Origin of the sequence: Caulobacter sp. 17J80-11 (assembly GCF_014349105.1) — a bacterium.
In the GTDB taxonomy this organism is placed as follows: domain Bacteria; phylum Pseudomonadota; class Alphaproteobacteria; order Caulobacterales; family Caulobacteraceae; genus 17J80-11.
This window is the reverse complement of the sequence record NZ_JACSJI010000001.1, coordinates 271,553-323,730: the sequence shown is the minus strand read 5'-3', so window position 1 is coordinate 323,730 and position 52,178 is coordinate 271,553. Positions and strand designations below refer to the sequence as shown.

The window sequence follows — 52,178 nt, the reverse complement described above, 5'->3', positions numbered from 1 at the left end:
CATGGCCGCCAGGCGCCGGCGGTGGGCCAGCCGGTCGGCCAGCACCGAGACCGTCACGCCCGCGCCGATGCCGACCGCGCCCAGCGCCGCCCACAGGCCGATCACCGGCCAGGTCGCGTGCGTGCCCTTCGACAGGGAGTCGACCACGCGGCCGAACAGGATCGGGTCGAGCAGGGCCAGCGCCCCCAGCAGCAGGTTGGCGCCGACGATCAGGACGGCGCGGCCCTTTTCAGGGCCCAGGTGCGACAGGGCGCGGGCGTAGACCTTCAGCAAAGGGCGTTCCTCGGCGGCTCGCGTGACACGGAGCCGGCAATATCGAGCAGGGTTCGCCGAACAGGGATGAGGCGCGCCGTCCCACCCCCTGCGGCCGGATGGCGCAACCGGCCCCGGCCGCGCCCGTTCTCCCCGGCGGACAAGAGGAGACGCGTCATGCGCGGTCTGATGCTGATCGCCCTCGCCGCCGCCGGCCTCGGCCTGGCCGCCTGCGGCACCACCACCGAGCAGAAGGCCGCCACCGGCGCCGTCGCCGGAGCCGTGGTCGGCGGGCCGGTGGGCGCGGCGGTCGGCGGCGCGGCCGGCGCCGCGGCCCAGCAGGCCACCGACGAGGCCAAGAAGGACAAGCCGAAAGGTTGATCGCCCGAACGGGGGTCCACCAAGCGTTGCAGTTCGACGCGAGGGCGGGCAGAGTGCGCGCCTGCAACCTTCGCGGAGCGCGCTCAATGTCTCGTCGTCTCGTCGCCGGCCTGTCCGCCGCCCTGGCGCTCGCCGCCGCCTCGAGCGTCCAGGCCCAGGACAAGCTCTCGATGGACCGGGTCTACCAGTACAAGTCCGGCCACGCCGAGATCCTCGAGCCGCTGGACGGCAAGGCCTACTGGTCCATCCTGGCCGAGTGCTCGGGCTTCGACAGCTCCTACGCCCTGTACCTGAAGATGTACGGCGGCGGCGACGCGAAGGCGGCCGAGGAAAACGGGGTCCAGTTCCTGGAGTCCTCGATCATCCGCCTGATGAAGGACCGCAAGATCAGCTTCGACGCCGCCCGCGCCATCGCCTCGCAGCGCGCCGGCCAGGCCCGCGCCAGCACCGACCGCATGCGCCAGTCCGGCACCGGCCCGAACTCGCAGTGGAACATGATGCGCAGCCTCTGCGGCGACTTCGGCGATCAGTACAAACGCTCGGGGCTGTAAGCGGCGCGAACCCGAAATCCTCGTCCTTCGACAGGCTCAGGATGAGGATTTCGACTGCGCTCTGAGTAGCCCTCATCCTGAGCCTGTCGAAGGACGAGGGCGGCCCCCCTAGCCGTGCGGCCCCTGCGCGCCTACCTTGGCGTTCATGCCTCGTTCTCCTTCGTCCGGCGTCTCCGACGTCTCCGCGCAGTTCATCCACGACGTCGCGCCCGGCGTCGCCTCGGTGTGGACGCCGCACCGGCCGGCGCGCCCGTCGAAGTCGGAGGGCGGCAAGCGGTTCAAGCTGCACAGCCCGTTCGAGCCGGCCGGCGACCAGCCGACCGCCATCGCCGACCTGGTCGAGGGCGTGCAGAACGGCGAGGCCGACCAGGTGCTGCTCGGGGTCACCGGCTCCGGCAAGACCTTCACCATGGCCAAGATCATCGAGGAGACCCAGCGTCCGGCCCTGATCCTGGCCCCGAACAAGACCCTCGCCGCCCAGCTCTACAGCGAGTTCAAGAGCTTCTTCCCCGAGAACGCGGTCGAGTATTTCGTCAGCTACTACGACTACTACCAGCCCGAGGCCTACGTCCCCCGCACGGACACCTACATCGAGAAGGACAGCTCGCTGAACGAGCAGATCGACCGGATGCGCCACTCGGCCACCCGGGCGGTGCTGGAGCGCGACGACGTCATCGTGGTCGCCTCGGTCAGCTGCATCTACGGCATCGGCTCGGTCGAGACCTACACGGCCATGACCTTCGAGCTGAAGGTCGGCGACAGCGTCGACGAGGCCAAGCTGCGCGCCGACCTGGTGGCCCTGCAGTACAAGCGCAACGACGCCGCCTTCGAACGCGGCACCTTCCGCAAGCGCGGCGACACCTTCGAGATCTTCCCGGCCCACTACGAGGACCGCGCCTGGCGGGTCAGCCTGTTCGGCGACGAGATCGAGAGCATCAGCGAGTTCGACCCGCTGACCGGAAAGAAGACCGGCGAGCTGCCGGCCGTGAAGGTCTACGCCGCCAGCCACTACGTGACGCCGCGCCCGACGCTGAAACAGGCCATCGACGGCATCAAGATCGAGCTGAAGGAACGGCTCGACTGGCTGACCGAGAACGGCAAGCTCCTCGAAGCCCAGCGCCTGGAGCAGCGCACCCGCTTCGACCTGGAGATGATGGAGGCGACCGGCTCCTGCGCCGGCATCGAGAACTATTCGCGCTGGCTGACGGGGCGCAAGCCGGGCGAGCCGCCGCCGACCTTCTTCGAGTACCTGCCCGAGGACGCCCTGCTGTTCACCGACGAGAGCCACGTCACCGTGCCCCAGATCGGCGGCATGTACCGCGGCGACTACCGGCGCAAGTTCACCCTGGCCGAGTACGGCTTCCGCCTGCCCTCGTGCATCGACAACCGCCCGCTCAAGTTCGAGGAGTGGGACGCCATGCGGCCGCAGACCGTGCACGTCTCGGCCACCCCCGGCCCGTGGGAGATGGAGCGCACCGGCGGGGTGTTCGCCGAGCAGGTGATCCGCCCGACCGGCCTGATCGACCCGCCGGTCGAGGTGCGCCCGGTCAGCCGGACCCCGGACGGCAGGAGCTTCAGCCAGGTCGACGACGTCATCGACGAGGTCAAGCAGGCCGCCCGCCTGGGCTATCGCGCCCTGGTCACCGTGCTGACCAAGAAGATGGCCGAGGACCTGACCGAGTACATGCACGAGCAGGGCGTGCGGGTGCGCTACATGCACTCCGACGTCGACACCCTGGAGCGCATCGAGATCATCCGCGACCTGCGCCTGGGCGCCTTCGACGTGCTGGTCGGCATCAACCTGCTGCGCGAGGGCCTGGACATCCCCGAGTGCGGCCTGGTCGCCATTCTCGACGCCGACAAGGAAGGCTTCCTGCGCTCGGAGACCTCGCTGATCCAGACCATCGGCCGCGCCGCCCGCAACGTCGACGGCCGGGTGATCCTCTACGCCGACCGCATCACCGGCTCGATGGAACGGGCCATGGCCGAGACTGAGCGCCGGCGCGAGAAGCAGGCCGCCTATAACGAGGCCCACGGCATCACGCCCGAGAGCGTGAAGCGCGACATCAAGGACATCCTCGACAGCCCCTACGAGCGCGGCGACCGGGTCACCGTCGACGCCGGCCTGGCCGAAGAGGCCAAGCCGTTCATCGGCTCCAACTTCCAGGCCACCCTCAAGGACCTGGAGACGAAGATGCGCGAAGCCGCCGCCAACCTTGAGTTCGAAACCGCCGCGCGCCTGCGCGACGAGGTCAAGCGGCTCAAGACCCTGGACCTGGAGTTCGCCGCCGACGCCCTGTCCACCGCCGGCGACGGCGAGGACGCCAGCGCGACGGCCAAGCGCGTGCGCAAGGCCTACCAGGCGGAGAAGGCGGAGGAGTTCAGGAAGCGGCGGCGGTAAGGGCCCAGGCAGCCTGGCACCCAATTAGTCGGCCGAAAGCGCCGGGTCTCTCGTGGCGAGAGGCCGCAAGCTTTGCCATAGACGCCCTCTTCTGCAACTAATGCGTGAGGCGGAATCAGCGGAGCTTGCGGGCACGATGCCCATCATTTCCAGCATTCAAATTGCCGGACTCAACGGGGTACACGACCTCAGAATCCAGCTCAAAGACACCCACTGCATTCTTGTCGGCCCGAATGGCAGTGGCAAAAGCACTGCCTTGCAGATCATTGCGGCGGCCCTCGGCCGACAATGGAAGCGGCTCAGCGAGCTTAGATTTCACGCCCTGGAGCTCACTTTCTCCAACGGAGTGATCGCCAAATTGAGCCGCTCTGCGTGCGAAAACCACATTTATGCCGGACGCCAAACTGATCGCTATGTCCGCCTTCAAAAGTTGCTGAACGACTCGGGCATGTCAGCATCCTTTGCTGACGTAAACCTCAAAGATGCGGCCACCGCATCTGTTTATTCAGATATTCTGCGCTCATCCCCCGTTGAAATCAGACAGTTTCAACACTGGTTGAGATCGGCTACAAACAGCAAAGCATCATATAAAGAGATAATCGACTTTCAATCCGCATTGACCTTAGCGGATTCCCCGCCAGTACTTTTTCTTCCGACATACCGAAGAATCGAGCTCGAGCTAAAGCGCGCGATCGATCAAATTCCGGAAATTTACAAATCTCAGTTCGAAAAATCTCTTCAAGGCACTGACACAGAATTCATCGTCGAACTTATCCGCTTTGGGATGGAAGACGTCACCAACACGCTCCAGTCCTTTGAACGAGAAACAAAGGATTACGCTCGAAATCAGTTCAACCGGATGATGACGTCATATCTCAAAGATATGGCACGGGCAAACGCACTTTCGGTTCGGGAACTTAGATCGAAGACAATTACCGCGTCGACGGTAGATATCGTCCTATCCCGGATCGAGGAAGGACTCCTAAGCCCTACCGAAAAGGCGGAAATTGCGAACGTCGTCCTAGAGCTGTCCAACGATTACTCCGCGGGTAACCCCCCATTCCACAAAAAGTGGCTCGCGCACTTCTTCATCAAACTGATGGAGGTGAACGAGTCTATTCAGGAGCGCGAGCGTCCAATGCGGTCGCTCGTCGAGACGCTGTCAAAATATTTCACGCCGACAAAACGCGTCCTGTACGACGTGGAAAAGTATCACTTTAGCATTATGGCAGGTCCGGAAAAGGAATTGTTCCTTTCCGACCTCTCTTCCGGCGAGAAACAACTCGTATCCGTCCTAAGTCTATTGCATTTCTCTAAATTTTCAAAAATGAACGTCTTTATCGATGAGCCGGAGCTTTCACTATCTGTGCCTTGGCAATTTGACTTCTTGCCAGACATAGCAAAAGCGCCAAGCTGCAGTCAGGTATTCGCTGTGACTCACTCTCCATTCATTTACGACAATACAATGTCTTCTGACGTTATAGATTTTGTTGACTGTTTCGAGCGTTGACATGAACTCGTTCAAAGACGCCCTGGATAAAGTCGCCCGACGTCCAGTCGCGATTTTTCACAGATTTAGACTGGCCGCCGAACGGCACGATTGCGATGTCCACGTCTTTTTAGAGGGGTACGACGACGTAACCTTCTATGGAAAGACGATCGATAGCGCCGCTGCAAAGATGCAGAAGCGGTGGGTTGATTACATCTGTTTTGGAAAGAGAAATCTAGACGAAGTCGAAAGGCTGTATTCGGCATCGGATCTGCGAAACAAAAAGGTTCTCTTTATACGAGACAGCGATTTTGACGCGTTCTTGGGATACGCACCTATAAAGGATTACGTATTTTTGACCGACGGATACTCGGTTGAAAATTACGTTTGCACAGTAGACACGATAAAGACGTTTGTGACCAGAAATTTCGGGATAGACACTTCAGAGATTGCTGTCGACGACATCGGCAACGAATTCAAAGAACGCGTGCGACTGCTGTTCACTTGGCTCAAACCGCTGCTTGGAGCGGCGCTTGCCGCCGTCTCCTCGGGAAGGCAACTCGATTTAGACAAGCTCGACGTGAGCACGCCCTTCAAAGCCGCGCTTCGAGGCGAGGACCTTCCGGAAGCTTTCGACCCCGCCCAGCTTCTCGCGATTGGCCTCCGAGACTCTGACTTTTCGATTGAGAGCACAACTCTCGCAGAAAGATTCTCGAATAACGATGATGCCCGCTGGCTGCGCGGGAAATACTTATTGACTGCGGCTTCCATATTCCTTGAGCACATAGGAAGCAGACTCCTCACCGCGCACAAGGAAGGCAAAATTCACCGCTTCAATCGCCGAGCCAACACAAACTATCAACCCAGTATGATCTTCGAACGATTGTGCGCTTACGCAGATCAGCCGCCAGGCCTCGAAGAGGCGCTCACGAGAATTGCCGCCTAATCATCGCGAGTTCGCCCGCCGCCAAACCCGCCACGCCAGCCACAGCATCACCCCCAGCAGCGGCAGCACCAGCAGCGGCAGGACGATCGCCACCGCGGCGGTGAGGAAGCTCAGCGCGTCGTCGACCAGCGAGAACAGCGGGTTGGCCAGGCCGCCGGTCGTGGCGGTGCTGGCCACGCGGGCGGTCCCCTGGGCGGCGTTGAAGGCGAAGGCGGTGGGGGCGCCGACGATGACGCCGGCGAGCGCCGCCGTGGCCGGGTCGAGGTGGGCGAACAGGCTTCCCGCCGCCAGCACGCCGGCGGCCGGGCGGGCCACCGTGCCGACCGCGCTGAGCGCATGGTCCAGCACCGGGATCTTGTCGGCGGCCAGCTCCAGCGCCGTGGCCAGGGCCAGCGCCACCAGGGCCGGGGTCGAGGCCAGCCAGGCGAAGCTGTCGTTGAGCGCGACGCCGAACAGCTGGAAGCGGGCTGCCGCCGCCAGCATCAGCAGCGGCAGGAAGGTCTTCAGCCCGCAGGCCGCGGCCAGCCCCAGGCCGACCAGGGCGGGCAGGATCCAGGTGTCGACGGCTTCCATGGGGACCTCCGACGCGATGCGGCGTCCATTATGAGCGTCACCCTCGGGCTTGTCCCCAGCGCCCATGGCGCCGCAGCCGAAACGCCTCACGTCCGGCGATCGCGCACCGGAACGATGGCCCTCGGGACGAGCCCGAGGGTGACGGCGTGGGGCGGACCACGCAGCACTCGGATTATGCTCCGCTTGCCCGTCCGCCGTCCTTCATGGGATCGCTGTTCACATGAGACACGCCGAACGCCTGACGATCTCCGGCCGCGTGCAAGGGGTCGGCTACCGCGCCTGGGCGGTGGCCGCGGCGCAGCGGAAGGGGCTGGAGGGCTGGGTGCGCAACCGCCGCGACGGCACGGTCGAGCTGCTGGCGATCGGCGAACGCGAGGCGATCGACGCGCTGGCGACGGCGTGCCGCGCCGGGCCGCCCGGGGCGGACGTCGAGCGGGTCGAACGCGCGCCGGCCCAGGACGACGGGACGGAGGGGTTCGGGCAGCGGCCGACCGAGTGATCCTTCTCTCCCCGCGGGAGAAGGTGGCGCGGGGCGTGCCGGATGAGGGGTGTCGGCTCCCGACGGTCTGGGGCGAAAGCCCCGCGCCCTCGGCCGGGCGCGGGGCGTCTCACCTCACTTCGCGCCGCGGAACACCGCCAGGTCGGCGTCGCGCAGTTCGCCGAAGTAGAGCGGGTCGCAGACGTAGCCGACCGGGATCTTGCGCTTCTTGTCCTCACACTGGGCCTTCAGCTCGGTCTGCAGCTTGGCCCAACGGTCGGCGGCCTCCTGCAGCGAGAGCTCGCGGGCCGCGTCCGTCTCCACCTGGACCGCCGTCGGCACATGGATCAGCACGGGCGGGAAGCGGTAGGCGTCCTTCTGGGCCTCGGCCACCAGCGGGCCGGTGATCAGGGCGAGCGGGCCGGAGACGATGGCGGCGGCCACGGTCGAGCTGGTGCGGGCCGAGCGCCACTGCGACTCGAAGAACGGCGCCTGCACGTCGCGCGTGGACTGCGCGCCGTCGGCGCCGGCGCAGACGACGTTGATCACCTTCGGGTTGGACCAGGCCCCGGCGGTGAACAGGAATTCGTGGTCGCCCGCCTCGGTCTTCTTCCAGCTGGCCTGGCCGTTCATCTGGCAGCGGTCGGCCTGCGGCGCGTGCACGGCCACCAACGTGCCGATCTTGGCCTTGCCGTCTGCGCCGGTGATGCGGCCGGCCTGGCCGGCCATCTGCGGCTCCGGTAGGCTGGCGCAGGCGGTCAGGCCGGCAAAGGCGGCGAGCGTCGCGGCGCGAACCGCGCGGTTGATCACGGACATGAATGTCTCCCCCTAACGCGACGGCCCCCGCCGTCACCCCCGGCTATGGCCGAGCTGGCCTGCGCCTATCGCGCGCGCCGCCCTGTCGGCAAGCCGGAGAGACATACCCGCGGTAGCGTGATTGCAAAACTCTCGTTATGCGACGTGGGTCAGCGGCGATCAAATTCTGCCCCTCGGCCGCCCGGGAACGCAACAGTTGCGGCGTTGTCGGGTTCAAGCTCGGCGGCGTCCGTCCGCGTCGGATCGTTCCAAGGTCACGGCCTCGCGCCTGGGCGAAGCGCAGCGGGTGCGGCGCCGGCGCCACAGGCGCCTCGGGTGTTCGCCGGAGGCTGTTTTCCGTCCGGAACTCGGAACCGGCGCAGCGCGTATTCACCTCGGGAGGAGCGCATGGCGGGACGGTCACGCAAGAGCAACGCGGCGGCGGCGCCCGACACTGCCTCAGCCCCAAGTGGCGCCGAGTCCGCCGAGGTGAAATCCATGTCCGCGTCGCATCTGACGGTACTGTCTCCGCCCGAAGTCGCGGGCGTTCCGGTCGTCGTTCCGACCGTTCCGGCGCTTTCGGTGCCCTTGCCGCCCGCGCCCGAGCCGATCCTGGAGACCGCCGCCCTGGCGGTCGCCATGCCGGCCCCGCCCGCGCCGACGGGCGAGACCCTGACCGCCCGCGTCAAGCGCCTGCAGGCCGAGGCCAAGGCGCTGGCCTGCGAGCAGATCGGCGCGCTCGAGCAGAAGCTCATCGAGGTCGCCCAGCTGGCCGAGGAGATCGCCGACGGCGGCGACGCCTATCCGGTCGGCGCCCGCGAGATCGCCCGGCGGCTGGCGGAAGAGGCCCCGCAGAAGGCCCAGACCCTGCACGCCATCGCCCAAAGAAGCTGAGCTCAGCGGAGCTGAGCCGAAGTCACCCCCAGGACGACCCGCGAGCGCACGGGGGGGAATGCGCTCCGTTTCGGGACGGCGCCGGCCTTGCATGACGCCGGTCTGCGAGCCGCCCCCGAACGCAAATCAACGGGCTCGCTGTAAGAGGTGACGTAACCATGGCGCGATCGAGGACCACCGCTCGACTGACTCTGGTGCCCCCGGCCGAGGAGGCGCGCACCGCCGCGCCGGAGGCGGTCGTCGCGGCGCCGGAGCCCAAGGCGGAGAGCCCCGCCCAGCGCATCAAGCGCCTGCAGGCCGAGGCCCAGAGCCTGGCCCGCGAGCACGTCGGCGTGCTGCAGAGCCTGCTCAAGGAGCTGGCCGTGGTCGCCGAGGAGATCGCCGACGGCGGCGACGCCTATCCGGTCGGCGCCCGCGAGATCGCCCGGCGCCTGGCCGAGGACGTGCCGCGCACCGGCCAGACCCTGCAGGCCGTGCTGAACAAGGCGTTTTGAGAGATATCTCCTTCTCCCCTTGTGGGAGAAGGACGGAGCCCGCGCCCCGGAGCGTAAGCGGAGGGCTGCGCGGGAGGATGAGGGGTCGCACGACCTCTCCCGGCGGGAGCGTCACGAGCGCGGCCGGAGTAGTTTTTTCCTATTCGGCGGGAGCGTCAGGAGCGCAGCCGTATAGGGAGCACGACCCCTCATCCTCCCGCGCGGACCTTCGAGCTTCGCTCTCCGGTGCGCGGGCCCCTCCTTCTCCCTCAAGGGGAGAAGGACCGCGGTCTCCGTCGCGCCAAGACGAGCCCCCTCCACCACGCTCCGCGTGGTCCCCCTCCCCCAGTGGGGAGGAATAGGAACGTCCCGTCGCGGCACACGGTTTTCCCGGCATGGCCGCTCCTCCCCGCTGGACCTTCGGCGTCGTCTCCGCGCTCTACGGCGTCTGCCTGATGGTGCTCGGCGCGCTGGCCCTGACCGCGCCGCTGGTCTCAAGCATCGCCGTCGCCCTGTTCCTGGGGGCGATCCTGGCCGCCGCCGGCGTGCTGGGCGCGGTCGCCGCGGTGCGCGACCGCAAGCATCCCGGCTTCGGGACCAAGCTGGCCTGGGCGCTCTTGTCCTTCGTCATGGGCCTGTGGCTGCTGGGCCGGCCGGTGGTCGGCGCAGCCTCCGTGACCCTGGCGCTGGCGATCTTTTTCCTGATCCGGGGCCTGCTCACCGTCGTGTTCGCCCTGAAGCGGCGCGCGACGCTGAAGGGCTGGCTGTGGCCGCTGCTGAGCGGGCTGGCCACCATGCTGCTGGGCGGCGTGGTGCTGGCCGGCTGGCCCGGCGCCAGCCTGATCGCGCTCGGCATCATCGTCGGCGTCGACCTGATCTTCCTGGGCGCCGCCCTGGTCGCGGCCGCCTTCATGATCGGCCCAGAACGCCGATGAAGGGCCCCGCTGAAGCTTTTCGTCGCCGCCTCGCGCGCCTAGATGACGAGCTCTGCCGAGGCGGAAGCTGACGCAAGGTGATCTTGACGTTTACGTAAGCGCCGCGCCATCTCCCTGGCGACCCCGCGCTTCAGGAGCAGACCATGGCCGAAGCCTATATTTACGACGCCGTCCGCACGCCCCGCGGCAAGGGCAAGAAGGACGGATCCCTCCACGAGATCACGGCCCTGTCGCTCGCCGCCCAGGCGCTCGCCGCCATCCGCGACCGCAACCAGCTGGACACCAGCCGCGTCGACGACGTGGTGCTGGGCTGCGTCGCCCCGGTGGGCGAGCAGGGCGCCGACATCGCCCGCACCGCCGTGCTGACCGCCGGCTACGCCCAGACCACCGCCGGCGTGCAGGTGAACCGCTTCTGCGCCTCGGGCCTGGAGGCCTGCAACATGGCCGCCGCCAAGGTGATGAGCGGCGAGGCCGACTTCGCCATCGGCGGCGGCGTCGAGGCCATGAGCCGCGTGCCGATGGGCTCGGACGGCGGCGCCTGGCCGGTGGACCCGTCCTCGGCCTTCTCGACCTACTTCGTGCCGCAGGGCGTGTCGGCCGACATGATCGCCTCGAAGTACGGCTTCTCGCGCGCCGACGTGGACGCCTACGCGGTCGAGAGCCAGAAGCGCTCGGCCCGCTCCTGGAAGGAAGGCCGCTTCAAGAACTCGGTCGTGCCGGTGAAGGACCAGCTGGGCCTGACCATCCTCGACCATGACGAGCTGATGCGTCCCGACACGGACATGCAGACCCTGGGCGCGCTGAACGCCTCGTTCCAGATGATGGGCGAGATGGCCTTCGACGCGGTGATCAACCAGCGCTACCCCGAGGTCGAGCGCGTCAACCACGTGCACACGCCTGGCAACTCCTCGGGCATCGTCGACGGCGCCTCGGCCGTGCTGATCGGCTCCAAGGAAGCCGGGATCGCCGCCGGCCTGAAGCCGCGCGCGCGCATCAAGGGCATGGCCTCGATCGGCTCGGAGCCGTCGATCATGCTGACCGGCCCCGAGCCGGTCACCCGCAAGCTGCTGGGCAAGCTCGGCATGGGCGTCGGCGACATTGATCTGTACGAGCTGAACGAGGCCTTCGCGGCCGTGGTGCTGCGCTACATGCAGGCGCTCGACATCGATCACGACAAGATCAACGTCTGCGGCGGCGCCATCGCCATGGGCCACCCGCTGGGCGCCACCGGCGGCATGATCCTGGGCACCGTGCTCGACGAGCTGGAGCGCACCGGCAAGGGCACCGCGCTCGTCACCCTGTGCATCGGCGGCGGCATGGGCACCGCCACGGTCATCGAACGCGTCTGAGGAACCGAGCCATGGAAAACTTCAAGATCGAAGTCGACGCCGACGGCATCGCGCTCGTCACCTTCGACGTGCCGGGCCGCTCGATGAACACCATCACCTCCAAGGTGATGGAGGAGATCCCGCTGCTGGTCGAGCGGATCAAGACCGACGCGGCCATCAAGGGCGCGGTGATCACCTCGGGCAAGGCGACCGGCTTCTGCGCCGGCGCCGACCTCGGCGACCTGGGCGGGGCCCAGTCGGCCGCGCCGGCTTCGGAAGAAGCGGCGCTCAAGGCCGGCTTCGACCGCTCCTGGCGCCTGCAGGGTTCGCTGCGCGCGCTGGAGACCTGCGGCAAGCCGGTGGCCGCGGCCATCAACGGCCTGGCGCTCGGCGGCGGCCTGGAGATCACGCTCGCCTGCCACTACCGCGTGGTCGGCGACAATCCGAAGATCCAGCTCGGCCTGCCGGAGACCAAGGTCGGCCTGTTCCCGGGCGCCGGCGGCACCCAGCGCCTGCCGCGCCTGATCGGCGTGCAGGCCGCGCTGATGCAGATCAGCGAAGGCAAGTCCTGGCGTCCGCAGGAGGCCAAGGGCGCCGGCGTGGTCCACGAGGTGGTCCCGGCCGGCCAGGAAGTCGAAGCCGCCAAAGCTTGGGTGAAGACCGGCAAGGCCGTGCAGCCGTGGGACGAGAAGAGCTTCAAGCTCCCCGGCGGCGGCCCCTACCACCCGGCCGGCATCCAGGTGTTCATCATGGGCAACGCCCTGCTGCGTAAGCAGAGCTACGGCAACTACCCGGCCCTGACCAACATGCTGAAGGCCGTCTACGAAGGCGTGCAGGTGCCGATGGACGCGGCCCTGCGCATCGAGACGCGCTACTTCGTCAAGACGCTGATGACGCCCCAGGCCAAGGCGATGATCCGCTCGCTGTTCCTGTCCAAGCAGGAGCTCGACAAGGGCGCCGTGCGTCCGGCCGGCGTGCCGAAGTCGGAAGCCAAGAAGGTCACCGTGCTGGGCGCCGGCATGATGGGCGCGGGCATCGCCTACGTGCAGGCCATGGCCGGCATCGAGACCGTGCTGATCGACACCACCCAGGAAGCCGCCGACAAGGGCAAGGACTACGCCAAGGGCCTGATCGCCAAGCGCGTCTCGCGCGGTCAGATGACCCAGGAGAAGGCTGACGCCACCCTGGCCCTGATCACGCCGACCACCGACTACGCCCACGTCAAGGGCTCGGACCTGGTGATCGAAGCGGTGTTCGAGAACCGCGACATCAAGGCCGAGGTGACCAAGAAGGCCGAGGCCCAGCTGGCCGAGGACGCGGTGTTCGGCTCCAACACCTCGACCCTGCCGATCAGCGGCCTGGCCGAGGCTTCCGTTCGCCCGGAGAACTTCATCGGCATCCACTTCTTCTCGCCCGTCGACAAGATGATGTTGGTCGAGATCATCATGGGCGAGAAGACCGGCGAGGTCGCCCTGGCCAAGGCCATCGACTACGTCACCAAAATCAAGAAGACCCCGATCGTGGTGAACGACAGCCGCGGCTTCTACACCTCGCGCTGCTTCTCGACGTACCTGACCGAAGGCATGGCCATGCTGAAGGAAGGCTACGCCCCGGCCATGATCGACAACGTCGGGCGCATGACCGGCATGCCGCGCGGCCCGCTGGAGATGCACGACGACGTCGCCCTGGACCTGTCCTACAAGATCGGCCAGCAGACCGCGAAGGACCTGGGCGACAAGTACGTGCCGAACCCGGGCGAGGACATCGTCGCCAAGATGGTGTCGGAGCTGGGCCGCTACGGCCGCAAGAACAAGAAGGGCTTCTACGACTATCCGGAAAGCGGGCCGAAGAGCCTGTGGGCCGGCCTGTCGGAGCTCGCGCCGGTGACGGTGTCGGAATCGACCCCGGAGCTGGTCGAGGAGATGAAGACCCGCCTGCTCTATCGCCAGGCTGTGGAAGCGGCGCGCTGCTGGGAAGAGGGCGTGATCGACGACCCGCGCGAGGCGGACGTCGGCGCCATCCTGGGCTGGGGCTTCGCGCCCTGGTCGGGCGGCCCCATCACCCTGATCGACCAGGTCGGCGCGGCGAAGTTCGTCGAGACCTGCGACCGCCTCGCCAGCCAGTACGGCGAGCGCTTCAAGGTCCCGCAGCTGCTGCGTGACATGGCGGCGAACGGCGAGAGCTTCTACGGCCGCTTCAGCGCCAAGGCGAAGGCGGCGTAAGCTCGAGCGAGAGCGAGTGAGTACGGAAGGCGGCGTGAGGCTCTCACGCCGCCTTCTTCGTTTCCGGAAGGGCGATGCAGCAGCGGCGAATCCAGACCGACGGCCTGACGCAGCAGATCCTGGAGGCTGGCGAGGGCCCGCTGGTGATCTTCTGCCACGGCTTTCCCGAGCTCGGCTCCTCGTGGCGGCGGCAGCTGCCGGCCCTGGCCGCGGCCGGTTTCCACGCAGTCGCGCCCGACATGCGCGGCTACGGCGGGACCGATCGGCCGCAGGCGGTGGAGGCCTACACCATCCTGAACCTGGTCGGCGACATGGTCGACCTGGTCCGCGCGCTCGGCCACCAGCAGGCGGTGATCGTCGGCCACGACTGGGGCGCGCCGGTGGCCTGGCACGCCGCCCTGCTGCGCCCCGACGTGTTCCGCGCCGTGGCCGCCCTGTCGGTGCCGTTCCAGCCGCGCCGGCCGGGTCGCCCGCCGATCGAGACCTACAAGGCGATCGCCGCGCGCAAGAAGCTGGGCGACTTCTATATGCTGCAGTTCCAGGAACCCGGCGCCGAGGCCGCCTTCGAGGCCGACGTGGCGGGCGGCCTGACCCGGGCCTTCTACGCCTACGACGGGGCTACGCCGGACGAGCGCCGCTCGACCGGCTTCACCCCTGAGGGCGTGGCCTTCCTCGACAGCGTGACGGACGCGGTCCGGCCGCCGTGGATGGACGCCGAGGAGCTGGCGACCTACGTCGCCGCCTTCGAGGCGTCGGGCTTCGGCGGGCCGTTCAACTGGTACCGCAACCTCGACCGCAACTGGTCGCTCATGGCCTTCGCCCAGGACCGCACCATCGACGTGCCGGCCCTGTTCGCGGTCGGCCAGAAGGATCCGGTGCGCAACTACGCCGGTCACGCCGAGGCGGAACTGAAACGCTGGGTCCCGGACCTGCGCGTGCAGGCGGTGATCCCCGGCGCCGGGCACTGGCTGCAGCAGGAGCGGCCCGAGGAGGTCAACCGGCTGCTGATCGAGCTCCTAAAGGGGCTCTGACGAGAAACCTTCGCCGGCCGGCCGTCGTTTCCGGCCGATGAGCGACGCCGCAAAACCCGACCGGCGCGGCCTGGACCCGGCCTTCGTGCGCCGGGTGCTGTTCGTGTTCGGCGTCGCCATCGCCCTGCTGGTGGCCTGGCGGCTGCTGCACGTCCTGCTGCTGCTGTTCGGCGCGAGCCTGGTGGCTGTGCTGCTGCACGCGATCGCCGACCCGATTGAGGAGCGCACGCCGCTCACGCGCAAATGGTCCCTGACCGTGGCCGTGCTCGCCGTGGTCGCCGTGATCGGCGCCGCCGGCTGGCTGTTCGGCCGCGAGGTCGGAGCTCAGGTCTCGATCCTGAGCGCCCGTCTGCCGGCGGCCTGGGCCGAGGTGCGCGCCCGCGCCGACGAAATTCCGCTCGGCCGTCAGATGGTCGAGCGCCTCGATCATTGGGCGGGCCAGACGGCCGAACCCGCAGCTCCGCCCGAAGGCGAAGCCGAACCGGGGCCGCCGACGGACACCGGGGCCCTGCGCCTGCCCGACGTGGGCGGCGGCGTGGTCAGCGGCGTCACCAACGCGGTGGGCTCGGCCGTGGGCGCGGTGGTTGACCTGATCGTGGTGCTGGCGGCGGGGCTCTACCTGGCCGCCGCACCCGGCCACTACCGGCGCGGCGCGCTGTTCCTGGTGCCCCGCAGCCATCGCGAGCGGGCCGGCGAGGTGTTCGACATCACCGCCCAGGGCCTGAAGCGCTGGCTGATCGGCACCCTGTTCTGCATGGCCGTGGTCGGCGTGCTGACTGCGGTGGGCGCCTGGGCGATCGGCCTGCCCTCGCCGCTGGCGCTGGGGCTGATCGCAGGCCTCCTGGAGTTCGTCCCGCTGATCGGTCCGACCCTGTCGGTGGTGCCCGGCGTGCTGCTCGCGCTCAATCTGGGAATGGAGACTGTGCTGTGGACGCTGGCCGTCTACATCGGCGTGCAGCAGCTGGAGAGCAATCTGATCGTGCCCATAGTGCAGCGGCGCATGGTCGCCCTGCCGCCGGTCATCACCCTGTTCGCGGTGATCGCCTTCGCCGTCCTGTTGGGGCCGATCGGGGTGGTGCTCGCCACCCCGCTGGCGGCGACCATCTTCGTGGCGGTCAAGGCGCTCTACCCGCCCGAGGACTGACGCCTCAGACGGGGTGCGGGTGGTATTCGCGCTCCCGGCGGGCCTGTCCGCGATCGTCCAGGGCCTTCACCTCGGCGTCGTAACCGATCCCGGCCGCCTCGCGCGCCAGCCGGTCCGCGGCTTCCAGCGCCGCCTCGCGGGTGGCGAACTCGCCGGCGTGGAAGCCTCGGTGGACGATGGACCAGACGTCGCCGTTTCGGACGATCAGATACTCGAGCTTGGACGCCATAACTCCTGCTCCCGACTCCCGGTGCGAACGGGCGGCAGGATGACCGGTTCCGGCGTCAGGCTTCGCGAGGGATCGCCGGCCTGCGGCGTAAAGGCGGCGTAAGCGTCAGCTCTTGGCCGGCACGTGGACGATCATCTGGATCTCGACCAGGCCGGTGTCGGCCAGCAGGCCGGTCGTGCCGACCGCGGTCCAGGCCGGGTGCGGCGCGGGCATGAACTCGTCCTTCACGGCCGAGAACGCCGCGAACTGCGCGTCACGCCCGCCCTCGAACCAGGGGCTGTCCCAGACGTGGAAGCTGTTGATCATGACCACGTCGGCGAAGCTCGCGCCCGAGGCCTTGAGGGTGCGGTCGATGCGGCGGAAGGCGCTGCGCAGCTGGGTCTTGTAGGTCTCCGCGTCGGCCTTCTTGCCGGCAGGCACGGCGGCGATGACGCCGGAGATGTAGAGGGTGTCGCCGACCCGGCGGGCGGCCGCGAACTTGTAGGTGTCGTAGGCGTGCTGGTCCCCCTGCGACGGCAGGATGACCTCGCCGCCCGAGGCCGGAATGTGCACGGGCTGGCTAGGACCGGTCTCCCGGTACGGCGCCGTCGGAGCGGTCTGCGCCGCGGCTTCGCCCACGCTGATGATCGCCACCGCCGCTGCAAAGGCGCTTCCCAGGATTCGTCCGTTCATGTCGCTCGCTCCCGCCCGGGCGCTCGCCCGTCCGCGGGATGATAGCGGCGCCGTATCGGCGGCCTAGGCGCTTCGTCGCACGCTGGTCGACGTCCGTCGCACCGCGCTCACATGAGGTTCACGGCCGAGCCGCCGGGACGGGCCTCGTGCTCGGCGAACAGGTGCGCCTGGCCTTCGTGGCGGCCCTTGGCGAACTCCTCGATCATCTTCGCGCAGAAGGCCGGCAGGTCGGACGGCTGGCGGCTGGTGACCAGGCCCTCGTCGACCACCACCTCGCGGTCGACCACCTCGGCCCCGGCGTTGACCAGGTCGCGCCGGATGGTCCGGTAGCTGGTCAGGGTGCGCCCCTCGGCCACCCCGGCGTCGATCAGGATCCAGGGCGCGTGGCAGATGGCGGCGACCGGCTTGCCGGCGCGGAAGAACTCGCGGACGAAGGCCTGCACCTTAGGCTCCACGCGCAGCCGGTCGGGATTGTGCGCCCCGCCCGGCAGCATCAACGCGTCGAAGGTCTCCGACATGGCCTCCTCGAGCACGAGGTCGACCGGGACCTTCTGGCCGCGGTCGAAGTGCTTGAAGCCCTGGATCTCTCCCGGTTTGAGCGAGACGACCCGGACCGTCGCGCCGGCCGCCTCCAGCGCCTCGCGCGGCTGGGTCAGCTCCACCTCCTCAAAGCCGTCGGTGGCGAGGATGGCGACGGTTTTTCCGTCGAGGCGACGCTCGGCCATGGCGTTTCCTCCGTACGCGCGAGAACGGGTCGCCCGGCCAACCCGTCCCACGCACGCGGGTTCCGGCGGGGGCTTGGATCGGGACCCGCGCGCCGCCATTTGTGATGCATGCGGCGGCTCCTTCTCGTCCTGGCCGCGAGCCTGATCGGCGCGCCGGCCCTGGCCCAGCCCAATCCCCGCGACGCGGCCCTGCGGGCCGGCGCGGACTTCGCCCAGTATCGCGCCCAGGCCGAACAGCAGGCCGCCTACGCCGCCCAGCATCAGGCGGAGACGACGCTGGCGCTGCGCAAGCTCCAGCAGGAACGCGTCAGCCCGCCGGGGGTGAACCCCGACGCCGACGCCGCCCTCGTCCAGGATCGGCAGGTCGTGCAGGACGCCGGCCAGCGCGCCGACGCCGCGCGGTTGCGCCAGCAGGAAACCGCGGCCAAGATCCGCGAGATCGACGCCTGGCTGAACACGCCCCAGCGCTGACGGAGCCGCGCCGACACCCGTGCGTTTCGCGTGAACGTCAGGAGGTCGTGGATGCGTTGGCAGGGCGGACGTCGTTCCGGAAATGTCGAGGATCGCCGGGGCATGGGCCCGGTCGCCGTCGCCGGCGGCGGGATCGGCGCGCTGGTGCTGGCCCTGATCGGCTATTTCGTGTTCGGCGATCCGAACGCGCTTTCAGGGCTGGAGCAGGCCGCTCCGACCGAGCAGCAGGAAGGCGTCGTCGGCTCGCCGCAGGACGAGCAGGCCGCCTTCATGGACACCATCCTGGGCTCCACCGAGGACGTCTGGTCGGCCGAGTTCGCCCGCATCGGCAAGCACTACGATCCGACCCGCCTGGTCCTCTACGAGGAAGGCACGACCACCGCCTGCGGCGTCGGCCAGTCCGCCATGGGGCCGTTCTACTGCCCCCGCGACCGCAAGGTTTACCTGGACCTCGCCTTCTTCCGCGAGCTGGACCAGCGGTTCGGCGCGCCCGGCGACTTCGCCCAGGCCTACGTGCTGGCCCACGAGGTCGGCCACCACGTGCAGAACCAGCTCGGCATCAGCGACGAGGTCGCCCGCGCCCAGCGGGCGGCCGGCTCGGAGGCTCAGGCCAACCAGTATTCCGTCGCCCTGGAACTGCAGGCCGACTGCTACGCCGGGATCTGGGCCGCCAGGTCCCAGCAGGCCCACAACTGGCTGGAGTCGGGCGACGTCGAGGAAGGGCTCGCCGCGGCTTCCGCCGTGGGCGACGACACCCTGCAGAAGCGCTCGCGCGGCTACGTCGTGCCCGACAGCTTCACCCACGGCACGTCGGACGAGCGCATGCGCTGGTTCATGACCGGGTTCAAATCGGGCGACCCGAACGCCTGCGACACCTTCCGCTGACTTGGTCCGACGGAATCGCGTTCATCGCGCGTTCAATTACATAAGCGTACGATTTCAAGATCTTGGGGGACGCATGGCAGGAGCTCTTCCATGCGCAAGATGCTCACGACGGCGGTGGCGGCCCTGACCCTGGCGTCAGGCGCGGCCGCCCCGATGGCGGCCCAGGCGAACAGTCGTCACCACGGGTACTACGGCGGTCACGGCTACCCCGGCTACTACGGCGGACGCGGCTACCACGGCGGCGGCCACTATGGGCGCGGCTATTACGGCGGCGGTCGCTATTACGGTCGCCCCTACGCCGTCGCGCCCTACTACGGGGGCCGCTACTACGGCGGGGTCCCCTACTACGGCGGGGGCTATTACGGCGGCGGCTACGGCGCGCCCTACTACGGCTCGTATTACGGCTACGATCACCACGACAACAACGACGAGGTGGCGGCGGCCATCCTCGGCGGGGTGCTCGGCTTCGCGTTGGGGGCCGCGACCGCGCCCCAGTACAACTACGGCTACAACAACGGCTACAACAACGGCTACGCCCAGCAGCCGTACTGCCAGCCGCTCTACGACAACCAGACCGGCCAGTACCTGGGCTGCCGATGACCCGCGCGCCGGCCGCCGCCGGCGCCGCCTGCTGAACCGCCGGGCGGTCGATGGAGTTGTGTCCTGGGGGACGCATGGCCGGAGCCTGTCCATGCGCGCGTTCCTCCTCGCCGCCGCCGTCCTGACCGCCGTCCTCACCTCGGCCTCAGCCGCCCCTCCGGCCTACGCCGCAGCCGGCGACCCCGCCTCGGCAGGGCCGGTGAACGGCCGCGGTCACCACCACGGCGCCCGCCACGGACGCGGTCACGGCGGCGCGCGCGTCTACGGCTACCAGGCGCCGTACTACGGCTACGGCTACTCGCCGTACTCCTATGCGCCCATCCCCTACGACTGGACCCGAGCCTACGGCGTCACCCCGTCGTACGCGCCCGCCTGGTCGAGCGGCTACGTCTCTCCGTCGTACGCGCCCAGCGACTGGTCCCGGGGCTATGTGAGCCCGTCCGTCCCACTCGGGGTGATTCCGCTCGACGACGATCCGCCCCCGGCGGAGGTCGCGCCGGGGGCGGTCTGCACGCCGCGCCTGGACGTCCCCACCGGCATCTACATCGACTGCCCCTGAGGCGATCTCCGCCGGCGTCGGGCTTATTCCCCGAGGACTCGCGCGACGGGCGAGGCACCTTCTTTGCCTAGCTCCGTTATTCGCCTGATAATCGCGGTGATTCCGGGGACCCCATGCGGAAATTCACCACCGCGCTGCTGATCGGCGCCTACGTCTCGCTCTCCCTCACCGCCGCGGTGTCGCTGTGGCGCGCCGGCGTGGGTTGGCCGGCCGGCGTCGCCGTGCTGGCCGGCGCGCTCGGCCTCGCCTTCGCCCTGCACAGCTGGATCGCGGGCGCCCTGGCGCGCCAGGAGCTCGAGAACGAGATCGAGGCGGTCCGCGACGCCCACCGCCTGCTGGCCGACGCGCTGGAGAGCACCCAGGGCATGCTCGAGCAGGTGGCCGAGAAGGTCGAGCGCGGCGATCTGGGCGGCGCCCAGGCCCTGACCTCGGAAGTGCGCGTGCTGGAGGACCTGGTCCATCGCATGAGCGAGGACATGGAGACCAAGCTGTCGGGCATCCGCGAGGTCGGCCGCGACACCGGCTCCGATCCGCGCCTGGCCCGCCACGCGCGCCAGTCTTCCGCCGTGCTGGAGACCGTGCGCGAAGCGCTGGCCGACAACCGCGTCGACCTCTACCTGCAGCCGATCGTCAGCCTGCCCCAGCGCAAGACCGTCTTCTACGAGAGCTATTCGCGCCTGCGCGACGCCTCGGGCCTGGTCATGCCGCCCTCGCAGTGGTTGCCGGTGGCCGAGCCGGAAGGCCTGATCGGGGCGATCGACAACCTGCTGCTGTTCCGCTGCGTGCAGATCGTGCGGCGCCTCGCCAAGCAGGACCGCAAGGTCGCGGTGTTCTGCAACGTGTCGATGACCTCGCTGTCCGACGACACCTTCTTCCCGCAGTTCCTCGAGTTCCTGAACGACCATCGCGACCTGTCCGGCGCGCTGATCTTCGAGGTCGGCCAGGCGGCGTTCGACGCGCGCGGCGCGGCCGAGGCCCGCAACATGGCCAAGCTGGCCGAGCTCGGCTTCCGCTTCTCGATCGACAAGGTGCAGACGCTCGACATCGACTTCCGCGACCTGCAGCGCGCCGACGTGAAGTTCCTGAAGATCGGGGCCGACGTCCTGCTGGAGGAACTGCTCGAGGTCGACGGCCAGCCGGCCCTGTCGTCGATGAAGGACATCCACGCCGCCGACTTCGCCGCCCTGACCCGCCGCTACGGCATCGAGATCGTGGCCGAGAAGATCGAGAACGAGCGCCAGGTGCCCGACGTGCTCGACCTCGACATCGCCTACGGCCAGGGCCACCTGTTCGGCGAGCCGCGCGCCATCAAGGAGCAGGTCCTGGCCGAGACCGACCCGCCGGTCGCCCTGCTGCGCCCGCCGGCCCGCGCGCGTCGGGCGCGGGGGTGAGGGCGCAAAATCTCCCCCCGAGCGGAGCGTTGGGGGGAGCAGGCGGCTGAAAGCCGCCGTGGGGGGCTCCAGCGGAGCGCGACGGCTCCGTCGCGCCTAGACGAGCCCCCTCCACCGCCTTCGGCGGTCCCCCTCCCCCACCGCTTCGCTCGGGGGAGGATCTATGTCGCGCTTCCCCCCGCCTCCAAACCACGCTAGCCGGGCGGTCATGATCGCGACCACCGTCCTCCCCCGCTTCGCCGACATCGCCGACCGCTACGACGTCCTGTTCTGCGACGTGTGGGGCGTGCTGCATAACGGCCGCAACAACTACCCCGCCGCCTGCGAGGCGCTGGTGCGCTTCCGCCAGGAGCGCGGCCCGGTGGTGCTGATCTCCAACTCGCCGCGCCCCTCGAGCGACGTGGTCGCCCAGCTGCGCGCGCTGGGCGTGCCGGACGAGGCCTGGTCGCGCTTCGTCACCTCGGGCGACGCCACCCGCGTGGAGCTGTCCAAGCGTTCGCCCGGCCCGGCCTGGGCCGTGGGCCCCGCCCGCGACGCCCCGCTCTACGAGGGCACCGGCGTGGGCTACGCCGAGACGCCGTACGAGGCGAGCTTCGTCTCCTGCACCGGTCCGTTCGACGACGACAAGGACCAGCCGGAGGACTACCGCGAGCGCTTCGAGGTGTGCGTCGAGCGCGGCCTGACCATGGTCTGCGCCAACCCCGACAAGGTCGTGCACCGCGGCGCCAAGCTGATCTGGTGCGCCGGCGCGCTGGCCGACCTCTACGCCGAGCTGGGCGGCCAGGTGGTTATGGCCGGCAAGCCGTTCGCGCCGATCTACGACGCGGTCATGGCCGAGGCCGCCGACCTGATGGGCGGCGCGCCGGATCCGTCGCGCGTGCTCTGCGTCGGCGACGGCATCCCCACCGACGTGCTGGGCGCCAACAAGGCGGGCCTGGACGTGCTGTTCGTGGTCGGCACCGGCATCCACGGGGCCGAGGCGACCGGCCCGGACGGCGAGCTGGACCACGGCCTGATCGAGCAGATGCTGGCCAAGGCCGGCGCAGAGGCCAAGTACGCCATCCGCGACCTGGTGTGGTGAGCCGCTGGCGCTTGACGCGCGAGCGCTTGAGCGTAGGTTCGCGCCGTTCTCCGGGGGGTCGCGCCTGAGCGGCTGAGAGGTGGGTGAGCCCACGACCCGTCGAACCTGATCCGGGTCATGCCGGCGAAGGGAGGGAACGGTCGTGGCGTCTTCCGCGGTTCCGGCTCTGGCCGGCGCAGGCGGGAGAGCAGACCTCATCCTGATGCCGGCGGCTCTTAGTGCGAGAGGCCGCCAAATGAACGTCCACACCCCCGCCACGCCGTCGGTGACGGCCGAGCCGCGTCCCGGCTCGAAGAAGGTCTACGCCCCGGGCGTGCTGCATCCGGAGCTGCGCGTGCCGTTCCGCGAGGTGGAGCTGCACCCGAGCGCCAAGGAAGCGCCGGTGACGCTGTATGACCCGTCCGGCCCCTACACCGATCCTTCGGTCAGTATCGACATCGCCGCCGGCCTGGCCCGCACGCGCGAGGCCTGGATCACCGGCCGTGGCGACGTGGAGGCCATCACCGGCCGTGAGGTCCTGCCGGTCGACAACGGCAACGTCTCGGCCGAGCGCGCCGCGCCGATCTTCCCCAACCTGCCGAAGGTGCTGCGCGCCAAGGCCGGCGTCGCGGTGACCCAACTGGAATACGCCCGGCGGGGGATCATCACCCCCGAGATGGAATACGTCGCCATCCGGGAGAACATGCGCCGCGAGCAGGCCGCCGCGGTGATCCGCGACGGCGAGGACTTCGGCGCCGCCATCCCCGACTACGTCACGCCCGAGTTCGTGCGCGACGAGGTGGCCCGCGGCCGCGCGGTGATCCCGGCCAACATCAACCACCCGGAACTGGAGCCGATGGCGATCGGCCGCAACTTCCTGGTCAAGATCAACGCCAACATCGGCAACTCGGCCGTCACCTCCTCGATGGCGGAAGAGGTCGAGAAGATGGTCTGGGCGATCCGCTGGGGCGCGGACACGGTCATGGACCTGTCGACGGGCCGCAACATCCACACCATCCGCGAATGGATCGTGCGCAACAGCCCGGTGCCGATCGGGACCGTGCCGATCTACCAGGCGCTGGAAAAGGTCGGCGGCGTGGCCGAGGACCTGACCTGGGAGGTCTATCGCGACACCCTGATCGAGCAGGCCGAGCAGGGCGTGGACTACTTCACCGTCCACGCCGGCGTGCGTCTGCCCTACATCCATCTGACGGCGAACCGGGTCACCGGCATCGTCAGCCGCGGCGGCTCGATCATGGCCAAGTGGTGCCTGGCCCACCACAAGGAGAGCTTCCTCTACGAGAAGTTCGACGAGATCTGCGAGATCATGCGCGCCTACGACGTGTCGTTCTCGCTGGGCGACGGCCTGCGTCCGGGCTCGATCGCCGACGCCAACGACCGCGCCCAGTTCGCCGAGCTGGAGACCCTGGGCGAGCTGACCCACCGCGCCTGGGACAAGGGCGTGCAGGTGATGATCGAGGGACCCGGCCACGTGCCGATGCACAAGATCAAGGAGAACATGGACAAGCAGCTCGCCGTCTGCGGCGAGGCCCCGTTCTACACCTTGGGCCCGCTCACCACCGACGTGGCGCCCGGCTACGACCACATCACCTCGGCCATCGGCGCGGCGATGATCGGTTGGTTCGGCACCGCCATGCTCTGCTACGTCACGCCCAAGGAGCACCTGGGCCTGCCTGACCGCCAGGACGTGAAGGACGGAGTGATCGCCTACAAGATCGCCGCCCACGCCGCCGACCTGGCCAAGGGCCATCCGTCGGCCCGCGCCTGGGACGACGCCCTGTCGCGCGCGCGCTTCGAGTTCCGCTGGGAGGACCAGTTCAACCTGGGCCTAGATCCGGAAACGGCGCGCGAATACCACGACGAGACCCTGCCCAAGGACGCGCACAAGACCGCGCACTTCTGCTCCATGTGCGGCCCGAAGTTCTGCTCGATGAAGATCACCCAGGAGGTGCGCGACTACGCCAAGACGAAAGCCGAGGCGGAAGCGGGCATGGCCGAGATGAGCGAGAAGTTCAAAGCCGAGGGCGGCGAGATCTACGTCCCGGCTGAGTGACGAGGCGCTAACGGCCGGCGACCAGCTCCATCTGCAGCTGTTCGCCGGTCACCGCCTTTTCGGTCCAGGTGGTGGTCCCCTCGTCCGGCACGTCGGTGCAGTACTGGAACGGCACCGGCACCGGGCGTGACTGGCGCAGGCAGATCCGGTCGCCCTTCAGGCTCCAGCGGCCGCTGGACAGGTGGCCGCGTCGGCCCTGGCCCTTGTAGCTGCCGTCGCGGTTCAGCCAGAGCTTGCCCTGGCGGCCGTCCGGATAGGTGGAGATCACCGTGCCGGTGAAGGCCGGCTCCAGGTCGGCCGGGGTGATCGAGGCCGTCGCCGGGGCGGCGATCAGCAGACTCGCCGCGACGGCGAAAGGAGGGGTACGCGCGGACACTGGCAGCATCCGCCCCGAACCCACGGGGCCGGCGACAGTTCCGCGGGATCAATTCGACCGGACCTCGGCCGGAACCGCGGCCGGCGGGCCGATCCGCTGGCGCAGCACGCCGAACGCGAGGCAGCAGAGCTGGGCGAAGGCCAGCACCAGCACCGCCCACCCCGCCGCACCTTCCGGCGCCTCGGGCGGCGGCGCGAAGACAAGCACCAGAACGGTCTTGCAGGCCTGGACCAGGGCGGCCAGCCCGAGCCAGGCCGGTCGGCGCCGCCATAGAACCCACACGTGCCCGGCGAGCAGGGCGAGGTCGCCCAAGCCGGACAGCCCGCCCTCGCCCGTCGCGAGGGCCAGCTGGTCGGCCAACCACGTCGGCAGGAACATCAGCGCCAGGACGCGCTCGTAACGACCGCCTTTGCTGACCAACAGGATCAGGACGGCGAGCCGGGCGATGTCCAACAGAAGCGGCCACGGGCTCAGCGGATAGGACATCAGCCCGACCCGACCGCCGGGGCCGGTCGGAACGGCGGCCCCACCCGGCGACGCAGGACGGCGTAGGCCAGGGCGCCGAGTTGGACGTACCCGAGCACCGCGACCGTGTTGAAATATATCCAGCGCGACGGCAGCAGCCGAAGGCCGTATGCGGCCTCCGTCACGATGCTCAACGCCACGGCGCCGGCCGACCAGACGAGCCAGGCGGAGCGGACTCTGGACAGCAGCCACAGGTGCGCTGCGAGCAGGCCGAGGTCGAGCGCCATAAAGGCGGCCAGCGGCACCTTCGGCATGGCGAACCGCTGCACGAGCTGGACCGCCACCCACATGGCCGCCTGGGCGAAGCCCAGGTATCGCTCATAGCGGCCGCCCAGCCGCAGGGCCAGGAACACCACGGACAAGTACGCGACGTCCATCAGGACGTTGAGGAACGCAATCATTGAACTGGGGCTCTCGGCCGACCTCAGCGCCGCTCGAACAGGATCGTGTCGGCGCCCTTGTAGGTGGCCCGCACGAATTCGCGGAAGCCCAGCTTCTCGGCCACCCGCTGCGAGGCGGTGTTGCCGGGGTCGATCATGCAGACCGTGCGCGCGCCGTCGAAACGCGTCTCGCCCCAGGCCAGGACGGCGCGGACCGCCTCGGTGGCGTAGCCGCGGCCGTGCGCCCACGGCGCTAGCGCCCAGCCGGCCTCCGGGGCGCCGTCGAAACCGGGGGTGAGGTCGCGGCGAAAGTCGCCGAAGCCGGCCTCGCCGACGAACCGGCCCGTGGCCTTCTCGCGGATCACCCAGTAGCCGAAGCCCATGAACGCCCAGTGGCCGGCGTAGCGCAGCAGCCGCGCCCACACCTCCTCCTCGGTCGACGGCCGGCCGCCGATGTGGCGGGTGACCTCCGCGTCGCCCCACATGGCGGCGCTGTCGGCGAAGTCGTCCAGGCGATGGCCGGTCAAGGTCAGGCGCTCGGTGTCGAGCGTGGGGACGGTGAAGCTTTGCATCGCGCCAGCTTGGCCGAGCGGCGCCGGCGGCTCAAGGGCGCGAGTCGCGGAACCGGCGCCCAGGGCTTCCGTTCCTCCTGCCAGTTCACGCCGCCGTCAGTGGGAGTAGAGCATGGCCGAACGGGACAAGGACCAGGACGCGCTGGAGCTGTTGAAGCGCGACCACCGCGAGGTGGAGCAGCTGTTTCGAAAGTTCGACCAGACCCAGGACGAGAACGAGCGGTCGGCCCTGGCCGAGCGGGTGTGCCTGATGCTGAAGGTGCACACCCAGATCGAGGAAGAGCTGTTCTATCCGGCCCTGCGCGGCAAGCTGGAGGAGGAGATGCTCAACGAGGCCGTGGTCGAGCACAAGTCGGCCAAGCAGCTGATCTCCGACATCGAGGGCGCGGACGTCGAGGACGCCTTCCTGGAAGCCAAGGTGAAGGTCCTGCAGGAGCAGATCCAGCACCACGTCCAGGAGGAGGAGAAGGAGATGTTCCCCGAGGTCCGCAAGACCGATCTCGACCTGGTCGCGCTCGGCGCCAAGCTCGCCGAACGCAAGATGAAGGTCATGGCTCAGCTGGGCGCCGAACTGGAAATCGAAGGCGAGCCGAAGTCGTTCGGCCGCGCCGCCGAGCGCGACGAGAGCCTGGAGCGCGAGGAACGGAGCCGTCCCGCCGCGTCCAGGTCCCAGGAACGCCGCGACCAGCCGCGGCGCTGAACATGGAGCGCGATGGCCGCCGAAACCGGCGACCACTTTCCGCTATCGCGCTCTGATCCTCACCAGCCGGCCGCGCGGAAGGCCGTCTTGCCGTCGACCACGGTCATCAGCGCCTTCGCCTTCGGGATCGCCGCCTCCGGCACGGTCATCAGGTCGACGTCGAACACGCTGAAGTCGGCGCGCTTGCCCACCGTGATCGAGCCCAGGTCCTTCTCGGCGAAGGAGGCGAAGGCCGGCCACAGGGTGAACATCTTCAGCGCCGTCTCGCGGTCGACCGCCTGCTCCGGATGCCAGTCCGGGGCGGAGAAGCCGCTCAGATCCTTGCGGGCCACCGCCGCGTAGAACTCGATGCGCGGGTCGCCGCGCTCGACCGGCGCGTCCGAGCCGGCGGGCACGATCGCCCCGGCCTCGATCAGGCTCTTCCAGGCGTAGGCCCCGGCCAGCCGATCCTCGCCCAGGCGGGAGGGCGCGAAGTGCAGGTCGCCGATGGCGTGGCTGGGCTGCATGGACGGGATCACGTGCAGGGCCGGGAAGCGGGCGATGTCCTTGGCGGTCAGGATCTGGGCGTGCTCGACCCGCCAGCGCGGCTCGGCCACCTTGCGCTCGGCCGCCGGCACCTCGGCGAAGGCCTGGGCGTACCAGTCCAGCACCAGGCTGTTGCCGCGGTCGCCGATGGCGTGGGTGGCGACCTGGATCCCCTTGCGCAGGGCCTCCTCGTAGACCGGCACGACGTCCTCGGCCTTCATCTGCACCAGGCCCGTGGTGTCGGCGTCGTGGTACTTCTCGAACAGGGCCGCGCCGCGCGAGCCGAGCGCGCCGTCGGCGTAGAACTTGATGGTGCGGGTGACCACGCGGCTGTCGGCGGCGCTGCGCGGGCCGGTCGCCAGCAGCATCTTGCCGGCCTCGGGCGTGACCGCGTTGTAGACCCGCAGCGGCAGCTCGCCGTCCCTGGCGAAGTCCTCCAGCATCAGCGCCTGGTCCCACGGCACGCTCATGTTGTGCAGGCCGGTCCAGCCGTACTCCGAATAGACCTTGAAGCCGGCCTGGAAGGTGCGGCGCATCTCCTCGGGCGTCGGCTGCTGGGCCAGCGCCGACATCAGGCCCATGGCCGCGTCGATCAGCATGCCGGTCGGCTCGCCGCTGGCGTCCTTGAGGATGTCGCCGCCGCTAGGGGCCTTGGTGTTGCGGTCAATCCCGGCGAGCTTCAGCGCCGCGCTGTTGGCGACAAGGGCGTGGCCGTCGGCGCGCATCAGCACCACCGGCCGGTCGGAGACCACCGCGTCCAGATCCTGGCGGGTCGGGAAGCGCTTCTCCGGCCAATGGGTCTCGATCCAGCCGCGGCCCAGGATCGGTCCCGTGCCCGGGGTCTGCGCGGCGCGCGCCTTCACCGCCGCAGCCAGGGCGGCGGCGGACTGCACGCCTTCCAGGTTGAGGGTCAGCTCGCGCTGGCCGATGCCGTAGAGGTGGGCGTGGGCGTCGGTGAAGCCGGGGAACAGGGCGGCGCCCTTCAGGTCGACCTCCTGGGTCTTGGCGCCGACGAAGGCCTGGGCGCCCTTGCGGTCGCCGACATAGGCGATGCGGCCGCCCCGGACCGCAACGGCCTGAGCCGTCGGGTGGGCGTCGTCGGCCGTGTGGATCGGCCCGCCCCAGAACACCAGGTCGGCCGGCGCCTCGGCGGCGCTGGCCGCGCCCGCCCACAGAAGTCCGGCCAGAGCCAGAACCGACACCGTCGTACGCATGGACGCCTCCCCGCTTGGTCCGGGTGCAGACCAAGCGCCGCGGGGCGCGTGCGTCAAGCCAGAACGTCGTGGGAAGCCTTGCTTCGCTGCAGCCATACCGCCGCATAGGAGCACACGGGCCGAAGCTTCACGCCCTCGGCGCGGGCCCACTCGACCAGGGCCTGCATGAACCGCCCGGCCGCGCCTGTGCCGCGCAGCGCCGGGTCGGCCTCGACGTGCAGGACGGCCAGGGTGTCGCCGTCACGGCTGTAGCGGGCCCATACGTCGCCGCCGTCCATCGGCCATTCGAAACGCTTCTGCTCGGGCAGATGACGGAAGGCGGTTTCGTTCACGGAGCTCTCCGGCTCAGGGCCGCGCCGACTCGCCGCCGGAGGCGTCCAGAGGCGGCTGGCGCGGGGCCAGAAGATCGCGGTTTTCGGGATGGGCGTCCATCCAGCGAGCGAAGGTCGGGTCCTCGACCTCGAGCTTCAGCTTCAGTTCGCGGATGTGTTCGACCACCCTTCGCATGAAGCGGTCCGGCGCGGGCGTGCCCAGCAGCTTCGCAGGGAAAACCACCCGGTCGATGATGATCCGGCCGGGACCTCGGTGGTATTCGGCGAACACCAGCACGTCGTCGACCGGCATCTCGAAGCGGCTGCGGTGCGGGTCGTCGAGAAAGACTTGCTTGGTCATTCCCACCAAACCCGTCACCCCGCCCCGCGTTCCGGCGCGGCCGCGGCCTGACGAACGCACGTAACTGTGTTCTCTTACGTGCCGACGCCGCGCGCGGGCGCGGCGGATTCGGGGGAGGCTTTCCATGCGTGTGACCGCGTCCGTCGTCGTGCTTTCCGTCCTGGCGCTCGGCGCCTGCCACAAGCGGGAGGAAAAGGCCGAAGCGCCAACGTCGGCCCAGCCCCCGGCCGCGACGGCGACGGCGGCCCCGGCCGGCAAGCCGGGCGAGGCCCCGAGCTTCAAGCGCAAGCCGGGCCTCTGGGAGATGCAGATGTCGATGGGCGGCATCGATTTCGTCCAGACCGCCCAGACCTGCGTGAAGGCGGGCGAGGACGACGCCACCGCCTTCAATCCGCAGGCCCAGGGCGAAAACTGCCGCAAACACACGGTGACCCGCCAGCTGGACGGTTCGTGGAAGTTCGCCACCCAGTGCGACATGGGCTCGGGCGGCAAGGTCGCCCTGAGCGGCGTCGCCTCGGGCGACTTCGATAAGCGCTACCAGGTGCGCTCGGAGATGAAGGTCACGGGGGCGGCGGTGCCGCAGATGAACCGCACCACCACCCTGAACGTCGACGCCCGCCGGATCGGGGACTGCTGAGCCGCAGCGGCCTGAAGCTAAAGCAGCTTCAGGCCGGCTTGTCCTGCAGCAGGGCGACCAGGCCGAGCGCGCTCTTCAGGCAGAACCAGATGGTCACCACCAGGCCGAGCAGCCCGGCCAGGGCCAGGATCGGCACGCCGATCAGCACGGCCAGCAACAGCCAGCCGATCACGCTGAGCACGCCCAGCCCGACGGCCCACCAGAAGGCCACCCAGAAGACGCGGATCTGCTGGTCGAAGTGGGTGCGCACCCAGCCGGCCGCCTCGGCCCGGGCGACGTAGGCCCAGACCAGCCCCACCAGCACCAGCACGCCGACGCTCGGGATCGACAGCAGGTAAAGGACGTAGACCGCGATGGCCGAAGACTTGCCGGCGTCCGAGGTCGCCGCGGGAACCTGATCGCTCATCCGTCAGACCATCCAGGTCTGGTAGTTCGGATAGGCCTGGCCCTTGAACAGCCAGTTCAGGCCCATGGCGCAGCGCACCACGAACCACACGACGGTGGCCAGGATCAGCAGCACGCCGACGCCGATCACCGACGTCGCCAGGCCGACCACGAAGGCCGCGGTGGCGATCCAGAAGGTGCGGATCTGGAACAGGTAGTGGGTGCGCAGCCAGTCGGGCGCCTCGGCCTTGCTCATGTAGGCCAGGATCACGCCGGCGATCGAGGTCAGGCCGCCGGTGATCAGGCCCGCCAGGTAGAGGACGTAGATCACCACCGCCATGGTCTTGTCGCTGCTGGCGGCCGCGCCGGCCTCGAAGGCGGTGTCGGGCGCGCCCGCGCCGATGGTGCGGCCGTGGTGGGCGCCGCCGGACAGGGCGTCGGCGCCCATGGCGCCGGCCGGGCTGAAGGCCGGGTCGCTCTCGATGCGGCGCGCCTCTTCCGACGGCTCGGGCGGCGGCGGCGGAACCATGGGTTCCTCCGGCGGGGTCGGCTCGTTCGGGTCCTTCGGATCGCTCATATTCGCCTGCGACTCGCTGATCAGCGTTCGGTCATGGTGCGCCGTGCGTCCGCGCCGCGCAACGTCAGCCGGCCGGGGCCGGCGGCGCGGCCGGCGCGGCGTTCGCAGGACCGTTGCAGCGACCCAGCGTGATCGGCACGTCCCACGGGCCGCCGGTCACGATCATCTGGCCCGGCTGGGTCGGGTCGAGCAGCAGCATGACGTCGACCCGCGACTTCCGCCCCTCGGCCGAGCAGTCGCCGGTGAGGGTGTAGCCGCTCTCGGTCTTGGAGACCTTGCTCCAGGTGCAGGTCGTCTCGCCGGCGGTGCGCACGCCCTGGGCCGTGAACATCCAGGCGCCGTTGGCGCAAAGATCGGGCCTGGCCGCCCAGACGCCGACGAAGGACGGCGGCTCGTCCAGGGGCTGGGCTGCCGCCCGCGGCTCGGCCGGTCGGGCCTGTTCGTCGCGCGCGGGGCCCGGGGTCACCTCGCGGCCCTTGCAGGCCGCCGCCAACGGCAACAGGCACAGACAGAGCACGGCCAGACGCATCGCACGCTCCTTCTAGAGGTCAACGCGCCTTCGGCGCGCCGGTTCGCCCGTGATCAGGCGCGGGACAGCGCCACTTCGCAGCCGGCGGCTTCGGCGCCCGGGATGGCCTCGGGCTTCTCGACCCGCACGCGCACGCCGCGCACGCGCAGGTCGTCCAGGCAGGCGCGCGCCAGCCGGTCGGCGTACTCCTCGACCAGGTCGACGTGGCCGGCGGCCGCGAGGGCGCGGGCCTGGGCGGCGACGGTCTCGTAGTTCACGGTGTCGGCGAAGCGGTCGACGCGCTGCTCGCCCAGCTCCAGCTCGACGTCGACGACCAGCGGCTGGGCGCGGCCCTTCTCGTGGGCGTAGACGCCGATCTCGGCGTCCACCCGCAGGCGCTTGACGAACACCTTGAGCGGGCCGCGGCGCACGGCCTCGAGGCGCGTCGGCGTGGGGGCGAGGGTCATGAGCTCAGGGTTCCAGCACGTCGGGCGTGCGCCAGGCCAGGTGCTGGCCGCCGTCGACGGCGATCATCTGGCCGGTGACGGCGGGCGAGTCCACCAGGAACAGGACCGCCGCGGCGATCTCCTCGGGGCTGGCCCCGCGCTCCAGCAGGGTGCCGCCGGCCTCGGCGGCGAAGTCGTCGGGGCTCTGCCAGATCGAGGCCAGGGTCGGGCCGGGGCCGACCGCGTTGACGCGGATCTTCGGGGCCAGGGCCTGGGCCAGGGTGCGGGTGGCGAACCACAGGCCGGCCTTGGACAGCGAATAGGAGAAGAACTGCGGGTTGGGCTTCCACACCCGCTGATCGACGATGTTGACGATCGACGCCCCGTCCGGGGCCTGGCGGGCGAAGCTCTGGGCCAGCACCAGCGGCGCGCGCAGGTTGGTCTCCATGTGCGCGTCCCAGCCGGCGCGCGTCATGGTCATGGCCCGGTCGTCCCGGAAGGTCGAGGCGTTATTGACCAGCACGCTGACCGGCCCGAGCGCCGAGGCGGCCTTGGCGACCACCCGCTCGACTTCGGCCTCCTTGGTCAGGTCGGCCTTCACCAGGGCGGCGGCGCGTCCCTTGGCGGCGATCTCGTCGGCCAGGGCCTGCGCCTCGGCCTCCGAGCGGCCGTAGTGGACGGCCACGTCGAAGCCCGCGTCGGCGAGCTTCAGCGCGACGGCGCGGCCGATCCGCTTCGCCGCGCCAGTGACGAGGGCCGTTCCGCGCACGGCGATCAGTCGAGGCGGCCGAACTCGTAGAGGTTCAGCGCGGCCAGGGCGACGACGAAGACGGCGATGGTGGCGATGGCGATCATCGGAAGAGACTCCGGAACAGGTCGCGCCGGGCTTAGCGGGCGGCGACGGTTCGGGCAAGCGGCGCGACGCACCGGAGCGCAACCTTTGGCCGACGCTGAGCCTCGCCGGCGCTGGACGCCGGCCGCCGCGACCGCGATGCTGGCGGCCTCATCCGTTCCTGAGGAATGCGCTTTGGCCGGCACCTGGCGGCGGTCCGTCGAACCGTTCACCCGTCCCCTGTTCTTCGCCGTGTCGCGCGCCACGCGCGGCATGACGCTGGGCGTGCGCGGGCTGGTCACCAACGCCGAGGGCCACGTGCTGCTGATCGAGCACACCTACCTGCACGGCTGGTGGCTGCCCGGCGGCGGCGTCGACCGCGGCGAGACGGCCGAACAGGCGGTGATCCGCGAATTGCGCGAAGAGGCGGGGGTCGAGGTGCAGGGCCGGCCGCGGCTGCTGTCGGTCCACTCCAACGAGCGGTTCTTCAAGGGCGACCACGTGCTGGTCTTCCGAGTGACCGACTGGACGCCGACGCAGGCGACCTCGCACGGCGAGATCGCCGACGTGCGGTTCTTCCCGCCCGACGCCCTGCCCGAGACCACCAACCCGGCCAGCCGTCGGCGCATCGCCGAGGCCCTGTTCGGCGCGGAGCCCGAGCCGACCTGGTGAGGCTCAGCCGCTGCGGCGCAGGCCGCGGCCGAAAATGAACAGGCCCAGGCCGACGATGATCGGCAAGGCGCCGAACAGCAGCGGCACGAGGATCGCCTCGCCCATGCCCCCCATGCCGGACGATCCGGGACGCTTCAGCTCGTCGCCGACCAGCATGACCAGGAAGCCGGCCGTGCAGAGCCCCGAAAGGGCGAAGATCAACACGCCGACGACCATCACCAGGCCGCCGAAGAACGTTCCGACCGAACGCTTTTTCTCACCGCTCACGCCGCCCCTCCCTGTCCGCGCGCCAGGGCCGCGGCGCCCGGCGCGCCCGGCCTATAGAAGGTGTTGTAGGTGTCGAACGGGATGATGCGGCCGTCCGGCTCCACAAAGTGCACGCACGACCGCTTCACCGTGCCGAGGTCGAAATTGAAGCGGTCGAGGAACTGGGAGACGACCACGCGGAAGGTGTCGGCGTAGCCGATCTGCTCCGGCACCGCGGCCTCCGGCAAGCAGCACAGCAGGGCCGCCAGCTTTTCCGACGTGTCGGTCTGGGCGGTGGACAGCGACATCAGGTCGAACACCCGCCGCTGCAGCTCCGGATAGCTCTCGAAGGTGACGGTGTTCGGGGCCGCGGCGACCAGCAGTTCACGCGGCAGCAGCGAGGTGACCGGCACCACCTTTTCGCCGTCGCGCAGGCCGTAGCCGATGCAGATCTGGTCCGGATTGCACGGGAGCGGGATCAGGTCCTCAAGCGCGAACACGCCCGCCTCGGCGATGCGGCGGCGCACTTCCGAGAGGACGATGCGGTGGCGCTTGGGATCGAAGCCGTCGTTGCGGCCGGCGTCCTGGATCGGCTGGAAGGTCACGCCTCGCACGCAGCGCCATTTCAGGGCGAAGCGGACGATGTCGGCGATCTCGTCGTCGTTCACGCCGCGCTTCAGCGTGACCACCAGGGTGGTCGACAGCCCGACCCGCTCCAGCGCTTCCAGCGCCTGGACGCGGATGGCGGTCAGGTCGGCGCCGCGCAGGTCCATCAGGGCCTCGCGCTTCAGCGAGTCGAACTGGAGATAGACCTCGAAGCGCGGCGCGAACTCGGCCAGCCGCTCGGCGAAGCCCGGTTCGCGCGCGATGCGCAGGCCGTTGGTGTTGATCATCAGGTGCCGGATCGGCCGGCGCCGCGCCGCCGCCAGGATCTCGAAGAACTGCGGGTGGATGGTCGGCTCGCCGCCGGAGATCTGCACCAGGTCCGGCTCGCCTTCCGAGTCGACCAGCACGTCGAACATGGCCTCGATCTCGGCCAGCGGGCGGTGGCCCTCGCGCTTGACCGAGGAGTCGGCGAAGCAGACCGGGCAGCTCAGATTGCAGGCCTCGTTGACCTCGACGATGGCCAGGCACGAGTGCTGCTCGTGGTCGGGGCACAGGCCGCAGTCGTAGGGGCAGCCGTGGTCGGTGCGGGTCTGGGCGGTCAGCGGCCGGTCGCCGGGCTTCAGCCAGTCCTTCTGGGACTTCCAGTAGTCGACGTCGTCGCAGACCAGGGTCTTCTGCACGCCGTGGTCGCGGCAGCGCTTGAGGAAGAAGACGTCGCGGCCCTCGACCACGATCTTGGCCGGGACCAGGCCCAGGCAGGTCTCACACAGGCTCGTGGTCTGGCCGAAGAACAGATAGGGCGCGACCTTGCGCGTCGCGTTCTCGCCGGAGCTCCCGTCCATAGAAGACGCTCCCGTAGACGATCAGCCCCAGGCTGAGCAGGTGGAACAGATTGAACGGTCCGGCCACGCTTGGATAGGGCTTGAGGAACTCCCAGGCGAACCGCTGCAGGCCGTACCAGGCGCACAGGACGTAGAAGCCGCGCTTGAGGGCCCAGGGCGCGCGGGCGTTCAGCCCCGCCAGATACGCGCCCAGGAACAGGGCCATGGCCAGCGCCTCGTAGACCTGCACGGGGTGGCGGCCGACCCCGTCGCCGAGGTCCACCGCCCAGGGCAGGGTCGTCGGCGTCCCCCAGGTCCGGTCGGCGAGGCCCGAGAACAGGCAGCCCAGACGGCCGATCACCACGCCTAGCGCGAACGAGCCCACGAACACGACGCCGGTCGAGCCGCGAATGCCGCGCGCCAGCTTGTAGAGCTCGACCGCCGCGATCGCCCCGACCAGGGCGCCGGCCACGCTGTGCGACAGCATGGGCGAGGCGGTGCGCAGGGTGTTCAACGACCCGGCCAGCCAGGCCCCCGCCACCGCGCCGAGCGCCAGGGCGACGAACCAGCCGGACCCGACCTGCAGCGCGGTGCGCTCGACCGCCTCGCGCAGCCGCCAGCGGTAGAGCACGGCGCCCAGCGCCGCCCCCGCCAGCCACGCCGTCAGGTCGAAAACGAGGTGCGCGGCGGGGTGGGTCGGGACGACGATCATCGCGCCGTTTCGGCCACCCAGGCCTCGAGCGCGGCGGTGTCGGCGATGTCGCCTCCGAACGCCTTCGCCGGAATGAACGGCCCGATCTGACGCGGCGCGCTCAAGGCGACCTTCTGCAGGGTCGAGAACCAGCCCAGTCCGGACGGCAGGGGCGCCTCGCGCACTTCCATGTAGCGCGTGGCCGCGTCGGTCGCCTCGCCCAGGTGCAGCGCGCCCAGGCGCCGGAAGTCGCGGGTGACCAACAGGCACGAGCTGAAGCACGCGTTGTCGGTGAGCACCACCAGTCGGCCCTTCAGCAGCGAGCCCTTGCCGCTGGCGGGCTTCGGCTCGGGCCGGTCCACGCCGGGGCAGGCCCTGACCGGCTCGTCGAACGGACGTCCCTGCTCGACCGCCGCGGCGATCTCGCGCTCCAGCGCCTCGTAATAGGCCACCGTGTCAGCCCCGCGCGAAGGTGCCTGGTGCAGGCGGAAGTCGCGGACGGCGTCCAGATTGCCGGCCGTGGCGCGCCACAGGGCCGGGCAGTCGCCGGCCTCGGCCTTCAGGTTCCGGGCGACATAGGCCTCGCCGGTCAGGACGCTCGCCAGTTCGACGCCGAAGGCGGACGAGCCGCCGCCGTTGCCGCGCAGGTCCAGGACGACGATCGGCGCGGCCCGGATCTCCGCAGCCTTGGCGGCCACCTCGTCGATCACCGGCCGGGCGCGCGCGTCCAGCGACTGCAGCGAGATCCACCAGCCGCCCTCGAAGCGACGCACGCCGAAGCCGGCGGCGCCGGCGCTGACCGCCTTGCCCAGCTGCGGCTGCAGCACGGGCCCGGTCACCGGCCGCCACGCGAGCCCGACCGTTTGGGTTCGCCCGTCCTGTTCGAAGTCGCAGGCCGCGGGCCGTTTCAGGAAGGGATTGCCGTCGTCGAGCAGCAGCCAGGGCGCGTTCTGGATGCGCTGCGCCTCTATCGACCACACGGCGCGGAAGCCGCCGACCCGTTCCTCGGCCAGCGCGTCGGCGTCGCGGCCGTCGCAGCCGACCAGCCGCGCCCCCTCGAGCGAGGCGGTCTTTTCGGGCCGCGCGTCGCTCGCCACCCGCCAGACGCCGCCGCGGCGGGCGACCACGAAGCCCGGCCAGGCGTAGGCGGCCGGACGCAGGCTCTGGCGCGCCCAGACGTGCTTGTCGCCCAGGTCGGTGGCGAAGCCGTTCATCACCGCCGCGTAGCCGGCGTAGCTCTTCACCTCCGCCGCCCGCGCCAGCGCGGTCTCGTGGGCGTGTGCGAGCCCGGCCTGGAACGCCTCGTCCCCGAGTTCAGGCGCGGCCCCGGGATGGTTGTCGCGGATCAGTCGCCAGGCGGCGTCGAGGTCGATCTCAGTCAGGGCGCGCCAGTGCGCGGCGGCCTCGCCCGACGGCGTCTGAGCCGCGGCCGACCCGGCCAGCGCCAGACCGAAAAGCAGCCCTGCGGCCGCGCCCCTGACCGACATGTTCGCAATCCCCCGTTCTCCGAACCGGATTTAGAGCTCGACCGAAACGGTGTCACGCCCGTAGGACCAGCGGGCGTCGCAGATTAGTCGACACGAACAGTCGGAGCCGCACGTGAACCAAGTCCTTTCCGCCATTCTCGTCATGCTGGTCGGCGGGGCCCTGCTGGCCCTGCAGGCGCCGACCAACGCCATGCTGGGCCGCGCGGTCGGCTCGCCGGTCAACGCCGCCTTCGTGTCCTTCCTGGTCGGCACGGCGGTGCTGATCGTGGTCACGCTCTCGCTGCGGGTGAAGCCGGATGTCGAGGCGGTGAAGGCCCTGCCCTGGTACGCTTGGTTGGGCGGGGCCTACGGCGCCTTCCTGGTGGCCGCGACCACCTTCGCCGCGCCCCGCATCGGTGTCGCGTCGGCCCTCACCCTGGCGATCTCCAGCCAGCTGGTCGTGGCCCTGGTGCTGGACCAGTTCGGCGCCTTCGGCCTGGCCAGGCTGGCGGTGACCCCGGCCAAGGTGGTCGGCGTCGTCCTCGTCGCCATCGGAGTCGTGCTCGTTCGTCGCGGATGATCCGGCGCGGCCGCGGGCCTATATGATCCCGCTGATGGACGACTCGCCCGCCCTCCCCCCGGCCAAGATCGGCGCCGAGCTGATCCGCGACGAGGCCCGCCGCGCGCCCGACTGCGCCGGCGTCTACCGGATGATGGGCGAAGCCGGCGAGGTGCTCTACGTCGGCAAGGCCAAGAACATCAGAAAGCGCGTCACCCAGTACGCGCAGGGCCGCTTCCACACCCAGCGCATCGCCCTGATGGTGTCGCTGACCCGGGCGATGGAGTTCGTCACCACCGCCACAGAGACCGAGGCCCTCCTGTTGGAGGCCAACCTCATCAAGCGGATGAAGCCGAAGTTCAACGTGCTGCTGCGCGACGACAAGAGCTTCGCCGAGCTGCTGATCCGCCGCGACCACCCCGCCCCGCAGATCCGCAAGCACCGGGGCGCGCGCACCATGAAGGGCGACTACTTCGGCCCGTTCGCCTCGACCTGGGCGGTGAACCGCACGCTGAACACTCTGCAGAAGGCCTTCCTGCTGCGCTCCTGCTCGGACAGCGTGTTCGACAGCCGCACGCGCCCTTGCATGCTGCACCAGATCAAGCGCTGCTCGGCGCCTTGCGTGAACCTGGTCACCCCCGCCGAATACGCCGAACTGGTCGAGGAGGCCGGGGACTTCCTGCGCGGCAAGAGCCGGGCGGTGATCCAGCGGCTGTCGAACGAGATGCAGGCGGCCTCCGACGACCTCGACTTCGAGCGCGCCGCGCAGATCCGCGACCGCGTGCGCGCCCTGTCCGCCATCGCCATGGAGCAGTCGATCAACCCGGAGACGGTGGAGGAGGCCGACGTCTTCGCCCTGCACTTCGAGGGCGGCCACGCCTGCGTGCAGGTGTTCTTCTTCCGGGCCGGCCAGAACTGGGGCAACTGGGCCTACTTCCCGCGCGTGGACAAGTCCGACACGGAGCCCGAAATCCTCTCGGCCTTCATGAGCCAGTTCTACGAGGACAAGCCGATCCCGCGGCTGATCCTGGCCTCGCACGAGCCGGCCGAGCAGGTGCTGCTGGCCGACGCGCTGGCGCTGAAGCGCGAACGCAAGGTCGAGATCCAGGTCCCCCAGCGCGGCGAGAAGCGCGACCTGGTCGACCACGCGCTGAAGAACGCCCGCGAGGCGCTGGGCCGCAAGCTCTCGGAGAGCTCCGCCCAGGGTCGCCTGCTGGAGGGCGTGGCCGAGACCTTCAAGCTGGACGGCCCGCCAGAGCGCATCGAGGTCTACGACAACAGCCACGTCATGGGCACCAACGCGGTCGGCGGCATGATCGTGGCCGGCCCGGACGGCTTTCAGAAGAACCAGTACCGCAAGTTCAACATCCGCGGCGACGAGCTCACCCCCGGCGACGACTACGGCATGATGCGCCAGGTGCTGGGCCGCCGCTTCTCGCGCCTGGTCAAGGACGAGGAGGAAGGAGAGGATCCGGTCCGCCCCGACCTCGTGCTGATCGACGGCGGCGCCGGCCAGCTGGCCGCGGCCCTGGGGGTCATGACCGAGCTGGGCGTGGACGACATTCCCGTCGTGGGCGTGGCCAAGGGGCCGGACCGTGACGCCGGCCTGGAGCGGTTCTTCATGCCGGGCCAGGAGCCGTTCATGCTCGAGCCCAAGAGCCCGGTGCTCTACTACCTGCAGCGCCTGCGCGACGAGGCCCACCGCTTCGCCATCGGCAGCCATCGCACGCGGCGCAAGATCGACATGCACAAGAACCCGCTCGACGAGATCGAGGGGATCGGCCCGCGCCGCAAGAAGGCGCTGCTGGCCGCGTTCGGCTCGGCCAAGGGGGTGGCGCGCGCCGGCGTGGCGGACCTGGCCAAGGTCGACGGCGTCAACGACGCCCTGGCCCAGCGCATCCACGACTTCTTCCGGCGCTAGGGCTTTACCGGACGGGACAAAAACAGTTTCCACGCGCTATGGGTGGACGAACGTCCGCCGAGGAAACCGAGTCAGATGACCGCCGTGAACCCCCTGCCCAACATCCTGACCTGGCTGCGGCTGGTCGCGGGCGTCGTGTTGTTCGCCCTGCTGGCCAGCGCCGTGGGCGCGGTGCCGTTCGCCGACCACATCCCGCCGGACATGCAGGAAACCTTCGCGGTCCTGGCCTTCATCACCTTCGTGGTCGGCGCGGTCACCGACTGGTTCGACGGCTGGCTGGCGCGCAAGCTGAACGCCACCACCGACTGGGGCGCGACCTTCGACCCGATCGCCGACAAGATTCTGGTCTGCGGCACCATCCTGGGCCTGGCGTCGCTGGGCCAGCAGCCGCACATCGTGGTGCCGGGCGCGCTGATCCTGTTCCGCGAGTTCGCGGTGTCGTCGCTGCGCGAGTCCTCGGCCTCCCGCGGCATCAAGCTGCCGGTCACCCTGCTGGCCAAGTGGAAGACCACCCTGCAGCTGCTGGCGCTCGGCCTGGAGTTGTTCGCCTACGTCTGGCCGTTCCTGGGCCTGCCCGACGACCCCGCCGTGCGCGGCCCGGTGACCAACCTGGCCCACGTCCTGATGTGGGTGGCCGCGGCGGTCAGCCTGTGGACCGGCTGGGGCTACTTCCACGCCGCCCGCCTGAAGATCTCGCACGAACGCTGAAGCCCGTACGCGGACGCCGCCCCCTCGTTCAAAAGGGTGACCGGCGTCCGCGTCGGCACGCGTAGAGTTCAGCGTCCGTCGAGGACGTAGCCGGGTTCGTTCCGTTCTGAGTCGTAGCGCTTGCCCTGCCGGCGAGCCATCTCCCGGGCCTTGCGGTCCACGACCAACGGCGCCGCGGAGGCGTCGCCTTCGCCGACCTCGGGGCCCGACGGCAGCTCCGGATTGACCGCCGCTCGCAACCCTTTCCCGGCCACCGGCCAGTAGCGCAGAGTCGCCTCCCGGACCCGGGCGTGGTCCAGGTCGCAGTACCGCGTCTCGAAACGCCAGGACTTCACCGCTTTGACCGCGGCGGTGCGGAACGCGTCGCCCGCATCCGCCTCGCGGACGCGCACTTCGGTGGTGCGCCCTTCGGCGTCCACGCGATAGCTGACCGTGACCCAGTGGTCGCGATCCTCCAGCCCCGTGGTGTCAAACGACGGCGCCGGTTGGTAGGTCGCCTGCGCCTTGCAGGTGTCGGCGGCTTGCGCGAGGCCCGCGAAGCCGAGCACGGCCGCCGACGCGACCGCGAACACGACAAGTCTCATGGGTGGTCCCCTCTGGTGTCCCCGCCGCTCAAACTTGACTGTGGCGGTTGAAGTTCCAGGCCGCTCGCGGCGTGGACGAACTCCTCACTTCTTCCTGGGCGAGGGCGCCCGGCGCAGGGACGACACGTCGTTGGCCATGCCCAGCGTGGTGGTGTCCGGCACGCTGGTGGTCAGGTGCTCGCAACGGCCGGAATAGCGGATGCCGGTGCACACCTCCCAGGGACCGGCGTCGGCGGCCAGCTCGATCGAGCGCACCCGGTCGTTCAGGCCGATGGCGGCGAGATCGGGCGCGTCGCCTTTGATCGCGCGCCATTCGCCGCGCCAGACCGTACCGGTGTAGAGCACGATCGGCGGCCGCCCGCCGCCGGGGCAGACGAGGGCGCCGGCCTGCGACACGCCGATGTCGCGGCCGCGGCAGTCCAGGGTCTCGATCGAACTTTCCCGCGGCGCGCCCGACGGGTCGCGGCACAGGGCGCGCAGGGTCGAGCCGTGCATGCGCACGTCCTCGCAGCGCGACGTGTAGCTGCCCTTCGGCGGAACCGGCGGCGGCGCCCCGACCGCGAGGCCCGTGGTCGCCAGCCAGGCCAGCACAGCGAACGGAGCGCGCATCGTGGTCTCCTCGACGCGTCCGCCCCTCCAATCGGCGACCGGCGCCGCCGGTTCCCGCTGGCGCCTAGGCCCGCCCACCGCCCGCCTCGATGCGTTCCAGCAGCGCCTGGACGGTCTCCAGGGTGTCGGCCTCACGCGAAGGCTTGTCCCAGCGGATGCGGCTGATGCGCGGGAAGCGCATGGCCACGCCCGAGCGGTGGCGCGGCGAGCGCTGCAGGCCTTCGAACGCCACCTCGAACACCAGGCCGAAATCGCGGTCGGCGCGGACCGAGCGCACCGGCCCGAACCGCTCGACCGTGTGGTCGCGCACGAACTTGTCGATCAGCTTCAGCTCCTCGTCGGTGAAGCCGAAATAGGCCTTGCCGACCGGGGTCAGCTGCCCCTCCTCGGTCCAGACTCCGAAGGTGTAGTCGGAGTAGAAGCTTGAGCGCTTGCCGTGGCCGCGCTGGGCGTACATCAGCACGGCGTCCAGCAGGTAGGGATCGCGCTTCCACTTGAACCACGGCCCCTTCGGCCGGCCGGGCTCGTACACCGAATCCCAGCGCTTCAGCATCAGGCCCTCGGCCGCCGCGCCGACCGGAGGATCGGCCCGCAGGCGCGCCAGCTGGTCCCAGCTCTCGAACGGCACCAGGGGCGACAGGTCCAGCCGGGGCGAGGGGTGCGCCGCCACGAAGTCGGCCAGCCGCGCGCGGCGCTCGGCGAACGGCAGGGGGCGGGTGTCCTGGCCGGCGTCGGACAACAGGTCGTAGGCGCGCACGGCCGCCGGGAAGGCTTTGACCAGCTTGGCGTCGACGGTCTTTCGGTTGAGCCGCTGCTGCAGTTCGGCGAAGGGCGCGACCTGGCCGTCGCGGACCACCAGCAGCTCGCCGTCGATCACCCCGTCGAAGTCGAGCGCGTCCATCAGATCGGGGAAGGCGCTGGAAATCTCGTCGCCGGTGCGGCTGTAGAGCCGTTTCACCCCGCCCTCGCACACCGCCTGCACGCGGATTCCGTCCCACTTCCACTCGGCGGCGAAGTCGGCTGGGGCCAGTTTGGCGAAGTCGACCGCCTCGTCGATCGCGTGGGCCAGCATGACCGGCCTAAAGCGGCCCGGTGCGTCGGCCGACGGCCGGTCGGAGCGGCCCTCCAGCCAGGCGAACAGATCGCCGTAGGGCGGGGCGAGCGCGTGCCAGACCTCCTCGATCTCGGCGACGTCGACGGGGTCGAGCGGCGCGCCCTCCTCCGCCGCCTCGCCGGGACGAACCGGCAGCGGGACCCGGTCGGGCCGGATCATGGCGGCGGCGGTCTTGGCCAGGCGCGCCGACAGGCCCACGCGCAGGCCGCCGGTGACCAGCTTCAGCAGGGCCCAGCGACCGGTGGAGTCCAGGGCGTCGAGCCACCCTTCCAGCAGGCCCTGCACCTCGTCGCGCCGGGCCGTGCGCAGGGCCTCGACCACCTCGGACAGTTCGGGCTCGCGGTTCGGCCGCCGCGAAGGATCGAGCGGCCAGATCAGGGCCGCGGTCTCGGCCAGGTCGCCGACGTAGTCGTAGGACCAGCCGAACAGCACCGGGTCTATCCGCGCCTCCACCGCGCGGCGGATCATGGCCGGCTTGGCGGCGTGGAAGGACAGATCCCCGGTCAGCGAGGCCAGCGCCCAGCCCCGGTCCGGATCGGGGGCCGCGCGCAGGTAGTCGCGGACCAGCACCAGCTTGGCGTTGCGGGACGACGTCAGCGAGAGCCGGTCGAGCAGGTCGGCGAAGGCGCGCATGGCAAGAGAACCATTGGGGCGGGAAACGATAGGCTCCGTTTAGATCCGGCCGCTAGCCTGACGCGGCAACGTCGAAACGCGTTCCATGCCGCTGCTGTTCTATCTCGCCGCCGTCAACCTGATCGCCTTCGTGGCGTACGCCTGGGACAAGCAGCGGGCGGTGGCGCGCAAGCGGCGCGTGCCGGAGCGGACCCTGCTGTTCCTCGCCGCGATCGGCGGCAGCCCCGGCGCCTTCGCGGCGCAGCGGATCTGCCGCCACAAGATCAGCAAGCGGCCGTTCCAGGCGGTTTTCCGGATGATCGTCGTGGTGCAGGCCGCGGCCCTGGTCTGGGCGGTCGTCGGAAACGGGATCGTTCCCCTGCCCTGACGCGTCTCACCCGGACGCGAACGTCCGGAGCCGGCCATGCCCACCCTGTTCACCGTCGCCTGCGAGGGCCTGACGCCGGACGCGCTGGAGACGCTGCTGGGCGAGGCCGGCGTGTCGACCGTGGCCGACGTGCGCCGCGAGCCGCTGTCGCCGCTCGAATGGTCCGAAGCGCGGTTAGGCGAGCGGCTGGAAGGCGCGGGCGTGGGCTATGTCCGGCTGGCGGCCCTCGCGGGGGACGCGGGCGGGCCGGAGGCGGACGAGGCCTACACCGTGCTCCGCGGCCTGGCGCTGGACGAGGACGTCTGCCTGATCAGCGCCGCCGCCGAGCCGGCTGCCGCCTTGGCCGCGCGCCTGGCGGCGGAGACCGGACTTCCCGTCACGCGGTTGGGCGCGGCCTAAAAAAGAACCCCGGAACCGAGGTTCCGGGGTGGGGGAAGTTGGCTCGAAGGAAACCTTCGGGGAGGGACTTACTCGAACAGGCCGGAGACCACGGCGGCGACCACGCCGGTGGCGACGGCGGTCAGCACCGCGTTGTCGTCCACCCGGGTCCACACGTAGCCGCGCGGCGGGGCGTACAGGCCGTAGCGGCCGTAATCCACGCGGTAGGCCGGGGCGTAGTAGGCGGTCGGCAGACGGTCGCCGTAGCGCCAGTCGCGGTACACGTAGCCGTAGGGGCGGTGATAGGCGCCGATGCGGTAGCGACGCTCGGCGGCCCTCCAGCGGGCTTCCTCGGCCCGGGCGTAGGCCCGGTCGGCGCGGCGCATGGCCTTGTAATAGTCACGGTCGGCCCGCTCGCGGTCGCGGTAGTAGTCGCGATCGTCGTGGCGGTCGTGATGGCCGCGGCCGTGATCGTGGGCGCTGGCGGTGGTCGCGACGCCCAGGGCGCCCGAAGCGATCGTCAGGGCCAGGGCGGCGGAGAGAACCTTTTTCATCGTGCGTCTCCTACTGAACTGAGACGCACAATGACCCAGCCTAGCCGAACCCAACCTGAACGGCGGTGTTCAGCTACGGTTCATCTGCGCCGCCGCCCCCCCTACTCGAAGAGGTCCACCACGACCGAGGCGATCACGCCGGTGGCGATCGCCGCCAGCACCGCCTTGTCGTCGACCCGCGTCCACACGTAGCCCGGCGGCGGCGCGTAAAGGCCGTAGCGCTCGTACTCCAGCCGATAGGCCGGCACGTAGTAGGCGGGCGGCAGGCGTTCGCCGTAGCGCCACTCCCGGTGGACGTGGCCCGGCGGGGGACTGTAGCGGCCGGCCCTGTAGCGACGCTCGGCGGCGCGCCAGCGGGCGCGTTCGGCCTTGGCCTCGAACTTTTCGGCCTTGCGCTCGTCGCGCCCCCCATCGTCGCGCCCGCGACCGTGCCCGCGATCGCGGGCGTCGACGGCCGGGCCCCCGGCGAGCGTGCCTACCGCGACGACGGCGGCGAGCGCGGCGGAGAGGATCTTGTTCATCGTGCGTCTCCCTTTCTCGGAGCGCACGGTGGGCTGCGTCGGCCGAACGAAATCCCAACAACGATGCTTAGCCGCCCGTTCAGCAAAAACGCCCCGGCGGAGGACCGCCGGGGCGCGTGCAAGAGGCTCAGAACCCTTTCCGGGGCAGGCGGATCACTGCTCGTCCGGGTCCGGATAGGCGAACGGATCGGTCGGCTTCGGCTGGGTCGGCACGACGTTGCGCGGCAGCGGCTCGTCCGCCTCGGCGGCGTTGAGCAGCATCCAGGCCATGACCGCGGCGGCCTGGCGCAGATCCTCCGGACGCAGATGATCGAAGCTGTCCAGGTCGGTGTGGTGGACCTGGGAGCCGTAGTCCAGCGGGTCCTGCACGAACTGGAAGGCCGGCAGGCCGACGCGGGCCATGTAGACGTGGTCGGTGCCGCCGGTCGGCGCGATCAACACCTGGTCGGCGCCCTGATTGCCGTAGGGGGCCAGCCACTCGCGCAGCACCTTGGCCGCGGCGACATTGCCCTCGGCGTAGACGCCGCGGATCTTGCCGGAGCCGTTGTCCAGGTTGAAGTAGGCGGCTAGGTCCTTGTAGCCGGGCAGCGGCGTGACCGGGAACTGGCTCTGCGACACCGACGGGCCGATCGCCTGCTTGGCCGCGTCCGGATGCGGCGGGCGCTTGGCCAGGTGGCTGTCGACGTAGGCGGCCGAGCCCAGCAGGCCCTGCTCCTCGCCGTTCCACAGGGCGAAGCGGATGGTCCGCTTCGGCTTCACGCCCAGCGTCTGCAGGATGCGCGCGGCCTCCATCACCACCGCGGAACCGGCGGCGTTGTCGGCGGCGCCGTCGGAGGCGACCCAGCTGTCCAGGTGCGCGCCGGCCATGACGTAGCCAGCCTTCGGATCGGAGCCCGGGATTTCGGCGAAGACGTTGTAGGCCTTGGTGTCGCGGTCGTCGAAGCGGACCTGGCTGTCGATCTGCAGCTTCACCGGGCCGGTCTTGGCCAGGCGCGCCAGACGGCGATAGTCCTCCGCGGCGATCTCCACGCCGGGCAGGGACGGCGTGTCGCCGACCTTGTAGTTGTAGCCGGTGCCGTGAACGAGGCCGTTGTCGCGGGCCGACATGCGCCCCCAGGCCACCGCGCCCTCGGCCTTCAGGAAGGCGTCGAGCTTGCCGGCGAAGGCGCGGCGCTCGACCGACTTGTCCAGCTCGTCCGCATCGAACTTCGGCTGACGGTACTCGTCGCGCTTCTTCACGTCGGCGTCGGTCAGGCGCACGAAGGCGGGGTCCTTCGCGTCCTTCGGCGGGGCCGGCCAGCTGACCAGCACGATCTTGCCGGCGAGCTTGCCGCGCCACTGGTCGAAGTCGGCCTCGCGCTTGATCGGGGCGACGATCACCTCGGCCGACACCGGCCCGTTGGTGCCCGGCGTCCAGGCCACCGGAATGGCGCGCAGCTGGATCGGGCGGGGCGCGATCATCGTCACGCTGGAGGACTCGATCCACCAGCCGCGGCCGAAGTCGAAGCCTTCGGTGTGGACGTTCGACAGGCCCCAGTTCTTGAACTGCGCCTGGGTCCAGCGCTCGGCCTCGCGCATGGCCGGCGAGTTGGTCAGGCGCCCGCCGATGCGGTCGGTCAGGTACTCGGCGGTGTCCACCACCTCGCCGTGGTTGAAGGCCTGGTCGTTGATGCGGTTGACCATGCCGAGGTCGGCCGGCTTGGCCTGCGCGCTCGAACCGAGCAGGGCCGCGGCGGCGACCGCGGCCATAAGGTACGTCTTCACTGTTTGAATTCCCCCTATCGTAAGGCGACGCTAGACCTGCGCGCACGCCCTCACAAGGGGACGGCCCGCAGCGTTCAGGCCGCCGGGCGCAGGCCCTCGCGGCCGGACGGGACGCGGTGCAGCAGCCCGGCCAACGCCTTGAAATCGATGGGCTTGTTCACGTAGGCGTCGGCGCCGGCGGCGTAGCCCGCCTCGTGATCCTCGGCACGAGCGGACGCCGAGAGGATCACCACCGGCGTGTCGCGATTGGGGCCGTCGGCCTCGCGCAGGCGGCGGGTGGCGGTCAGGCCGTCCATCACCGGCATGTTCACGTCCATCAGGATCAGGTCGTAGGCCTGCGCCTCGCACAGGTTCAGCGCCAGCTGGCCGTTCTCGGCCGAGGCGGTGGCGTGACCGGAGGAGGCCAGCCAGGCCTCGACCAGCATGCGGTTGACCGGATGGTCCTCGACGACCAGCACCTTCAGCGGCTCGCCGGAGTCGAGGTCGGCGGTGACCTCCTCCTCGACCTTGGCGCGGGCCCAGGCGCGCACCTCGGCCTCGATGGTCAGCACGAAGGTCGAGCCCTGACCCGGCGTGGATTCCAGCGTCAGCTCGCCGCCCATCATCTCGGCCAGCTTGCGCGAGATGGTCAGGCCCAGGCCCGTGCCGCCGTAGCGGCGGGTCGAGGAGGCGTCCAGCTGGGTGAAGGGCTGGAACAGCCGCTCCACGTCTTCCTGCGCGATGCCCGGGCCGGTGTCGGACACCGAGAAGCGCAGCCGCGCGCGGCCGCCTTCGAGGCGCTCGGAGGCGAGCTTCAGGCGCACCGCGCCCTTGTCGGTGAACTTCACCGCGTTGGACAGCAGGTTGTGCACGATCTGCGACAGGCGGTTCGGGTCGCCGATCACCGCCACCGGGGCGGCCGGGTCCAGCTCGACCACGTAGTCGACGCCCTTCTCGCGGGCCCGCGCGGTCCAGGCGGCGCCCAGGCGCTCGACCAGTTCCGGCAGCTCGATCTCGATGGCCTCCAGCTGCATGCGGTCGGCCTCGATCTTGGTCAGGTCGAGGATGTCGTTCAGCAGGGCGAGCAGGCTGTCGCCGGAATTGCGGACGATGGAGACGTATTCGCGCTGGGTGGCGTCCAACCGGCTCGAGGACAGCAGCTGGGCGGCGCCCAGCACCCCGTTCATCGGCGTGCGCAGCTCGTGGCTGACCACTGCCAGGAAGGCGGACTTGGCCTTGTTGGCGGCGTCGGCCTTGTCGCGCGCGCCCTTCAGCTCGGCGATCAGGTGGGCCTGGTGGTCCTGGAAGGCGGTGATCTTGGCCTGGCCGACGGCGCTGACGATGGTGTGGACGGCCAGACCCGAGGCCATCATCGGGAAGGCGGCGACCAGCGGCCAGAAGTCGGGCGTGCCCCACAGGCTGGCGGCGAAGCCGATCAGCACGGCGGTGTAGGGCGCCGATACGGCGAGCGCCTGCTTGGGCGAATTGCGCAGCTGGCTGAACACCAGCAGGTAGCCGACCCCGATCAGCGACAGGGCCAGCGGCCGGCCGAAGGCGTGATGCGAGGTCCAGGCCAGCACGGGCGCGGCGGCCCAGAACACGGTGGTGGCGGCGCCCACGGCCGGGAACACCGAGCCCCAGCCGCGCTTCATGCCCGAGGCGATGCGCTTTTCGAACCAGCCGCGCACGGCGCCGGCGGCCGAAGTCAGGACGAACCAAGCCAGGGCCGCGAACGGCGGAATGGTCACCGCCAGCGCGATAGCCCAACTGGCGATCAGCCAGTAGCGCAGGTAGTTGGTCTGCAGAATGGTCGAGAGGGCCTGGGCCGCCTCGGCGGGTTTCGCCTGACGGCGCCCCGTTCTTGTATCGGCCATGCCCTCCCCCCTACGGACGGCGTCTCGGTCGGGGATTGTTTTATCGTGACCATTTTAAGACGAGGTGAATCAATCCTCAGCCGGTCTCGGAAGGGGACAATGCCTTGATGGAAAGGGCGTGGACCGGGCCGGCCAGTTCTTCGCGCAGGGCCGCGTTGACGCGCCTCTGACGTTCGACGCGCGTCAAGCCCTCGAAAGCCGCCGACACGATCACCACGTTGAAATGGCTCTCTCCGCCTTCGCGCGTTCCGGCGTGGCCGGCGTGGCGAGCGCTGTCGTCGACGATCTCCAGCCGGTCGGGGCTGAAGGCGGTTTCCAGCTTCCGCCGTAACGCCTGCGTCACAGAGCCTGGGGACATTTCACGGGTTTCCTTGAAAGCGACTCTTTCGGGCTTAGACTTCGGATCATGAGCGGCGCGTTTCAATACAAGCCCAAGTTCGTGGACATCCGCGTCCGTCCTCCCAAATCCGAGGAGGAGGAGGCCGCGAAGAACGACGTCAATCGCCTGAAGCCGGGCGAGAAGCGTTGCGACCATCCGGACTGCCTGTCGGTGGCCACCGCCAAGGCGCCCAAGTCGCGCGACCTTCCCAACCAGTTCTACGACTTCTGCCAGCCGCACGCGGCCGAGTACAACAAGAGCTGGGACTATTTCGCCGGCATGAACGAGGGCCAGATCCGTCGCGCCCGCGAGGACGAGCTGACCACGGGCGGCCGGCCGACCTGGGCGTTCAAGGCCTCGCCGAACTCGCGCGAGGCGGCCGCCTTCGCCGCCAAGATGGGCGGGCAGAACACCGGCGGCGCCGGGGCCTACGCCGACCCGTTCGGCATCTTCGGGGCCGCCAAGCGCCGCGCCCGGGCCGAGGCCGAGACCTCCACGCGCCGGCTCGGCAAGCTGGAGCGCCAGGCCCTCGCCGACCTCGACCTGGACGACAACGCCGACAAGGAGGCGATCCGCGCCCGCTACCTGGACCTGGTCAAGCGCTGCCACCCCGACGCCAACGGCGGCGACCGCTCGGCCGAGCACAAGCTCCAGCGCGTGATCAAGGCCTACAAGACCCTGCAGAAGACCGGGATGGCGTAACTTTCTCCTCCCCTGCGCAGCGGGGGAGGGGGACCGCCGAAGGCGGTGGAGGGGGCGAACCGCCGCCGCTTTCAAGGACGTTTTGGCGCTGCGCTCCCCGTTCGCCCCCTCCACCACGCTTCGCGTGGTCCCCCTCCCCCGTTTCGCTACGCTCACAGGGGAGGAGAAGGGCTCGACCGCGCCCCGTCGCGCGCTTAGATAACGCCCATGTCCGTGAGCACCGCCCCCGCCGAAACCGATCCCCTGCTGGCCATGGAGCCGCACCGCCGCGTGTCGGTGCGCGAGGTCTTCGGGGTCGACAGTGACATGACCGTGCCGGCGTTCGAGACCGCCGACCCGCACGTGCCGGAGATCGACCCGGCCTACCGGTTCGACCCGCAGACCACGATCGCGATCTGCGCCGGCTTCGCCTACGACCGCCGGGTGATGGTCCAGGGCTATCACGGCACCGGCAAGTCGACCCACGTCGAGCAGATCGCCGCCCGGCTGAACTGGCCGCTGGTGCGGGTGAACCTGGACAGCCACGTCAGCCGCATCGACCTGGTCGGCAAGGACGCCATCGTGCTGCGCGAAGGCAAGCAGGTCACCGAATTCCGCGAGGGCATGCTGCCCTGGGCCATCCAGCGCCCGATCGCGCTGGTCTTCGACGAATACGACGCCGGCCGCCCGGACGTGATGTTCGTGATCCAGCGCGTGCTGGAGGCTCAAGGGCGCCTGACCCTGCTGGACCAGAACCGGGTGATCCGCCCGAACAAGTGGTTCCGCCTGTTCTCGACCACCAACACCATCGGCCTGGGCGACACGACGGGGCTGTACCACGGCACCCAGCAGATCAATCAGGGCCAGATGGACCGCTGGAACATCGTCACCACCCTGAACTACCTGGACCACGACACCGAGCAGCACATCGTTCTGGCCAAGGCCCCGGAGTACGACACCCCGGAGGGCAAGCGCGCCATCGCCGCCATGGTCCGCGTGGCCGACATGACCCGCAACGCCTTCATGAACGGCGACATCTCCACGGTGATGAGCCCGCGCACGGTGATCACCTGGGCCCAGAACGCCACCATCTTCGGCGGCGACGTGGGCATGGCCTTCCGCATGACCTTCCTGAACAAGTGCGACGAACTGGAGCGCCCGACCGTGGCCGAGTTCTACCAGCGCGCCTTCGGGACCGACCTGCCGGAGAGCGCCGCGCGGGTGAAGGTGGCCTAAGGGGGCCACGCGGATGGCGTCCAAGACCGAGAGCCCCGTCGAGCCGTTCAAGCGCGCGCTGGCGCACGCCACCCGCTCGCTGGCCGAGCAGCCGGACCTGGAGATCACCTTCTCCGGCGACGGTCCGCGGCTGGCCGGCAACGTGGCGGTGCTGCCGCATCCGCCGCGCGACCTGAGTTCGCGCGACGCCGCGCGCATTCGCGGCCTGGCCGACCAGATGGCGCTGCGCCTGGCCCACCATGACGCGGCCGCCTACGCCAAGGCGCGTCCGGCCGGCAGCGAGGCCGCCGCCGTGTTCGAGGCGCTGGAGCAGGCCCGCATCGACGCGATCGGGGCCAACACCCTGGGTGGCGTGAAGGCCAACCTGGCCGCCGCGCTCGAGCACCGGCTGGAGAAGACCGGCCTGAACCGGGTCACCGATCCAGCCCAGGTGCCGCTGGCCGACGCCCTGCACCTGATGGTGCGCGAGCGACTGACCGGCGAGGGCCCGCCGGACGGCAGCCGCATCGCCGTCGAGCTGGTACGCGAGAACATCGAGCGCCGGGCCGGGCGCGAGCTGGACCGGCTGCTCTCCGCCCTGCACGACCAGTCGGCCTTCGCCAAGATCGCCAAGGCCGTGCTGCGCGACCTGGAGATGGGCGAGACCGAAGCCACCGCCGAGGACACCGCCGACGAGGAAGGCGAAGAGGACCAGGGCGCCCAACCCGAAGAGGGCGAGGACGACGACAGCGGCGGCGACAGCCAGGGCCAGGACGGCGCCTCCATGGAGCGGGGCGAAGACGCCTCGTCCGACAGCTCGAGCGTCGACCAGCAGGCCGGCGACAGCGATCTCGACGCCGACGCCGAGATGTCCGACGAGGGCCCGGAGCTGGGCGAAGGCGTGCTGCCCAACCGCCCCGACATCAAGG

Annotated in this window: 62 protein-coding genes, 1 pseudogene and 1 riboswitch (2 of these 64 running past the window's edge); of the genes and pseudogenes, 32 read left to right on the top strand and 31 right to left on the bottom strand. The window is 69.8% G+C overall.

The window, feature by feature from the left end; translation table 11 throughout:
• Window positions 1-273, bottom strand: partial view of a glucan ABC transporter ATP-binding protein/ permease gene (locus tag H8B08_RS01715; RefSeq protein WP_187448485.1) — the start only. 1,482 nt of this gene lie to the left of the window's left edge; only the first 273 of its 1,755 coding nucleotides appear in the window; the start codon lies at window positions 271-273; the stop codon falls past the left edge of the window.
• A 156-nt stretch (window positions 274-429) separates the two neighbouring features.
• Here H8B08_RS01715 and H8B08_RS01710 point away from each other — a divergent pair, with 156 nt between their 5' ends.
• From H8B08_RS01710 to H8B08_RS01690, 6 genes and pseudogenes are all read left to right on the top strand, one after another.
• The gene (locus H8B08_RS01710; RefSeq protein ID WP_187448484.1) at window positions 430-633 is read left to right on the top strand and encodes a hypothetical protein; all 204 of its coding nucleotides are present in this window, start codon (window positions 430-432) and stop codon (window positions 631-633) included.
• A gap of 86 nt (window positions 634-719) precedes the next feature.
• On the top strand, window positions 720-1,184 hold the full coding sequence (locus tag H8B08_RS01705) for a hypothetical protein (protein WP_187448483.1): 465 nt from the start codon (window positions 720-722) through the stop codon (window positions 1,182-1,184).
• Window positions 1,159-1,287 (top strand): annotated as a pseudogene (locus tag H8B08_RS18995) (hypothetical protein); the annotation flags it as partial. The gene H8B08_RS01705 and the pseudogene H8B08_RS18995, both read left to right, overlap by 26 nt.
• A gap of 42 nt (window positions 1,288-1,329) precedes the next feature.
• On the top strand, window positions 1,330-3,585 hold the full coding sequence (gene uvrB / locus H8B08_RS01700) for an excinuclease ABC subunit UvrB (RefSeq protein WP_187448482.1): 2,256 nt from the start codon (window positions 1,330-1,332) through the stop codon (window positions 3,583-3,585).
• A 136-nt stretch (window positions 3,586-3,721) separates the two neighbouring features.
• Window positions 3,722-5,095, top strand: a complete 1,374-nt coding sequence (locus H8B08_RS01695) for an AAA family ATPase (protein ID WP_187448481.1) — start codon at window positions 3,722-3,724, stop codon at window positions 5,093-5,095.
• 1 nt (window position 5,096) lies between these two features.
• Window positions 5,097-6,020 (top strand): DUF4435 domain-containing protein, encoded by a 924-nt coding sequence (locus H8B08_RS01690; RefSeq protein ID WP_187448480.1) that lies wholly within the window; start codon window positions 5,097-5,099, stop codon window positions 6,018-6,020.
• On the opposite strand, the gene H8B08_RS01685 is transcribed toward H8B08_RS01690, so the two are convergent.
• Window positions 6,021-6,593 carry a DUF4126 domain-containing protein gene (locus tag H8B08_RS01685; protein WP_187448479.1) on the bottom strand — a complete coding sequence of 191 codons (573 nt, stop codon included), beginning with the start codon at window positions 6,591-6,593 and terminating at the stop codon, window positions 6,021-6,023.
• Window positions 6,594-6,813: 220 nt separating this feature from the next.
• Here H8B08_RS01685 and H8B08_RS01680 point away from each other — a divergent pair, with 220 nt between their 5' ends.
• Window positions 6,814-7,092: an acylphosphatase gene (locus tag H8B08_RS01680; RefSeq protein WP_187448478.1), complete on the top strand. Its 279-nt coding sequence runs from the start codon at window positions 6,814-6,816 to the stop codon at window positions 7,090-7,092.
• Between the two features lie 114 nt (window positions 7,093-7,206).
• Here the strand turns inward: H8B08_RS01680 and H8B08_RS01675 are convergent, their stop codons facing one another.
• Window positions 7,207-7,887, bottom strand: a complete 681-nt coding sequence (locus H8B08_RS01675; protein ID WP_187448477.1) for a hypothetical protein — start codon at window positions 7,885-7,887, stop codon at window positions 7,207-7,209.
• 477 nt (window positions 7,888-8,364) lie between these two features.
• Between H8B08_RS01675 and H8B08_RS01670 the strand changes: the two genes are divergently transcribed.
• The 7 genes from H8B08_RS01670 to H8B08_RS01640 all read left to right on the top strand — a co-directional run bounded on the left by H8B08_RS01670 (window position 8,365) and on the right by H8B08_RS01640 (window position 15,893).
• Window positions 8,365-8,760: a hypothetical protein gene (locus tag H8B08_RS01670; RefSeq protein WP_187448476.1), complete on the top strand. Its 396-nt coding sequence runs from the start codon at window positions 8,365-8,367 to the stop codon at window positions 8,758-8,760.
• A 158-nt stretch (window positions 8,761-8,918) separates the two neighbouring features.
• Window positions 8,919-9,254, top strand: a complete 336-nt coding sequence (locus H8B08_RS01665; protein ID WP_187448475.1) for a hypothetical protein — start codon at window positions 8,919-8,921, stop codon at window positions 9,252-9,254.
• 374 nt (window positions 9,255-9,628) lie between these two features.
• Window positions 9,629-10,168: an HdeD family acid-resistance protein gene (locus H8B08_RS01660; RefSeq protein ID WP_187448474.1), complete on the top strand. Its 540-nt coding sequence runs from the start codon at window positions 9,629-9,631 to the stop codon at window positions 10,166-10,168.
• A gap of 143 nt (window positions 10,169-10,311) precedes the next feature.
• On the top strand, window positions 10,312-11,517 hold the full coding sequence (locus H8B08_RS01655; RefSeq protein WP_187448473.1) for an acetyl-CoA C-acetyltransferase: 1,206 nt from the start codon (window positions 10,312-10,314) through the stop codon (window positions 11,515-11,517).
• 11 nt (window positions 11,518-11,528) lie between these two features.
• Window positions 11,529-13,718, top strand: a complete 2,190-nt coding sequence (locus H8B08_RS01650) for a 3-hydroxyacyl-CoA dehydrogenase NAD-binding domain-containing protein (RefSeq protein WP_187448472.1) — start codon at window positions 11,529-11,531, stop codon at window positions 13,716-13,718.
• A gap of 74 nt (window positions 13,719-13,792) precedes the next feature.
• A complete protein-coding gene (locus H8B08_RS01645; protein ID WP_187448471.1) occupies window positions 13,793-14,749 on the top strand; it encodes an alpha/beta fold hydrolase in 957 nt (318 codons plus the stop codon).
• A 37-nt stretch (window positions 14,750-14,786) separates the two neighbouring features.
• Window positions 14,787-15,893: an AI-2E family transporter gene (locus H8B08_RS01640; protein ID WP_187448470.1), complete on the top strand. Its 1,107-nt coding sequence runs from the start codon at window positions 14,787-14,789 to the stop codon at window positions 15,891-15,893.
• Window positions 15,894-15,897: 4 nt separating this feature from the next.
• On the opposite strand, the gene H8B08_RS01635 is transcribed toward H8B08_RS01640, so the two are convergent.
• The 3 genes from H8B08_RS01635 to H8B08_RS01625 form a co-directional block, all read right to left on the bottom strand.
• On the bottom strand, window positions 15,898-16,122 hold the full coding sequence (locus H8B08_RS01635; RefSeq protein WP_187448469.1) for a hypothetical protein: 225 nt from the start codon (window positions 16,120-16,122) through the stop codon (window positions 15,898-15,900).
• A 105-nt stretch (window positions 16,123-16,227) separates the two neighbouring features.
• The gene (locus tag H8B08_RS01630; RefSeq protein WP_187448468.1) at window positions 16,228-16,794 is read right to left on the bottom strand and encodes a RidA family protein; all 567 of its coding nucleotides are present in this window, start codon (window positions 16,792-16,794) and stop codon (window positions 16,228-16,230) included.
• Window positions 16,795-16,901: 107 nt separating this feature from the next.
• Window positions 16,902-17,519 carry a type 1 glutamine amidotransferase domain-containing protein gene (locus H8B08_RS01625; protein WP_187448467.1) on the bottom strand — a complete coding sequence of 206 codons (618 nt, stop codon included), beginning with the start codon at window positions 17,517-17,519 and terminating at the stop codon, window positions 16,902-16,904.
• A 108-nt stretch (window positions 17,520-17,627) separates the two neighbouring features.
• Here H8B08_RS01625 and H8B08_RS01620 point away from each other — a divergent pair, with 108 nt between their 5' ends.
• The 7 genes from H8B08_RS01620 to thiC all read left to right on the top strand — a co-directional run bounded on the left by H8B08_RS01620 (window position 17,628) and on the right by thiC (window position 24,559).
• On the top strand, window positions 17,628-17,990 hold the full coding sequence (locus H8B08_RS01620; RefSeq protein ID WP_187448466.1) for a hypothetical protein: 363 nt from the start codon (window positions 17,628-17,630) through the stop codon (window positions 17,988-17,990).
• A 51-nt stretch (window positions 17,991-18,041) separates the two neighbouring features.
• Window positions 18,042-18,875, top strand: coding sequence for a neutral zinc metallopeptidase (locus tag H8B08_RS01615; protein ID WP_187448465.1), 834 nt, complete (start codon window positions 18,042-18,044; stop codon window positions 18,873-18,875).
• Window positions 18,876-18,965: 90 nt separating this feature from the next.
• Window positions 18,966-19,475 (top strand): hypothetical protein, encoded by a 510-nt coding sequence (locus H8B08_RS01610; protein ID WP_187448464.1) that lies wholly within the window; start codon window positions 18,966-18,968, stop codon window positions 19,473-19,475.
• Window positions 19,476-19,566: 91 nt separating this feature from the next.
• Window positions 19,567-20,034, top strand: a complete 468-nt coding sequence (locus tag H8B08_RS01605) for a hypothetical protein (RefSeq protein WP_187448463.1) — start codon at window positions 19,567-19,569, stop codon at window positions 20,032-20,034.
• A 113-nt stretch (window positions 20,035-20,147) separates the two neighbouring features.
• Window positions 20,148-21,425 carry an EAL domain-containing protein gene (locus tag H8B08_RS01600; protein WP_187448462.1) on the top strand — a complete coding sequence of 426 codons (1,278 nt, stop codon included), beginning with the start codon at window positions 20,148-20,150 and terminating at the stop codon, window positions 21,423-21,425.
• A 208-nt stretch (window positions 21,426-21,633) separates the two neighbouring features.
• The gene (locus tag H8B08_RS01595; RefSeq protein ID WP_187448461.1) at window positions 21,634-22,506 is read left to right on the top strand and encodes a TIGR01459 family HAD-type hydrolase; all 873 of its coding nucleotides are present in this window, start codon (window positions 21,634-21,636) and stop codon (window positions 22,504-22,506) included.
• A 41-nt stretch (window positions 22,507-22,547) separates the two neighbouring features.
• Window positions 22,548-22,655: riboswitch (TPP riboswitch) on the top strand.
• Between the two features lie 86 nt (window positions 22,656-22,741).
• The gene (gene thiC, locus H8B08_RS01590; protein ID WP_187448460.1) at window positions 22,742-24,559 is read left to right on the top strand and encodes a phosphomethylpyrimidine synthase ThiC; all 1,818 of its coding nucleotides are present in this window, start codon (window positions 22,742-22,744) and stop codon (window positions 24,557-24,559) included.
• A gap of 7 nt (window positions 24,560-24,566) precedes the next feature.
• On the opposite strand, the gene H8B08_RS01585 is transcribed toward thiC, so the two are convergent.
• From H8B08_RS01585 to H8B08_RS01570, 4 genes are read right to left on the bottom strand one after another with little or no spacing between them, the layout of a single operon-like run.
• Entirely contained in the window at window positions 24,567-24,935 is a 369-nt protein-coding gene (locus H8B08_RS01585; protein ID WP_187448459.1) for a hypothetical protein, read from the bottom strand.
• Between the two features lie 48 nt (window positions 24,936-24,983).
• Complete coding sequence (locus H8B08_RS01580; protein WP_187448458.1) at window positions 24,984-25,421, bottom strand: hypothetical protein; 438 nt, start codon at window positions 25,419-25,421, stop codon at window positions 24,984-24,986.
• Window positions 25,421-25,861, bottom strand: coding sequence for a hypothetical protein (locus H8B08_RS01575; RefSeq protein ID WP_187448457.1), 441 nt, complete (start codon window positions 25,859-25,861; stop codon window positions 25,421-25,423). Before H8B08_RS01575 ends, H8B08_RS01580 begins: the two co-directional genes overlap by 1 nt.
• A gap of 23 nt (window positions 25,862-25,884) precedes the next feature.
• On the bottom strand, window positions 25,885-26,412 hold the full coding sequence (locus H8B08_RS01570; RefSeq protein ID WP_187448456.1) for a GNAT family N-acetyltransferase: 528 nt from the start codon (window positions 26,410-26,412) through the stop codon (window positions 25,885-25,887).
• Window positions 26,413-26,524: 112 nt separating this feature from the next.
• Between H8B08_RS01570 and H8B08_RS01565 the strand changes: the two genes are divergently transcribed.
• A complete protein-coding gene (locus H8B08_RS01565; RefSeq protein WP_187448455.1) occupies window positions 26,525-27,112 on the top strand; it encodes a hemerythrin domain-containing protein in 588 nt (195 codons plus the stop codon).
• A 59-nt stretch (window positions 27,113-27,171) separates the two neighbouring features.
• Here the strand turns inward: H8B08_RS01565 and H8B08_RS01560 are convergent, their stop codons facing one another.
• Genes H8B08_RS01560 through H8B08_RS01550 form a run of 3 tightly spaced genes read right to left on the bottom strand, consistent with a single transcriptional unit; the run spans window position 27,172 to window position 29,523 of the window.
• Window positions 27,172-28,851 carry an amidohydrolase gene (locus H8B08_RS01560; RefSeq protein ID WP_187448454.1) on the bottom strand — a complete coding sequence of 560 codons (1,680 nt, stop codon included), beginning with the start codon at window positions 28,849-28,851 and terminating at the stop codon, window positions 27,172-27,174.
• 53 nt (window positions 28,852-28,904) lie between these two features.
• Entirely contained in the window at window positions 28,905-29,183 is a 279-nt protein-coding gene (locus H8B08_RS01555; RefSeq protein ID WP_370545372.1) for a GNAT family N-acetyltransferase, read from the bottom strand.
• 13 nt (window positions 29,184-29,196) lie between these two features.
• On the bottom strand, window positions 29,197-29,523 hold the full coding sequence (locus tag H8B08_RS01550; protein WP_187448453.1) for a GNAT family N-acetyltransferase: 327 nt from the start codon (window positions 29,521-29,523) through the stop codon (window positions 29,197-29,199).
• 124 nt (window positions 29,524-29,647) lie between these two features.
• Between H8B08_RS01550 and H8B08_RS01545 the strand changes: the two genes are divergently transcribed.
• Window positions 29,648-30,160 (top strand): DUF3617 family protein, encoded by a 513-nt coding sequence (locus H8B08_RS01545; protein ID WP_187448452.1) that lies wholly within the window; start codon window positions 29,648-29,650, stop codon window positions 30,158-30,160.
• Window positions 30,161-30,188: 28 nt separating this feature from the next.
• Here H8B08_RS01545 and H8B08_RS01540 read toward each other — a convergent pair whose 3' ends face one another.
• The 6 genes from H8B08_RS01540 to H8B08_RS01515 all read right to left on the bottom strand — a co-directional run bounded on the left by H8B08_RS01540 (window position 30,189) and on the right by H8B08_RS01515 (window position 33,002).
• Window positions 30,189-30,566 carry a hypothetical protein gene (locus tag H8B08_RS01540; protein ID WP_187448451.1) on the bottom strand — a complete coding sequence of 126 codons (378 nt, stop codon included), beginning with the start codon at window positions 30,564-30,566 and terminating at the stop codon, window positions 30,189-30,191.
• Between the two features lie 3 nt (window positions 30,567-30,569).
• Window positions 30,570-31,121 (bottom strand): hypothetical protein, encoded by a 552-nt coding sequence (locus H8B08_RS18990; protein ID WP_255500610.1) that lies wholly within the window; start codon window positions 31,119-31,121, stop codon window positions 30,570-30,572.
• A gap of 64 nt (window positions 31,122-31,185) precedes the next feature.
• Window positions 31,186-31,650, bottom strand: a complete 465-nt coding sequence (locus tag H8B08_RS01530) for a hypothetical protein (RefSeq protein WP_187448450.1) — start codon at window positions 31,648-31,650, stop codon at window positions 31,186-31,188.
• 53 nt (window positions 31,651-31,703) lie between these two features.
• Entirely contained in the window at window positions 31,704-32,096 is a 393-nt protein-coding gene (gene folB / locus H8B08_RS01525) for a dihydroneopterin aldolase (protein WP_187448449.1), read from the bottom strand.
• Between the two features lie 4 nt (window positions 32,097-32,100).
• On the bottom strand, window positions 32,101-32,850 hold the full coding sequence (locus H8B08_RS01520; RefSeq protein WP_187448620.1) for an SDR family oxidoreductase: 750 nt from the start codon (window positions 32,848-32,850) through the stop codon (window positions 32,101-32,103).
• Window positions 32,850-33,002 (bottom strand): hypothetical protein, encoded by a 153-nt coding sequence (locus H8B08_RS01515; RefSeq protein WP_187448637.1) that lies wholly within the window; start codon window positions 33,000-33,002, stop codon window positions 32,850-32,852. Before H8B08_RS01515 ends, H8B08_RS01520 begins: the two co-directional genes overlap by 1 nt.
• A gap of 64 nt (window positions 33,003-33,066) precedes the next feature.
• On the opposite strand from H8B08_RS01515, the gene H8B08_RS01510 reads away from it, so the two are divergent.
• Entirely contained in the window at window positions 33,067-33,579 is a 513-nt protein-coding gene (locus H8B08_RS01510; RefSeq protein WP_187448619.1) for an NUDIX domain-containing protein, read from the top strand.
• Window positions 33,580-33,582: 3 nt separating this feature from the next.
• On the opposite strand, the gene H8B08_RS01505 is transcribed toward H8B08_RS01510, so the two are convergent.
• Genes H8B08_RS01505 through H8B08_RS01490 form a run of 4 tightly spaced genes read right to left on the bottom strand, consistent with a single transcriptional unit; the run spans window position 33,583 to window position 37,430 of the window.
• The gene (locus H8B08_RS01505) at window positions 33,583-33,846 is read right to left on the bottom strand and encodes a hypothetical protein (RefSeq protein ID WP_187448448.1); all 264 of its coding nucleotides are present in this window, start codon (window positions 33,844-33,846) and stop codon (window positions 33,583-33,585) included.
• Window positions 33,843-35,273, bottom strand: coding sequence for a radical SAM protein (locus H8B08_RS01500; protein ID WP_187448447.1), 1,431 nt, complete (start codon window positions 35,271-35,273; stop codon window positions 33,843-33,845). The genes H8B08_RS01505 and H8B08_RS01500 overlap by 4 nt, the downstream gene beginning before the upstream one ends.
• Window positions 35,194-35,964, bottom strand: coding sequence for a prolipoprotein diacylglyceryl transferase (locus tag H8B08_RS01495; protein WP_187448446.1), 771 nt, complete (start codon window positions 35,962-35,964; stop codon window positions 35,194-35,196). The genes H8B08_RS01500 and H8B08_RS01495 overlap by 80 nt, the downstream gene beginning before the upstream one ends.
• Complete coding sequence (locus tag H8B08_RS01490; protein WP_187448445.1) at window positions 35,961-37,430, bottom strand: S41 family peptidase; 1,470 nt, start codon at window positions 37,428-37,430, stop codon at window positions 35,961-35,963. Before H8B08_RS01490 ends, H8B08_RS01495 begins: the two co-directional genes overlap by 4 nt.
• Window positions 37,431-37,542: 112 nt before the next feature.
• On the opposite strand from H8B08_RS01490, the gene H8B08_RS01485 reads away from it, so the two are divergent.
• From H8B08_RS01485 to pgsA, 3 genes are all read left to right on the top strand, one after another.
• Window positions 37,543-37,989, top strand: coding sequence for a DMT family transporter (locus H8B08_RS01485; RefSeq protein WP_187448444.1), 447 nt, complete (start codon window positions 37,543-37,545; stop codon window positions 37,987-37,989).
• A 34-nt stretch (window positions 37,990-38,023) separates the two neighbouring features.
• A complete protein-coding gene (gene uvrC, locus H8B08_RS01480; RefSeq protein WP_370545371.1) occupies window positions 38,024-39,889 on the top strand; it encodes an excinuclease ABC subunit UvrC in 1,866 nt (621 codons plus the stop codon).
• Window positions 39,890-39,964: 75 nt separating this feature from the next.
• Complete coding sequence (gene pgsA / locus H8B08_RS01475; RefSeq protein WP_222934245.1) at window positions 39,965-40,597, top strand: CDP-diacylglycerol--glycerol-3-phosphate 3-phosphatidyltransferase; 633 nt, start codon at window positions 39,965-39,967, stop codon at window positions 40,595-40,597.
• Between the two features lie 68 nt (window positions 40,598-40,665).
• On the opposite strand, the gene H8B08_RS01470 is transcribed toward pgsA, so the two are convergent.
• The 3 genes from H8B08_RS01470 to H8B08_RS01460 all read right to left on the bottom strand — a co-directional run bounded on the left by H8B08_RS01470 (window position 40,666) and on the right by H8B08_RS01460 (window position 43,537).
• Complete coding sequence (locus H8B08_RS01470) at window positions 40,666-41,181, bottom strand: energy transducer TonB (protein ID WP_187448442.1); 516 nt, start codon at window positions 41,179-41,181, stop codon at window positions 40,666-40,668.
• An 84-nt stretch (window positions 41,182-41,265) separates the two neighbouring features.
• The gene (locus H8B08_RS01465) at window positions 41,266-41,790 is read right to left on the bottom strand and encodes a beta/gamma crystallin-related protein (protein ID WP_187448441.1); all 525 of its coding nucleotides are present in this window, start codon (window positions 41,788-41,790) and stop codon (window positions 41,266-41,268) included.
• A 64-nt stretch (window positions 41,791-41,854) separates the two neighbouring features.
• Window positions 41,855-43,537, bottom strand: coding sequence for a cisplatin damage response ATP-dependent DNA ligase (locus H8B08_RS01460; RefSeq protein ID WP_187448440.1), 1,683 nt, complete (start codon window positions 43,535-43,537; stop codon window positions 41,855-41,857).
• Window positions 43,538-43,622: 85 nt separating this feature from the next.
• On the opposite strand from H8B08_RS01460, the gene H8B08_RS01455 reads away from it, so the two are divergent.
• Complete coding sequence (locus H8B08_RS01455) at window positions 43,623-43,904, top strand: DUF1294 domain-containing protein (protein WP_187448439.1); 282 nt, start codon at window positions 43,623-43,625, stop codon at window positions 43,902-43,904.
• A 36-nt stretch (window positions 43,905-43,940) separates the two neighbouring features.
• Window positions 43,941-44,303, top strand: coding sequence for a hypothetical protein (locus H8B08_RS01450; protein ID WP_187448438.1), 363 nt, complete (start codon window positions 43,941-43,943; stop codon window positions 44,301-44,303).
• Window positions 44,304-44,371: 68 nt separating this feature from the next.
• Here H8B08_RS01450 and H8B08_RS01445 read toward each other — a convergent pair whose 3' ends face one another.
• From H8B08_RS01445 to H8B08_RS01425, 5 genes are all read right to left on the bottom strand, one after another.
• The gene (locus H8B08_RS01445; protein WP_187448437.1) at window positions 44,372-44,836 is read right to left on the bottom strand and encodes an RcnB family protein; all 465 of its coding nucleotides are present in this window, start codon (window positions 44,834-44,836) and stop codon (window positions 44,372-44,374) included.
• A 101-nt stretch (window positions 44,837-44,937) separates the two neighbouring features.
• A complete protein-coding gene (locus H8B08_RS01440) occupies window positions 44,938-45,357 on the bottom strand; it encodes an RcnB family protein (RefSeq protein WP_187448436.1) in 420 nt (139 codons plus the stop codon).
• A gap of 153 nt (window positions 45,358-45,510) precedes the next feature.
• Window positions 45,511-47,121, bottom strand: coding sequence for a M20/M25/M40 family metallo-hydrolase (locus tag H8B08_RS01435; RefSeq protein ID WP_370545370.1), 1,611 nt, complete (start codon window positions 47,119-47,121; stop codon window positions 45,511-45,513).
• A 74-nt stretch (window positions 47,122-47,195) separates the two neighbouring features.
• Window positions 47,196-48,974 (bottom strand): ATP-binding protein, encoded by a 1,779-nt coding sequence (locus tag H8B08_RS01430; RefSeq protein ID WP_187448435.1) that lies wholly within the window; start codon window positions 48,972-48,974, stop codon window positions 47,196-47,198.
• A 76-nt stretch (window positions 48,975-49,050) separates the two neighbouring features.
• Complete coding sequence (locus H8B08_RS01425; protein ID WP_163259692.1) at window positions 49,051-49,332, bottom strand: BolA family transcriptional regulator; 282 nt, start codon at window positions 49,330-49,332, stop codon at window positions 49,051-49,053.
• Window positions 49,333-49,380: 48 nt separating this feature from the next.
• On the opposite strand from H8B08_RS01425, the gene H8B08_RS01420 reads away from it, so the two are divergent.
• The 3 genes from H8B08_RS01420 to cobT all read left to right on the top strand — a co-directional run.
• The gene (locus H8B08_RS01420; RefSeq protein WP_187448434.1) at window positions 49,381-50,055 is read left to right on the top strand and encodes a J domain-containing protein; all 675 of its coding nucleotides are present in this window, start codon (window positions 49,381-49,383) and stop codon (window positions 50,053-50,055) included.
• A 207-nt stretch (window positions 50,056-50,262) separates the two neighbouring features.
• Window positions 50,263-51,270, top strand: a complete 1,008-nt coding sequence (gene cobS, locus H8B08_RS01415; RefSeq protein WP_187448433.1) for a cobaltochelatase subunit CobS — start codon at window positions 50,263-50,265, stop codon at window positions 51,268-51,270.
• Window positions 51,271-51,283: 13 nt separating this feature from the next.
• Window positions 51,284-52,178, top strand: partial view of a cobaltochelatase subunit CobT gene (gene cobT, locus H8B08_RS01410; protein WP_187448432.1) — the 5' portion only. It continues 1,055 nt past the right edge of the window; 895 of the gene's 1,950 nt are visible here — the first part of the coding sequence; the start codon lies at window positions 51,284-51,286; the stop codon falls past the right edge of the window.

What these genes read in the sequence shown, in the direction of transcription:
- H8B08_RS01710 (WP_187448484.1), top strand. Translation starts at nt 430, where the DNA reads ATGCGCGGTCTGATGCTGATCGCCCTCGCCGCCGCCGGCCTCGGCCTG.
- H8B08_RS01705 (WP_187448483.1), top strand. Translation starts at nt 720, where the DNA reads ATGTCTCGTCGTCTCGTCGCCGGCCTGTCCGCCGCCCTGGCGCTCGCC.
- uvrB (WP_187448482.1), top strand. Translation starts at nt 1,330, where the DNA reads ATGCCTCGTTCTCCTTCGTCCGGCGTCTCCGACGTCTCCGCGCAGTTC.
- H8B08_RS01695 (WP_187448481.1), top strand. Translation starts at nt 3,722, where the DNA reads ATGCCCATCATTTCCAGCATTCAAATTGCCGGACTCAACGGGGTACAC.
- H8B08_RS01690 (WP_187448480.1), top strand. Translation starts at nt 5,097, where the DNA reads ATGAACTCGTTCAAAGACGCCCTGGATAAAGTCGCCCGACGTCCAGTC.
- H8B08_RS01685 (WP_187448479.1), bottom strand. Translation starts at nt 6,593, where the DNA reads ATGGAAGCCGTCGACACCTGGATCCTGCCCGCCCTGGTCGGCCTGGGG.
- H8B08_RS01680 (WP_187448478.1), top strand. Translation starts at nt 6,814, where the DNA reads ATGAGACACGCCGAACGCCTGACGATCTCCGGCCGCGTGCAAGGGGTC.
- H8B08_RS01675 (WP_187448477.1), bottom strand. Translation starts at nt 7,887, where the DNA reads ATGTCCGTGATCAACCGCGCGGTTCGCGCCGCGACGCTCGCCGCCTTT.
- H8B08_RS01670 (WP_187448476.1), top strand. Translation starts at nt 8,365, where the DNA reads ATGTCCGCGTCGCATCTGACGGTACTGTCTCCGCCCGAAGTCGCGGGC.
- H8B08_RS01665 (WP_187448475.1), top strand. Translation starts at nt 8,919, where the DNA reads ATGGCGCGATCGAGGACCACCGCTCGACTGACTCTGGTGCCCCCGGCC.
- H8B08_RS01660 (WP_187448474.1), top strand. Translation starts at nt 9,629, where the DNA reads ATGGCCGCTCCTCCCCGCTGGACCTTCGGCGTCGTCTCCGCGCTCTAC.
- H8B08_RS01655 (WP_187448473.1), top strand. Translation starts at nt 10,312, where the DNA reads ATGGCCGAAGCCTATATTTACGACGCCGTCCGCACGCCCCGCGGCAAG.
- H8B08_RS01650 (WP_187448472.1), top strand. Translation starts at nt 11,529, where the DNA reads ATGGAAAACTTCAAGATCGAAGTCGACGCCGACGGCATCGCGCTCGTC.
- H8B08_RS01645 (WP_187448471.1), top strand. Translation starts at nt 13,793, where the DNA reads ATGCAGCAGCGGCGAATCCAGACCGACGGCCTGACGCAGCAGATCCTG.
- H8B08_RS01640 (WP_187448470.1), top strand. Translation starts at nt 14,787, where the DNA reads ATGAGCGACGCCGCAAAACCCGACCGGCGCGGCCTGGACCCGGCCTTC.
- H8B08_RS01635 (WP_187448469.1), bottom strand. Translation starts at nt 16,122, where the DNA reads ATGGCGTCCAAGCTCGAGTATCTGATCGTCCGAAACGGCGACGTCTGG.
- H8B08_RS01630 (WP_187448468.1), bottom strand. Translation starts at nt 16,794, where the DNA reads ATGAACGGACGAATCCTGGGAAGCGCCTTTGCAGCGGCGGTGGCGATC.
- H8B08_RS01625 (WP_187448467.1), bottom strand. Translation starts at nt 17,519, where the DNA reads ATGGCCGAGCGTCGCCTCGACGGAAAAACCGTCGCCATCCTCGCCACC.
- H8B08_RS01620 (WP_187448466.1), top strand. Translation starts at nt 17,628, where the DNA reads ATGCGGCGGCTCCTTCTCGTCCTGGCCGCGAGCCTGATCGGCGCGCCG.
- H8B08_RS01615 (WP_187448465.1), top strand. Translation starts at nt 18,042, where the DNA reads ATGCGTTGGCAGGGCGGACGTCGTTCCGGAAATGTCGAGGATCGCCGG.
- H8B08_RS01610 (WP_187448464.1), top strand. Translation starts at nt 18,966, where the DNA reads ATGCGCAAGATGCTCACGACGGCGGTGGCGGCCCTGACCCTGGCGTCA.
- H8B08_RS01605 (WP_187448463.1), top strand. Translation starts at nt 19,567, where the DNA reads ATGCGCGCGTTCCTCCTCGCCGCCGCCGTCCTGACCGCCGTCCTCACC.
- H8B08_RS01600 (WP_187448462.1), top strand. Translation starts at nt 20,148, where the DNA reads ATGCGGAAATTCACCACCGCGCTGCTGATCGGCGCCTACGTCTCGCTC.
- H8B08_RS01595 (WP_187448461.1), top strand. Translation starts at nt 21,634, where the DNA reads ATGATCGCGACCACCGTCCTCCCCCGCTTCGCCGACATCGCCGACCGC.
- thiC (WP_187448460.1), top strand. Translation starts at nt 22,742, where the DNA reads ATGAACGTCCACACCCCCGCCACGCCGTCGGTGACGGCCGAGCCGCGT.
- H8B08_RS01580 (WP_187448458.1), bottom strand. Translation starts at nt 25,421, where the DNA reads ATGTCCTATCCGCTGAGCCCGTGGCCGCTTCTGTTGGACATCGCCCGG.
- H8B08_RS01575 (WP_187448457.1), bottom strand. Translation starts at nt 25,861, where the DNA reads ATGATTGCGTTCCTCAACGTCCTGATGGACGTCGCGTACTTGTCCGTG.
- H8B08_RS01570 (WP_187448456.1), bottom strand. Translation starts at nt 26,412, where the DNA reads ATGCAAAGCTTCACCGTCCCCACGCTCGACACCGAGCGCCTGACCTTG.
- H8B08_RS01565 (WP_187448455.1), top strand. Translation starts at nt 26,525, where the DNA reads ATGGCCGAACGGGACAAGGACCAGGACGCGCTGGAGCTGTTGAAGCGC.
- H8B08_RS01560 (WP_187448454.1), bottom strand. Translation starts at nt 28,851, where the DNA reads ATGCGTACGACGGTGTCGGTTCTGGCTCTGGCCGGACTTCTGTGGGCG.
- H8B08_RS01550 (WP_187448453.1), bottom strand. Translation starts at nt 29,523, where the DNA reads ATGACCAAGCAAGTCTTTCTCGACGACCCGCACCGCAGCCGCTTCGAG.
- H8B08_RS01545 (WP_187448452.1), top strand. Translation starts at nt 29,648, where the DNA reads ATGCGTGTGACCGCGTCCGTCGTCGTGCTTTCCGTCCTGGCGCTCGGC.
- H8B08_RS01540 (WP_187448451.1), bottom strand. Translation starts at nt 30,566, where the DNA reads ATGAGCGATCAGGTTCCCGCGGCGACCTCGGACGCCGGCAAGTCTTCG.
- H8B08_RS18990 (WP_255500610.1), bottom strand. Translation starts at nt 31,121, where the DNA reads ATGAGCGATCCGAAGGACCCGAACGAGCCGACCCCGCCGGAGGAACCC.
- H8B08_RS01530 (WP_187448450.1), bottom strand. Translation starts at nt 31,650, where the DNA reads ATGCGTCTGGCCGTGCTCTGTCTGTGCCTGTTGCCGTTGGCGGCGGCC.
- folB (WP_187448449.1), bottom strand. Translation starts at nt 32,096, where the DNA reads ATGACCCTCGCCCCCACGCCGACGCGCCTCGAGGCCGTGCGCCGCGGC.
- H8B08_RS01510 (WP_187448619.1), top strand. Translation starts at nt 33,067, where the DNA reads ATGCTGGCGGCCTCATCCGTTCCTGAGGAATGCGCTTTGGCCGGCACC.
- H8B08_RS01500 (WP_187448447.1), bottom strand. Translation starts at nt 35,273, where the DNA reads ATGGACGGGAGCTCCGGCGAGAACGCGACGCGCAAGGTCGCGCCCTAT.
- H8B08_RS01495 (WP_187448446.1), bottom strand. Translation starts at nt 35,964, where the DNA reads ATGATCGTCGTCCCGACCCACCCCGCCGCGCACCTCGTTTTCGACCTG.
- H8B08_RS01490 (WP_187448445.1), bottom strand. Translation starts at nt 37,430, where the DNA reads ATGTCGGTCAGGGGCGCGGCCGCAGGGCTGCTTTTCGGTCTGGCGCTG.
- uvrC (WP_370545371.1), top strand. Translation starts at nt 38,024, where the DNA reads ATGGACGACTCGCCCGCCCTCCCCCCGGCCAAGATCGGCGCCGAGCTG.
- pgsA (WP_222934245.1), top strand. Translation starts at nt 39,965, where the DNA reads ATGACCGCCGTGAACCCCCTGCCCAACATCCTGACCTGGCTGCGGCTG.
- H8B08_RS01470 (WP_187448442.1), bottom strand. Translation starts at nt 41,181, where the DNA reads ATGAGACTTGTCGTGTTCGCGGTCGCGTCGGCGGCCGTGCTCGGCTTC.
- H8B08_RS01465 (WP_187448441.1), bottom strand. Translation starts at nt 41,790, where the DNA reads ATGCGCGCTCCGTTCGCTGTGCTGGCCTGGCTGGCGACCACGGGCCTC.
- H8B08_RS01460 (WP_187448440.1), bottom strand. Translation starts at nt 43,537, where the DNA reads ATGCGCGCCTTCGCCGACCTGCTCGACCGGCTCTCGCTGACGTCGTCC.
- H8B08_RS01455 (WP_187448439.1), top strand. Translation starts at nt 43,623, where the DNA reads ATGCCGCTGCTGTTCTATCTCGCCGCCGTCAACCTGATCGCCTTCGTG.
- H8B08_RS01450 (WP_187448438.1), top strand. Translation starts at nt 43,941, where the DNA reads ATGCCCACCCTGTTCACCGTCGCCTGCGAGGGCCTGACGCCGGACGCG.
- H8B08_RS01445 (WP_187448437.1), bottom strand. Translation starts at nt 44,836, where the DNA reads ATGAAAAAGGTTCTCTCCGCCGCCCTGGCCCTGACGATCGCTTCGGGC.
- H8B08_RS01440 (WP_187448436.1), bottom strand. Translation starts at nt 45,357, where the DNA reads ATGAACAAGATCCTCTCCGCCGCGCTCGCCGCCGTCGTCGCGGTAGGC.
- H8B08_RS01430 (WP_187448435.1), bottom strand. Translation starts at nt 48,974, where the DNA reads ATGGCCGATACAAGAACGGGGCGCCGTCAGGCGAAACCCGCCGAGGCG.
- H8B08_RS01425 (WP_163259692.1), bottom strand. Translation starts at nt 49,332, where the DNA reads ATGTCCCCAGGCTCTGTGACGCAGGCGTTACGGCGGAAGCTGGAAACC.
- H8B08_RS01420 (WP_187448434.1), top strand. Translation starts at nt 49,381, where the DNA reads ATGAGCGGCGCGTTTCAATACAAGCCCAAGTTCGTGGACATCCGCGTC.
- cobS (WP_187448433.1), top strand. Translation starts at nt 50,263, where the DNA reads ATGTCCGTGAGCACCGCCCCCGCCGAAACCGATCCCCTGCTGGCCATG.